The following is a 56,185-nucleotide window of genomic DNA, read 5'->3' as shown; positions in this document are numbered from 1 at the left end:
AACCGTAGGCCTTGCCGTAGTCGACGCCGAAGTCGTCGCGCTTGAACTTCATTTCGGCATCGGCGCCGCAGACTTCACGCTTGAGCATCGGATGCTGCATGCACTTGAACGCGTCGATTTCCAGCTTAGCCGGCTTGGTCACGCCGTGCAGCGTCAACTGGCCTTCGGCTTCGGTCGGCACGTCGCCCTTGAACTTCGTGAAGTTGCCCTTGAACGTGGCGGTCGGGTACTTGGCCACGTCGAAAATCTCGGCGCTCTTGGCGTGCTCGTTCATCTTGGCGAGACCGAAGTCGATGCTGTCGGTCTGCACGGTCACGTCAATGCTGCCGGTCTTGGCGGCGCGATCCAGCGTCACGGTGCCGCTGGACTTCTCGAACTTGCCGCGCCACTTCGACAGACCGCCCATGTGGTCCGCTTCGAAGCTCGGGTAGGTGTGGCTCGGATCCAGCTGGTACGTGGCCGGTGCAGCAAAGGCGGCAGTGGCAGCAAAGGCCGACAGTGCGGCAACGAGGGTACGCAATTTCATGAGAACTCCTGCGGAATAAAAGCGGCACACGGGGGCCGAAAAACGTTGGATTGAGACTTCTGGTTACTTCTTGGCGATGACAACGCGGAACTTGATCGTCACGTCGTCCGAGACGACCGACGTATCCTTCCACTCACCATCACCCACCTTGAATACGTTGCGCTTGACCGGCAGCGCACCTTCAAAGATCTGATTGGCGCCTTCCTGCTTGAACGTCACGGGTGCCGTCACGTCCTGCGTGATGCCCTTGATGGTCAGCTTGCCGACCACATCCACCTTGCCACCCGCGCCGGGCTTGAACGCGGACGACACGAACGTTGCCTTCGGATACTTGGCCGTGTCGAACCAATCCTTCTTCTTCAGTTCGTCGTTGTATTCCTTGCTGCCCACGTCGACGCTGGTGACATCGATGTCGACCTTGGCCGTCGATGCAGCCAGGTTGGCCGGGTTGTAATTGACGGCGGCGTCGAACTTGCCGAACTTGATGTCCATCGGCACACCGAGCTGCTTGCCGGTGGCGGTGACGCTGCTCTTGGCGGCATCCACCTGGGCGATGGCCGATACCGATACGGCAGCGATCGACAGCGCGCCGGCAGCAACCAGGGCAATGGCGCGGGGGCGCACAAAACGTTTCATCATCAGACTCCTTCGGTCAGGCCGGGTCATGCCGGCAGTCTTGGTCAGGATGGAAAGGCAGAGCGCCGGCACACCGTGCAGCGGCGCGTTTGGAGATCAGCGGAGGAAAGGCGCCATGCGGCGCAGCGTGCCGTCACGATCGACGACGTGGTGCTTGAGCGCAGCCAGAATGTGCAGCACGACGATGGCCGCCATGCTCCAGTTCAGCCATTCGTGCGCCATGCTGAAGATGTCCTTCAGCGCATCGCTCTTGTCGAATGGCATCGGCAGTTCCCACAGGCCGAGATAGACGACCTTGACGCCGGCTGCGACGCTCAGCAGATAACCGGTCAACGGCACAGCAAGAATCAGCAGATACAGCCCGACGTGTGCGGCTTCCGCGGCAGCGTGCTGCCACTTCGGCATGCCCGGCACGGGCCCTGGGGCGGGGTGCGTCAGGCGCCACAGCACACGGAGCACCGCAAAGATCAGCACAGTGATGCCGATCCACTTGTGGTACGAGAACAGCTTCAGCTTGGTGGGCGTAAAGCCGGGGATATCGGTCATGTACAGACCGAGCCCAAAGGCCGCGAAGATCAGCAGAGCGACGATCCAGTGCATCGCAATCGCGGGTTTGGCATAGGCGCCGTGGTCAGCGGCGCCGCGCATGGCGAGATTCGAGTGGGCGGCTTGTGACATCGGTTCCCTCGGTATTTTGGAGCGCTCAGTAGGCGGCGCCTGTGGGTATGACCACGACGCCAAACGATTGTGCATTATTTGCGCGATCCGACCGGCCAAGGCAGCCCTAAGTTCATCAAGAAATTCAAATTTTTTGATTGACCAGGCACATCAATGCGAGCGGCTGGGTAAAAGGTTCTTCGGAAGCCACCAAGCAAAACGGCCCGCCCCCGGATTCGAGAGCGGGCCGTTCTTCACACGGCACCACCAAATTTTTGAAACAATCAGGCGATACGGCGTGCCAGTTCTTCCGCCTTGCCGATGTAGCTACCGGGGGTCATGTCGAGCAGCAGCTTGCGGGCGTCTTCGGGAATCGCCAGCGTGCCGATGAACTCACGCAGCGCCTCGCGCGAAATGCCCTTGCCGCGCGTCAGTTCCTTGAGCTGCTCGTACGGATTGGCGATGCCGTAGCGGCGCATCACGGTCTGCACCGGCTCGGCCAGCACTTCCCAGCAGGCGTCCAGGTCTTCGGCCAAGCGGGCCGGGTTGGTTTCCAACTTGCCCAAACCGCGCAGGCACGCGTCGTAGGCCAGCAGGCTATAGCCGAAGGCCACGCCGATGTTGCGCAGCACGGTCGAATCGGTCAGGTCACGCTGCCAACGCGACACGGGCAGCTTTTCCGACAGATGACGCAGCACCGCGTTGGCCAGGCCGACGTTGCCTTCAGAATTTTCGAAGTCGATCGGGTTGACCTTGTGCGGCATGGTCGACGAGCCGATCTCGCCGGCCTTGGTCTTCTGCTTGAAGTAGCCCTGCGAGATGTAGCCCCAGACGTCGCGGTCCAGATCCAGGATGATCGTGTTGGCGCGCGCCACGGCGTCGAACAGCTCGGCCATGTAGTCGTGCGGTTCGATCTGGATCGTGTACGGGTTGAACGTCAGGCCCAGACGGGTCTCGATCACGTTCTTCGAGAAGGCTTCCCAGTCGAGCGACGGATACGCCGACAGATGCGCGTTGTAGTTGCCCACGGCGCCGTTCATCTTGCCCAGCAGCTCCACGGCTTCGATGCGGCGGATGGCGCGGTCCAGGCGGGCGGCCACGTTGGCCATTTCCTTGCCCAGCGTGGTCGGGCTGGCCGGCTGGCCATGCGTGCGCGAGAGCATCGGCACATCGGCGTTGGCGTGGGCAAGTTCCACCAGGCGCGCCTGCACACGGCGCAGCGTCGGCACGATCACGGTGTCGCGCGCGCCCTTGAGCATCATCCCGTGCGAGGTGTTGTTGATGTCTTCCGACGTGCAGGCGAAGTGGATGAACTCGCTGGCGGCTTCCAGCTCGGCGTTGCCGCGCGCGCGCTCCTTCATCCAGTATTCGACGGCCTTCACGTCATGGTTGGTGACGGCTTCGATCTCTTTGATGCGGGCGGCGTCTGCCTCGGCAAAGTTTTCGACCAGGGCCAACAGGGCGCCCTCGGCGGCCGCCGAGAAACGCGGGATCTCGGCCAGGCCGGCCTGCGACAGGGCGATCAACCAGTGCACCTCCACCTTCACGCGATTGCGCATGAAAGCGGCTTCCGACAGCCACTCGCGCAGCGGATCGGCCTTGGCAGCGTAGCGGCCATCGATGGGAGACAGAGCGGTCAGGGCAGAAAGCGACGACATGGCAGGCGGGAAAAAATGTGAAGGGAATCTCAATCCGGACAACCCGGACGCGGCGTTGCGCGTTGAACCAAGGTGCATATGCGCACCCAAGCGAGCCCGCGATTTTACCACCCGGCACCTGTCTTTCACGGCCAATCCGGCCTAAGGCAAGCCTCCGTTTGGTTGAGTTGGGTTCAGGCGCCGCGCAGCGCACTCGGGAAAGTGCGCAGCTATACTTCGGCCTCCAACATGACATGCCTATGAAACTGATCGGATCGCACGCCAGCCCGTACACCCGCAAGGTGCGCGTCGTCCTGGCTGAAAAGAAAATCGACTACCAGTTCGTGCTGGAAGACGTGTGGAGCGCAAGTACGCAGATCCACCAGTTCAACCCGCTGGGCAAGGTGCCCTGCCTGGTGATGGACGACGGCGGCGCTCTCTTCGACTCGCGCGTGATTGCGGAATACGCCGATACGCTGTCGCCGGTGGCGCGCCTCATTCCGCCCTCCAGCCGCGAACGCGTGGAAGTGCGCTGCTGGGAGGCGCTGGCCGACGGCCTGCTCGACGCGGCGCTCATGCTGCGCATCGAACATACGCAGCGCACGCCGGAACAGCGCAGCGAAACGTGGCTCGCGCGCCAGACCCACAAGATCGATCAGGCACTGCAAGCCATGTCGCAAGGCCTGGCTGACAAGACCTGGTGCAACGGCAATCACCTGACGCTGGCCGACATCGCCGTCGGCTGCGCGCTTGCCTACCTGGATTTCCGCCAACCGCAGATCGACTGGCGCGAACGTCACGCCAACCTGGCGACGTTCTACGCGCGCATTGAAAAGCGGCCGAGTTTCATGGAAACCCAGCCGCAGTAACAACAGAAACTCCCGGGCCTTACACGGCCACCGGATCAAACCGCTCGGCCTGGGCCATCGGCCAGTAGCGTTCGTACAGCTGAAAGCGATACCGCCCGGCGAGCAGGTCGCCGGGTTCCAAGTACTTGAGCAGCGCGGAAAGCAACTGCACCTCGTTGCCCGACACGCGCCGCACGATGTGGTGCGCACGGAAATCCGCCGGATGCTGCAAGCCTGCGGCCTGCGTCAGCTCCAGCAGCGCGTGCATCGTGTGTGCGTGATATTGATGCACGCGCTCGGCCTTGTCGGGCACCACAAGCGCCTTCTGCCGAGACGGATCTTGCGTTGCTACGCCAGTCGGGCAGCGGTCGGTGTGGCACTTCTGCGCCTGGATGCAACCGAGCGCAAACATGAAGCCGCGCGCAGCGTTGCACCAGTCGGCACCCATCGCCAGCGTGCGGGCCACGTCGAACGCCGTGACGATCTTGCCCGACGCGCCAATCTTGATCTTGTCGCGCAGGTTGGTGCCGACCAGCGTGTTGTGCACCAGCAGCAGTCCCTCCTGCAGCGGCGTGCCGACGTGGTCTGTGAATTCGAGCGGTGCCGCGCCCGTGCCGCCCTCCGCGCCGTCAACGACGATGAAGTCCGGCAAGATGCCCGACTCGAGCATCGCTTTGACGATGCCGAAGAACTCCCACGGATGCCCGATGCAGAGCTTGAAGCCAGTGGGCTTGCCGCCGGATAGCGTGCGCAGCCGGTCCACAAACTGCAGCAAACCCAGCGGCGTGCTGAACTCCGAATGCGCGGCGGGCGAAATGCAGTCCTTGCCGATCTGAATGCCGCGCGTGGCCGCAATCTCGGGCGTCACCTTGGCGGCAGGCAAGACGCCACCGTGGCCCGGCTTGGCGCCCTGCGACAGCTTCACCTCGATCATCTTCACCTGCGGGCTGCGCGCCTGTTCGGCAAAGCGGTCCGGATCAAACCGGCCATTGGCGTCGCGGCAGCCGAAGTAGCCGGAGGCGACTTCCCAAATCAGGTCGCCGCCTTCTTCACGGTGGTATGGCGAGATCGATCCCTCGCCGGTGTCATGGATGAAGTTGCCGAGCCTCGCGCCACGGTTGAGCGCGCGAATGGCATTGCCCGATAGCGCCCCGAAGCTCATCGCCGAGATGTTGAACACCGACATCGAATACGGCTTGGCGCGGCCCTCGCCCACCATCACGCGAAAGTCCGACGAGGCAATGCGCGTGGGCGCCAGCGAGTGGCCGATCCATTCGTGCCCCGCCACCTTCACATCGACTTCGGTACCAAACGGACGGCTATCGACTTCGCCCTTGGCGCGCTGATACACGATGCTGCGCTGGGCGCGCGAGAACGGTTTTTCGTCGGTGTCGTCTTCAACGAAATACTGGCGGATTTCCGGACGAATGAACTCGAACAGGAAGCGGAAATGGCCCCAGAGTGGGTAGTTGCGCAGCACCGAGTGGCGCGTCTGCGTGATGTCGTGCACGCCCAGGATGACGAACATGCCCGGAATGACCGCGCACACCCAATGCAGACGCCCTGCTACCGCATACCCCGCGGTGACGGCAAACAACAGCACAACGCCCGCGAAGGCCCAGTAGCGACGTGGCAGCATGACCAACCCTGTGTGAGACAAATCAGGGCGCAAGCTTAAACGAGTGCTGCAACAGCCGCAGCCAGCACAACGCAGTGTTGCAAAAACCGATCAGGCGACCGCTTTTTCCACGACAGCCGGTTCAGCCGCCGAAATAATGCCGCCGCCCAGGCAGATCTCACCCTCATACAGCACAGCGGATTGACCCGGCGTAACCGCCCACTGCGCCTCGGGGAAGGTCAGCGTGAGCGCGCCATCGGCGGCGCGTTCGACCGTGCAAGGTGCATCCGCCTGGCGGTAACGCGTCTTGGCGCCAAGATGGGTGCCTTCGGCGGGCGCGTGGCCGGCCACCCAGCTCAGATCATCGGCGTGCACGGTGTGCGCGAGCAGCCACGGGTGGTCATGACCCTGCACCACGTACAACGTGTTGGCCGCCATGTCCTTGCGCGCCACGTACCAGGCGTCGCCGTTACCGTCGCGGCTGCCGCCGATGCCGATGCCCTTGCGCTGTCCCAATGTGTAGAACGCCAGGCCGATGTGCTCGCCGATGGTCTTGCCGTCCGGCGTCTTGATCGGACCGGGCTTGGTCGGCAGGTAGCGGTTGAGAAAATCGCGGAACGGCCGCTCACCAATAAAGCAGATGCCGGTGGAATCCTTCTTCTTGGCGTTGGGCAGGCCAATCTCGGCGGCAATCTCACGCACCTTCGTCTTCGGCATCTCGCCCAGCGGGAAGAGCGTGCGCGAGAGCTGTGCCTGGTTCAGCCGGTGCAGGAAATAGCTCTGGTCTTTCGTGTGGTCGAACGCCTTGAGGAGTTCGAAGCGGCCGTCAACCTCGCGCACGCGGGCGTAGTGCCCGGTCGCGATCGTGTCGGCGCCAAGGGCCATCGCGTGATCTAGGAAGGCCTTGAACTTGATCTCTGCGTTGCACAGCACGTCGGGATTGGGCGTGCGGCCGGCCGAATATTCGCGCAGGAAGTCCGCAAATACGCGGTCCTTGTACTCGGCGGCAAAGTTGACAGCTTCCACGTCGACGCCGATCAGGTCGGCCACCGATACCACGTCGATCCAGTCCTGTCGGGTCGAGCAGTACTCGCTGTCGTCATCGTCTTCCCAGTTCTTCATGAACAGGCCGACAACGTCGTAGCCCTGCTGTTTGAGCAGCCACGCCGTGACGGACGAATCCACCCCGCCGGACATCCCGACGACGATGCGCTTCTTGCTCATGGCTGCCCTCCCAGCCCGTACACACTGGCGTGCGTGTGGATGACGTCGAGCGGATAGCGCTTGCCGGCCAGGTAGTCTTCCACGCAGGCGAGCAGCAGCGGGCTGCGATGGCGCTCGCGGCTGGCGCGGATTTCATCCGGCGTCATCCACACGGTGCGGACGATGCCGTCGTCCAGCGTGCGGCGCGGGTCTTGGGGGCCAAGCTCGCCAGTAAATGCCATCCGCACATAGGTGATCGGATCCCCCTGCGGCGGTTGGAACTGCGCCATGTAGCAGCCCAGGAGGGCGGTCGGCACAAAGCTGTACGCGGTTTCTTCCATCGCCTCGCGCGCGACGGCGTCGACCAGGCTTTCGTCCGGGTCGAGATGGCCGGCAGGCTGGTTCAGACGCAAGCCGACATCGGTGTGCTCCTCAACCAGCAGAAAACGCCCCTCTTGTTCGATGACGGCGGCAACGGTAACACTGGGTTTCCAGCGGACAGCTTGGTTCATGGCAAAAAGGCAACAAAAACAAGGCGTTATTGTAGCTGGAGGCTGCTCTCCCCGCTCGCCAGTGGCGTTGGGACAGGCACATACCGCCTGCCCGGCAGTTGTGAACAATTGAGCACACGTTTGCGCAGGATCGACCCGCATTCCATGTCGGTTTGGATATTCGACATGGCATTCGATGAGCGTCCGTGCGCCAAAAAGTTCGGGTAAGCTGCACGTCGATCCTGATCCAGCGCGCCTTCGTTCACTTCGCGCGCATCCTAAACATAATCAGCGAGGAGAGAACACGATGCACATCGGCATCCCGCAGGAGACGCGGGCGGACGAGACGCGCGTTGCCGCGACCCCGGAAACGGTGAAAAAGTACGTGGCGCTTGGCCATCAGGTGACGGTGCAATCGGGTGCCGGCGTGGCCGCCGCCCAGCCCGACGACGCATATGTCGCGGCCGGCGCCAAGATCGGCACCGCGGCCGAGGCGCTCGGCGCGCAGATCGTGTTGAAGGTGCGCTCGCCGGAAGCCGCCGAACTGGCGCAGATGCAGCCGGGCGCGGTGCTTGTCGGCATGCTCAACCCGTTCGATGACGAGAACACGGCCCGCCTCGCTGCTGCCAACGTCACCGCGTTCGCGCTGGAAGCCGCGCCGCGCACCACGCGCGCGCAGAGCATGGACGTGCTCTCCTCCCAGGCCAACATCGCCGGCTACAAGGCCGTGATGGTGGCGGCCAACCATTACCAGCGCTTCATGCCGATGCTGATGACGGCCGCCGGCACGGTAAAAGCCGCGCGCGTGTTGATCCTCGGCGCCGGGGTGGCCGGTCTGCAGGCCATCGCCACGGCCAAGCGCCTGGGTGCCGTCATTGAGGCGTCCGATGTGCGCCCGGCTGTGAAAGAGCAGATCGAATCGCTGGGCGCCAAGTTTCTCGACGTGCCGTTCCTGACGGACGAAGAGCGAGAGATCGCCCAGGGCGTCGGCGGCTATGCCCGCCCGATGCCGCCCGACTGGATGCGCCGCCAGGCTGAACTCGTGCACACGCGCGCAACCCAGGCCGACATCGTCATCACCACGGCGCTGATCCCGGGCCGCCGCGCGCCAACGCTCCTGTCCGAAGCCACCGTGCAGGCGATGAAGCCGGGCTCGGTCGTCGTCGATCTGGCGGCGGCGCAAGGCGGCAACTGCCCGCTGACCGAAGCCGACCGCGTGGTCGTCAAGCACGGCGTCACGCTGGTGGGCTATACCAACCTCCCGTCGATGGTGGCGGCCGATGCCTCTGCCCTCTACGCCCGCAACGTGCTCGATTTCCTCAAGCTGATCATCGACAAGGATGGCGGCCTGAACATCAACCGCGAAGACGACATCGTGGCCGCCTGCCTGCTCAGTCAGGCCGGCCAGGTGGTGCGCGCTCCCGCAGCCACGAGCGCCGCCAAATAAGAACGGAGACGGCGGCCTGCCGGGCGTCACAACCCGGCGCGGTCGCCAGTGGCGATTTCATTTCTGTTTCAAGGAAAGCTTCATGCAACGCAACATGCTTCGCGCCAAGCTGCACCGCGCGACGGTCACCCAGGCCGATCTCGACTACGAAGGCTCCTGCGGCATCGACGAGGACCTCCTCGACGCCGCCGACATGCGCGAATACGAAAAGATCGAGCTGTACAACGTCAACAACGGCGAGCGTTTCTCCACTTACATCATCAAGGGCAAACGCGGCTCGGGCGAAATCTCGCTCAACGGTGCCGCTGCACGCCGCGCCCACGTGGGTGATCTGCTGATTATCTGCACGTACGCGCCGATGAACGAAGAAGAAGTCGCCAGCTACAAGCCCAAAGTCGTGCTACTGGGCGAGGGCAACAAGATCAAGGCCATCAAGGAAACCTGACGCGCCAGGCGGCCCGTGTCTGCATGACAGGGCCGCTTCACACATCGACCAAGAAGCGAGGAGGAGCACTCATGGAGCTGGTCAATCACACGGTGATCAATCTGATCATCTTCGTGCTGGCGATCTACGTCGGCTACCACGTGGTCTGGACGGTCACGCCGGCGCTGCATACGCCGCTGATGGCCGTGACGAATGCCATTTCGGCCATCATCATCGTCGGCGCCATGCTGGCAGCCGGCCTGACGCAGACGGGCCTGGGTCGCACGATGGGCGTGGTGGCGGTGGCATTGGCAGCGGTCAACGTGTTTGGCGGCTTCCTCGTCACCCAGCGCATGCTTGAGATGTTCAAGAAGAAAGAGCCGAAGGCCAAGGGCGGCCAGAGCGAGGGAGCCAAGCAATGAGCATGAACCTCGTCACCCTGCTCTATCTGCTGGCGTCGGTGTGCTTCATCCAGGCGCTCAAGGGGCTTTCGCACCCAACCACGGCGCGGCGCGGCAACGCGTTCGGCATGACCGGCATGGCGATCGCCGCCGTCACGACCATCGCGCTCATCTATAAGCTCAAGGCCGAGATGTTTGCGGGCACCGAGAGCGGCACCTCCACGGGTTTCATCCTGATCTTCGCGGGCCTGGTGGTGGGCGGCGGCATCGGCGCCTATGTGGCGCGCACGGTCGAAATGACCAAGATGCCCGAGCTGGTAGCCGCCATGCACTCGCTGATCGGTCTGGCCGCCGTGTGCATTGCCGTGGCCGCCGTGGCCGAGCCGTCGGCCTTCGGCATCACAATGGCCGGCGACAACGTGCTGCCGCTGGGCAACCGCGTGGAGCTGTTCATCGGCACGTTCGTCGGCGCCATCACGTTCTCGGGCTCGGTCATCGCCTTCGGCAAGCTGTCGGGCAAGTACAAGTTCCGACTGTTCCAGGGCGCGCCGGTGCAGTTTGCCGGCCAGCACATGCTGAACCTGTTGCTGGCGGTGGCCATGCTCGGCTTCGGCATCCTGTTCTTCCTGAGCCAAAGCTGGCTGCCGTTCATCATCATGACGGCCATCGCCTTTGTGCTGGGTGTGCTGATCATCATCCCGATCGGCGGCGCCGACATGCCTGTGGTGGTGTCGATGCTGAACTCGTATTCGGGCTGGGCGGCGGCGGGCATCGGCTTCTCGCTCAACAACCCGATGCTGATCATCGCTGGCTCGCTGGTGGGTTCGTCCGGTGCAATTCTGTCTTACATCATGTGCAAGGCGATGAACCGGTCGTTCTTCAACGTGATCCTGGGCGGCTTCGGTTCCGAGGCTTCCGCCGGAGCCGCAGCGGGTGGCGGCGGGCAGCAGCGGCCGGTCAAATCGGGTTCGCCCGATGATGCAGCCTTCCTCATGGGCAACGCCGAAACGGTCATCATCGTTCCGGGCTACGGCCTGGCGGTGGCGCGCGCGCAGCACGCCCTGAAGGAGCTGACCGAAAAGCTGTCGGACAAGGGCGTGACGGTCAAATACGCGATCCACCCGGTCGCGGGCCGCATGCCGGGCCATATGAATGTGCTGCTGGCCGAAGCCGAAGTGCCGTACGACCAGGTCTTCGAGATGGAAGACATCAACGGTGAGTTCGGCCAGGCCGACGTGGTGCTCGTGCTGGGCGCCAACGACGTGGTCAACCCGGCCGCCAAGAACGATCCGAAGTCGCCCATTGCCGGCATGCCGATCCTGGAAGCCTACAAGGCCAAGACGATCATCGTGAACAAGCGCTCGATGAACGCCGGCTACGCCGGGCTCGACAACGAGCTGTTCTACATGGACAAGACGATGATGGTGTTTGGCGATGCCAAAAAGGTCGTCGAAGACATGGTGAAATCTGTCGAGTAAAGCGGTGCACTGACGGCCGTCAACGGGTCGTCAGGTCAGACGGGTTCCGCTTGCTCCCGGCGGCGGCAGACAGTAACGTAGTGAAAACGGGCAGCGCCGGCCACACCGGCCTTGCGCTGCACCCTGCCCTCTTCCGATTCCTCCCGACGTATGCAACAGGACAGCGCCCTGCCGGTCTATTTCCACCCTACCCTGACGGTGGTGGTCGACGACAGCCAATCGTTCGTGGAAAGCCTCGGGTTCCAGATGGACCCATCGCGTGCGCTGCTGGCCTTCAATGATCCGGAAGAGGCGCTGGCGTGGCTGCGCCAGTGGCACTCGCTTCGCATGCCGGGCTTCCTGCCGGTGCGCGTCACCCACGATGATCTGACCTTCTCAACCGAGCGCCGCACCATCCAACTCGACGTCGACCGCGTCTACCGTCAGATTCACGAGGTCAACCGCTTCCTTCAGCCCTCGGTCATCGTGGTGGATTACTCCATGCCGCGCATGAATGGGCTGGAGTTCTGCGCCAAGCTCAAAGATCTGCCGTGCATGACGATCCTGCTCACCGGCATGGCCGACGAGAACATCGCCGTGCAGGGTTTCAACGACGGCCTGATCGACCGCTACATCAAGAAAGACAATCCGGCGATGGCGGAGCGGCTCAGTGCGGAAATCGAAGCACTGCAGGTGCGCTATTTCAGCAACCTGTCGAGCACATTGCGCGATCTGCTGTCGCGCCACTCGTTCAGCTTTCTCTCGGACCCGGCGATCACACGGCTCGTGCGCGAGCTGTCCTCGCGCTACCGCTTCATCGAGTACTACCTGTATCCGCACCCCGCCGGCGTCCTGCTGCTCACTGCCGATGGGCGCGCTACGCTCATGGTCATCGAGACCAACGCGAGCATGCTCACGCACCTGGAAAACGCCGAGGCGTACAACGCGCCCGATGCGCTGCTCAAGGGCCTGCACGACAAGCAGATCGTCCCGTTCTTCTGGCCCGGCGACGGCATGTACACCCCGGCCTGTGTGGAGTGGGAACAATATTGCTTGCCCGCGGAGGTATGCCAGGGGCGCGAGCCGTACTACTACGCCCTGTTCGACATGCCCAGCCACCTGCTGCCGGCACAGGTCTACAGTTACACCCAGTTCCTCACCAACTACAAACAAGATCCGGACGCGCTCACCGGCCGCAAATCACGCTGAGGTGGTGTTTCCGCTTTGCTCTGCACTGCGGGTTTCCGCATTGTGTGGGTCACATTGGGCAAGTACAATCGATTGCGTTATCCGGTAGCCATGACGTCAGAGCATGGCCCGGCTGAATCGCCCTGATGCATGCGTGGCATAGCTGCGGCATCATGGCGAACGAGGGTACCGGCATGCAACATACGATACGGCGCCCCGAGTTCATTACTGTGCGGGATTCTCCTTGAGAGACGATTTGGGATGCAGCAGCGGGCCGCGCGTTCAAGCAGCGCGCGTTGCGGATGTCAGGGGAGTGCATCGTTCCAATCTGGTCATGGTTCACGGTTGCACGATTCCCGTTGCCACGCTGTTGATCGGCGTGCAGTAGAGGTGCCGCGGTAGCAGTGCTGAAGGCGCCGGCTGCAGTCGATCATCTTCCCCGATTTTCTCGGAGCGGGTTTGGGCGAGAGACGCCCGGGCTGGCGCGTATTGCGCACGGTCTGCGGACGGCTTCAAGCACGCTTTCACGACTGATGCGGCGGCATGCCCGGCAGTGTCGGCGGGGCGCGCCGTGTTCGCGGTGCCCGGATTCGCAGTTCGACTCCGAGTGCGCGGTTGTTGGAGTGAGCGTCCCGCTTGGCAGACGTTTTCCCTGAAGTCTCCGGCAAATTCGCACCGTGTACTCACCCAACCAAATCGATCCCGCGGTCAGCTTCCGTAACTCACAGGGTCAGCAGGTCCGCGGCACCATCATCACGCTGCAGCGGCGCGCCCTGGTGATGGAGATCTACAACCCCTACTCGATCGTGCAGGTGAGCGAGGTGCTGTCCGAACTCGCGATCAAGATGGGGACGCGGCAAGCCTATCTCGGCAAGGCGGTGGTGATCAGCCTGGTGAACACGGGTCTGACCGCCGTCGTCTCGCTCACGCTGATCGACGAATGGCGCGAGCTGTCGGAAGTGGCCGACACGCCTGCCTCGGTGGGCGAAGAAGCGCGAACGTTCGTGCAGGAATGGCAGGAACGGTTCCGCATCCACCGCGACTACCAGATCGTCGTCAACGAGATGCGAGCCTTCCTGGCCGAAGTGTCGCGCTGGGTGGAACAGGTGGATCTGTCGAAGACATTGCCGCGCGAGGACAACAAGCTGCGCATGGATGTCTTCCAGGAGCTGGCCGAGCCGATCATGCTCAAGCTCAAGGGCTACATGGACGGGCTGGAGTCGGAGGCAGGCAAGGTCGAGGCGGAGCTTGCGCCGGCGCACCGCACGTTCGCGCAAGCCGCGCTGCATCCGCTGCTGTTGCGCGCGCCGTTCATCTATCGCACGTACACCAAGCCGCTGGGTTATGCGGGCGATTACGAGATGGTCAACCAGATCCTCTCAGACCCGCGCGAAGGGCCCAACACGTACTTCCAGATCGTCAACGCCGCCTTCCTGCGCACGGATGTGGCGGAGGCGCACCGCAACCGCATCGACATTCTCGTGCAGTATCTGAGCGATCTGGCCGCCCAAGCCAAGGCGGCGGGCCGAACGTTCAAGGTGCTCAACGTGGGCTGCGGGCCGGCGGTGGAAATTCAGCGCTTCATTCAGCAGCATCCGGAACCAACGTTGCTGTCATTCGAACTGGTGGACTTCAGCGAAGAAACGCTCGACTACACCCGCGAGCAGATGCGCCGTGCGATGGACCGCGCGCGCAAGACCGTCACCGTCGATTTCGTGCATGAATCGGTGCATCAACTGCTCAAGCGCCGCATCACGGCGGACAGTCCGCAAGCCGGCGATTGCGATGCGGTGTATTGCGCCGGCCTGTTCGACTACCTCTCGAACAAGGTCTGCCAGCGGCTGCTTGCCTACTTTGCTTCGCGCACGCGCCGCGGCGGTGCCATCCTCGCGACCAACGTTCACGGCAACAACCCGATGCGGTTCGTGATGGAACACGTGCTGGAGTGGTACCTCGTCTATCGCGATGAACCCCTGATGGCCGAGCTGCTGCCCGAAGGCTCGCACGACGTACGTGTCTATACCGACGTGACCGGCGTTAACGTATTCGCCCAGGCCAGCGTGGCCGGGCTTGCCACATCCGCCGCTTAATCCGCTGCCCAGGAACACGCATGGAGCCCATTACACATCGCGGATACCAAGCCGAGCTGAAGCAGTTCCGGCTCGTCTTCAGCCGCATGGCGGCCGTGACCGGCATCGTGCTGGTACTGGCAGGCGTCGGGCTGGACTACGGCATGTATGTGGACAAGCTCTGGCTGTTTGCCTCGCTGCGCGTCATCACGTCGCTCATCATGTTCGGCGCGCTGCTTGTGCTGTATACGCGCTGGGGCGAAGAGCATGTGCAGAGCCTGACGTTCTTCTGGCTGATCTGTCCGCAGATCATGATCTCGTGGATGATCTACGACACCGAGGGCGCCAGTTCTCCGTATTACTCGGGGCTGAACCTGGCGATCTACGCGGTGGGCATGGTGATGCCGATCGGCTTTCTGCAAGCCGTGCTATTCGGCACCTGCACGTATATCTTCTGGGTGATTGCGTGCACGTTGCATCCGGGCGGCATCCAGTCGCGCGAAATCTTCATCGTGCATTCGCTGTTCATCCTGTTCTCGATTGCGACGAGCACGCTGTACACGTACTTCAATGAGCGCGGGCGCTTCCAGCTTTTCCGGCTCAAGGAAGAAGTTGCACAGAAGAACGAGCAGCTCGCGCGGACCAATCAGGATCTCACCGACATCAAGGGCCAGCTTCTGCAGCAGGAAAAGATGGCCGCCATCGGCACGCTGTCGGCGGGCCTGCTGCATGAGATCAACAACCCGGTCAACTTCTGCCTCATGGCGATCGCCGTGGCGCAGGAAGACCCGACCGCCAAGGGCAGCCCGATGCTGCTCGAATGCCTGACCGATGCCAAGGAAGGCATGCAGCGTGTGCAGCACATCGTGTCGGACCTGAAGACCTTCGCCTACCGGAGCCCCGAGAAAGGCGAGGCAAATGCGCCGTTCCTGGCGGAAAAGGCCATTGACTCTGCCATCCGCCTGACCAGCCACGAGTTGCGTGGTGTGACCCTCGAACGCAAACTGCCGCCGGACACGCTCGTGCGCGGAGATGAGGCGGCCATCATCGGCGTGCTGATCAACCTCTTGTCGAACGCGGCGCTTGCCATGCAAAAGGTGCAGCGCGAGAACCCACGCATCGAGATTGCCGCCGAATGGATCGACAACCGCCTGCATGTGGTGGTGACTGATAACGGCCCTGGCATCTCGGAGAAAAACCTGTCGCGCGTGTTCGAGCCGTTCTTCACCACGCGCGATGTCGGCAAGGGCCTGGGCCTCGGCCTGTCGATCAGCTACAGCGTCATCCAGCGTCATGGCGGCACCCTGGCCGTGACGAGCCAGGAAGGCGAATGGGCGCGCTTCACGTTCGATCTGCCGCGCTCGGAGTAGACGCATCATGGACACCACGCCGGACACCGTCACCATTCTCTACGTCGACGACGAAGCGCAAGCCTGCAAATGGTTCGCGCGCACGATCGGCGCCGGCTACGAGGTACTGACGGCCAACAGCGTCGAAGAGGCCAAGACGGTGCTGCGCGATTCGCACGAGCGCATCAGCGTGGTCCTGACGGACTTCCGCATGCCGGGCGGCGACGGCACCGAACTGCTGCGCTTCATCGATGCGGAATACGGCGACATCGCCACCATCCTCGTCACCGCATATGCCGACAAGGACCTGCTGATCCAGGCCGTGAACACCGGACGCGTGTTCAAGATCCTGGAGAAGCCCTATCAGCCCGAAGACGTGCGGCGCTCGCTGCAGGAGGCGCTGGCACTGCGCCAGGACCGCCTCTTGCGTACCCAGCGCCTCATGGCAATCGACGAAACGCTGGCCTTTCTTGCGCACGAGCTGAACACGCCGCTGGCCGCCATCTCCAACTTTGCGCGCGGCATCCGCATGCGCGTGGACCAGACCGAGCCCACGCCCGGGGCCCTTCCCGAAATCGGCCGCGCGGCCGATCGCGTGCAGGACAACGCGCGCTATTGCCTCTCCGTCATCGCCACGTTCCTGAACTCCGTGCGCAACACGTACGGCAAGCCCGGCACAGCGGCCACGCCCAACAGCGCGGGCGGGCTGATCCGCTCGTTGTTCGACACGTACCCGTTCACGAACGCGCAGCGCGAATGGGTGTCGTACCGCGTGGAAGACGATTTTCCGATCCAGACGCTGCCCAACTGCGTGATGCTGGTGCTCTCGTCGCTCACGAGCAACGCGTTGCAGGCGCTGCGGCACACCAATGCGCCGAAGCTTCAAATCGTTGCCAGCCGCGTGCCGGACGCCGGCAACGCCCAGCACATGATCCGGATTGAGGACAACGGCCCCGGTATCGCGCCCGACGTCCTTGCTCGGCTGACCATCGACCCCGTGACAACGCGCGCCGAAGAAGGCGGCAACGGCATGGGCATGATTTTTTGTACGCGGATCATGCAATCGTTCGGGGGAGCGATTGCGATTGATTCTGCACCCAGCGCAGGCACGCGCGTGACTCTGACGTTCCCATGACAAGACCATCAACACTACGAACCACGCCGCACGTGATCCGCGCGTTCGCCGTATTGGCTGCATTTGCTATGAGGAGTGACGGATGACCAATCCCGGGGGCAACGAGCCCAAGATCCTGTACGTGGACGACGAGACATTGGCGCTGACTTACTTCGGCCGTGCCATCGGTTCACTCGCGCCGGTCGTCACCGCCACCTCGGTCGAAGAAGGCAAGCGCATGCTTGACCAGCACGCCGCCACGCTGGGCGTGCTCGTGTCGGACCAGCGCATGCCGGGTGAACTCGGCAACGAACTGCTGCGCTACGCACGCGAGCGCTATCCGCACCTCGTGCGCATCCTGACCACCGCCTACTCCGAAATCGAAGACACGGTTGAGGCAGTCAACCAAGGGCAGATTCACCGTTACATCAAGAAGCCGTGGGACATCACCGCACTGCGCGTGGAACTGAAGCAGGCATTGGAATTCTCCGATCTGCGCCGCGAGCGTGACGCACTGCTGCGCGAAAAGATGACCGTACGCCAAAGCCAGACGCTCACGCATCGCATCGGCGCGCTGCAGACGCTGTACCTCGCGGTGTCGGGGCTGTCGTCGTTCAGCGCCGTCAACGATTACCTGCGCGCCGCAGCAGCCGTTGGCCTGCAATCGCTGGCACAGCCCGACTGGGCGATGAAGGATTACACCGAGCTGGTCGGCGAAGAAAGCCTGCGCACCGGCGAGTTCAGCCACGCAGTGCGGCAGGCATATCTGGACTTGTCATCGCGCTTTGACAGCAAGCCCGCGGCGCAAGCGTTGGAAGTGCTGGCTGAGGTACTTCACGGCAAGGTCTCGCCGTCGGGCAGCGATGCGGCGGCGGTAGTGGATCTCACCGCGCTGACGGAATTCCTGGAGGCGGCGTCCACGCACAAGGTGTCGGAATCGCATGCCAAGTGGCTGGCGTTCCTGCTGTGGCTCGACGGCAAAGGTTGGTCGCTCACGGCCGAGCGCGATGGCGCGACGGTGAAGCTGCGCCTGCTCGACAACCAGACGCAACTCACGCCGGATCAACTCGCGGCGTGGATGGAGCATTTCCAGGATCTGCAGGCCGCCTGAAACGGGCCCGCAGTTGTCACGCAACGCCGATGCTTATGCGTCGGCGTTGTCGTTTGAAGTACCGTCCTGTGCAGGCCGTTCGGGGCGATCGCGCATGCCGCCCTTCACCATATCGAAGCGAAACAGACGGCATTCGATGTTGCCGTTGTAGAGCGGTGTGCGCTGGGATTCCTTCAGCCGCATCCGACGCGGCATCGAGAGATCGCCGGTGAAGACGAAGGCCTTCCAGCCGGCGAATTCACGCTTAAGCGTGCCGGCAAAGGCCTGCGCAAATTCGTTGGCGGCGGCCTCTTCCTCGGGGTCGACGGGCGGTGGCGGTTCGGGCTGACGCAGCTCACGCATCGGACGGCGCCCGTCGTCGCGCGGGGCGCCCATGGCGCGGCTGGCGCGCTCGAACACGGTGCCATCTTCCTCGCCCTCCCCTTCCGGCCGGCGACGGCGCGAGCCGTGTGCACCACGCACCACAATACGCTCGCCGTATGGGGGATTCATCAGCAACACACCGGCAGTCTCGAATGGCGGCTTGCCGAAGCGCGCATCGACCTGCTTGAGCACCGGCTCGCCCGGCAGGCCGGCACGTTGCCAGTTGGCAGCGGCATAGGCGAGCATGTCGGTGGAAATATCGGCACCAGCAACCAACGGCGGTGCACGGCGCATGGATGCTGCGGCCGCATCGGCGGCGGCTTCGCGCAGGCGCTTGAAACATTTGGCGTCATGGTCCTGCAACCACTCGCAGGCAAAGGCGCGTTGCCCGCCTGGCGCAATGCCAAGCGCACGCTGCGCGGCTTCAACGAGGAACGTGCCGCTGCCGCACATCGGATCGTAGAACGGCATGCCGTGGGCACCCGTCCAGCCCGTCAGGCGCAGGATGCCGGCGGCGAGGTTCTCCTTCAGCGGGGCCTCGCCCTTTTCCTGGCGCCAACCGCGCTTGAAGAGCGGCTCGCCGGTGGTGTCGAGATAGATCGTGCAGTCGGTCTCGGTCAGGTACGCGTAGATACGTACGTCGGGCGAGACCGTATCGACGCTCGGGCGCGCGCCCATGCGCTGGCGGAAGCGGTCACACACCCCGTCCTTCACGCGCAGGCCGACAAACTTCAGGCTCTGCAACGGCGATTTGTGCGCAGTCACGTCCACGCGGATCATCTCGTCGGGCGTGAAGTAATCTTCCCAGCGCTGCGCGGCGGCCAGCGCGTAGATGTCGTCCTCCGAACGATACCCGCGCGAGCCGAGCCGCATCAGCACGCGGCTGGCAATACGGCTATGCAGGTTGACGGCATACGCCGCGCCCTGCGTGCCGAAGAAGTGCACGCCGCCCGGCACGGTGCGGCCCACCTCGAACCCGGCCAGCTCATCGACCTCGGGGCGGATGGCGATTTCGGCCAGTTCATCGGCCAGCGCCTGTTCCAGCCCGCGGGGGCATGGCGCGAAGTAAGCAGTTGCCATCGGAAAACCAGAAAAAATCAGAATGGCTTCACGACCACCAGGATCGTGATCGCCAGCAACAACAGTACCGGCAGTTCATTGAACCAGCGGTAGAACGTGTGGGAACGCTTGTTGGCGCCCGCCTCGAACTTGCGCAGCAGCACGCCGCAGCCATGGTGGTATCCGATCGTCACAAGCACCAGCGCGAGCTTCGCATGCATCCAGCCATTGGGCGGATACAGCCCGATGCGATATCCCAGGAACAGCCACAGCCCCAACAGGATCGCGACAATCGCCAGCATGGTCGTGAAACGAAACAGCTTGCGCGCCATGATCAGCAGGCGCGTGATGGCCGCACGCTCGGTTTCCATCGCAAGATTGACGAAGATACGCGGCAGATAGAACAGCCCGGCAAACCACGACGCAATGAAGACGATGTGAAAGGCTTTGACCCAGAGCATGCGAACCGTCCCGTGAATGGTGTGAAGCGCGATCGGAAAAAACAGCGCGCCGCTCGTGGCGGCGCTTAACGTGCAGCAAGCGATATCAGGTGCGAATCTCGCCGTGCCCGAACACGACGTACTTCAACGAGGTCAGCCCCTCCAGCCCGACCGGCCCGCGCGCGTGCAGCTTGTCGTTGGAGATGCCGATCTCGGCGCCCAGGCCGTACTCGAAACCATCGGCAAAGCGCGTGGATGCGTTGATCATCACGCTGGCCGAATCGACCTCTCGCAGGAAGCGCATGCCGGTCGAATAGTTCTCGGTGATGATGGAATCGGTGTGTGCAGAGCCGTAGGTATTGATGTGCTCGATGGCGGCGTCCAGGCCGTCGACGGTACGGATCGACAGGATCGGCGCGAGGTATTCGGTGTGCCAGTCGGCCTCAACGGCGTCCTTCAGATTGCCGAAACCGGCAGCTTCCAGCGTGGCACGCGTGGCCGGGCACACGCGCAGTTCCACACCCTTGTCCTGGTAGATCTTTGCCAGCGGCGGCAGCGCGCGTGCAGCCACGTCGCGCGACACGAGCAGCGTTTCCATCGTGTTGCACGGCGCATAGCGCTGCGTCTTGGCGTTGTCGCACACGCGCACGGCCTTCTCGATGTCGGCATCGACGTCGATGTAGACGTGGCAGATGCCGTCCAGGTGCTTGATCATCGGCACCCGAGCTTCTTCGATCAGGCGCGCGATCAGGCTCTTGCCGCCGCGGGGGACGATCACATCGACGTACTCCGTCATGGTGATGAGCTTGCCGACCGCCGCGCGGTCCGTGGTGGCCACCACCTGCACAGCATTGGCAGGCAGGCCAGCATCGGCCAGCCCTTCCTCGATGAGCGCCGCCAGCGCGCCGTTCGATTCGATCGCTTCGGAGCCGCCGCGCAGAATGGTCGCGTTGCCCGACTTGATGCACAGCGCCGCGGCATCCACCGTCACGTTCGGCCGCGACTCATAGATGATGCCGATCACGCCAAGCGGCACACGCATCTGGCCGACCTGGATGCCGGTCGGGCGGAACTTCATGTTGCTGATCTCGCCGATGGGGTCGGGCAGCGCGGCGATCTGCTCCAGGCCAGCGGCCATGGAATCGATGGCGCGGTCGGTCAGCGTGAGGCGGTCGATGAAGGCTGCATCCTGGCCGTTGGCGCGGGCACGCTCGACGTCGCGGGCGTTGATCTCTTTGAGCTTGGCGGCATCGCGACGGACGGCGGCTGCAATATGCAACAGCGCGCGGTTCTTTTGCGCGGTGCCGGCACGTGCCATGCCGCGCGAGGCGGAGCGCGCCTGACGGCCGACCAGGGCCATGTATTCGTTCACGTCGAGCTGCTTCATGATGATCGCGACCGGCGGACTGCCGGCAAATTCAGTGTGAGGACAATTCGGAGGCTTGCGCCGATGGCGCGGATCAGGCCGGCACCGGGAGGCTGCCCGGCCGCGCGATGCGCATCGCCAGTTGCAGCAGGCCATCCCATGGTTCAGCCGGAAGTGATGGTTCGCGCAACCCCTTGACCTGCCGATCCAGCTTGGCAGCCATCGAGAGCGCGCCTTCCAGCTCGCGCTGCGACAGCCGCTGGGCCGCCTGCGGCACCAGCCGCTCCCGCGGGCCCCAGACCCGAAGCTCCCGCAGCATGGACGCCACCGGTTTGCCCTGGGCCGCGCCCGAGGCGATTTTTGATAATACGCGAATTTCTTCGGTCAACGTCCAGAGGACCAGGACGGTCGCTTCGCCCTCGCCGCGCAGGCCTTCGAGCATGCGGACCAGCCGCGGCACATCGCCCGCCAGCATGGCTTCCGACAGCTTGAACACGTCGTAGCGCGCCACGTTGAGCACCGCGTCGTGCACATCGTCAAACGTCAGCACGCCCGGCGGATGCAGCAGACCAAGCTTCTGGATTTCCTGATGCGCGGCCAGCAGGTTCCCTTCCACACGGTCGGCAATGAACTGCAGCGCGCGGCGGCCGGGCTCGCCAGGCTCCACGCGCTGCTGCTGGCGCGCCAGGCGCTCGCCAATCCAGCCGGGCAGCTTGGTGCGGTCCACCGAATCGACCTTGATCGACACGCCAGCGCCTTCCAGCGCCGCAAACCACGCCGACTTGGCAGTCGCAAAATCCAGACGCGGCAGCGTGATCAACGTGAGGGTATCGGTGGCGGGGCCGGACAGTGTGCCCGCAGCCAATGCGCGCAAGGCTTCGCCGCCATCCTTGCCGGGCTTGCCGGACGGAATGCGCAGCTCGACGATCTTGCGATCCCCGAACAGCGACATCGATTGCTGCGCCTCGGTCACCCGCGACCATGAGAAGCCGCGCTCGACGCTCATCACCTCACGTTCGGTAAAGCCCTGCGCGCGTGCGGCCTGGCGCAGCGCGTCGACGGCTTCCAGCGCGAGCAGGTGCTCGTCGCCATGCACCACATAAAGCGGCGCGAGCCCCTTGGCGGTGGCCTGCTTCAGATGACCTTCGAGCGCATCGAGCCGCAATTGCATGGCAAACCTTGCCCTGATCCGCCGCTTACGACGGCAGCTTCACGGCGGCCAGACGCCGCACGAGCTGGTTGATCGTATCGCCCTGCATGTCGCGGTAGAGCGCCGCTTCTTCGTAGTCCTTGGCAAGCACCTGCGTCTCGTTGTACGAGAGATCGCGGAACTGCGTGATTTCCGATGGCGGGATCAGCAAGTTGTCGTGCGCATCGCGCAACTGGAAGCGGAAGCGATACGTGATGCGGTATTCGCGCACCACACCTTGCGGCGTGAGCGACGAGATGGTCTTCACGCGGTCTTCGGCCAGCACGTCAAGCAGCGCATCGGCGTCTTTCTTGTCCGACACGATGATGGTGTCGGAACCGTTGTCGATCAAGCGACGCAACTGCGCCCGCATCTGCGAGTTCTGCGGCAGATTGATGTACAGCCGCTTGAACGCGAAATCGGTATTGCCCCGCATGTGGAAGCCGCAGGCGGACAACGCCGGCAGCGCGATCGCCACGGCAAGGACAGCGCGACCAAAGCGGCGGCGGGACAAACCTCGGGACAACGACATAACCATGCGTTCCTTGAGTGGGATGGCCGCTCAGGCCACCACGTTCACCAGACGGCCCGGCACCACGATGATCTTCTTGGGCGGCTTGCCTTCAGCAAATTTCTGGACCGCTTCATCCTTGGCGGCAATCGCTTCAATGGCAGCACGATCGGCGTCGGCGGGCACGACGATGCTGCCGCGCACCTTGCCGTTGACCTGCAGCACGAGTTCGATCTCGCTCTGCACCAGCGCGCCTTCGTCGACCTGCGGCCACGGGGCGTCGAGCAAGTCGCCATACACGCCGGCGTAGCCCAGTTCCGTCCACAGCACGTGCGTGATGTGCGGCACCACCGGATACAGCACGCGCAGCAGCAGCCCCAGGCCTTCGCGGCGCGCATCGGCGCCGGCGTCCTTGGCGCCTTCCAGCGCGTTAAGCATCTTCATCGTCGCCGAGACGACGGTGTTGTACTGGAGGCGCTCGTAGTCGTAGTTGGCCTGCTTGAGCACGGTGTACAGCTCGCGACGCAGCGTGCGATCGGCATCCGTTGCACCCGCCACGACGCCATTGCCATGACCGGCGCGAATGGCGTCGCCATGGGCCACGCCAAAGTTCCACAGACGGCGCAGGAAGCGCGAGGCACCTTCCACACCGGCGTCGTTCCACTCGAGCTGTTGCTCGGGGGGCGCGGCGAACATCGTGAACAGGCGCGCCGTGTCGGCACCGTACTGGTCGATCAGCGCTTGCGGGTCGATGCCGTTGTTCTTCGACTTCGACATTTTCTCCACGCCGCCGATCACCACCGGCTGGCCGTCAGCCTTGAGCGTGGCGCCCACGGGGCGGCCGCGCTCGTCGGTCTGTACGTCGACATCTGCCGGGTTGATCCACTGCTTCTTGCCCGAAGCGTCTTCGCGGTAGTACGTCTCGTTGAGCACCATGCCCTGTGTGAGCAGGTTGGTGAACGGTTCGTCGAACTTGACCAGGCCCAGGTCACGCATGACCTTGGTCCAGAAGCGCGCGTACAGCAGGTGCAGGATGGCGTGTTCGATACCGCCGATGTACTGGTCCATCGGCATCCAGTAATCGTTGCGGGCGTCGACCATGGTGTCGCCGTCCGGGCACGTATAGCGCATGTAGTACCAGCACGAATCGATGAAGGTATCCATCGTGTCGGTCTCGCGGCGCGCGGGCTTGCCGCACGACGGGCACGTGCACTCCAGGAAGCGCGGGTCCTTGGCGAGCGGGTTGCCCGTGCCATCGGGAACGAGGTCCTCGGGCAGGCGCACCGGCAGATCCTTCTCGGGCACCGGCACGACGCCGCAGCTTTCGCAATGGATCAGCGGAATCGGCGTACCCCAGTAGCGCTGGCGCGAGATGCCCCAGTCGCGCAAACGCCAGGTGGTCTTCTTCTCGCCGAGACCCTTGGCGGCCAGATCTGCGGCCACGGCATCCACGGCCTGTTGGTAGTTCAGGCCGTCGTACTTGCCGCTGTGGAAGAGCACGCCGTGCTCCTTGTCACCGTACCACTCGGCCCAGGTGGTCGTGTCGTACGGCTGGCCCTTTACGTCAATGACTTGCTTGATCGGCAGGTTGTACTTGTTGGCGAAGGCAAAGTCGCGCTCGTCGTGCGCGGGCACGCCCATCACGGCGCCATCGCCGTAGGTCATCAGCACGTAGTTGCCGACCCACACCGGCACGGATTCGCCCGTGAGCGGGTGCGTGACGGTCAGGCCGGTCGGCATGCCCTTCTTTTCCATGGTGGCCATGTCGGCTTCCATGACGCTGCCGTGCTTGCACTCGTCGATGAACGCGGCGAGTGCCGGGTTGGTCTGCGCAGCATGCGCGGCGATCGGGTGCTCGGCGGCCACGGCGCAGAAGGTCACGCCCATGATGGTGTCCGCACGCGTGGTGAAGACGTACAGCTTGCCGTCGTTGATGAGCTTGCCGTCATCCCCGGAAATGTTGTGCGGGAAGGCAAAGCGCACACCCTCGCTCTTGCCGATCCAGTTCTGCTGCATCAGCTTGACGCGCTCGGGCCACCCAAGCGGGTCGAGGTCGGAGAGCAGCTCCTGCGCATACTTGGTGATGCCCAGGTAGTACATCGGGATCTCGCGCTTTTCCACGACCGCGCCTGAGCGCCAGCCGCGCCCGTCGATCACCTGCTCGTTGGCGAGCACGGTCTGGTCAACCGGGTCCCAGTTCACGGTGCCGGTCTTGCGATAGGCGATGCCCTTTTCGAGCATCTTCAGGAACAGCCACTGGTTCCAGCGGTAGTAGTCGGGGCTGCAGGTCGCCACTTCGCGCGACCAATCGATCGCCAGACCCATCGACTGCATCTGCTTCTTCATGTAAGCGATGTTGTCGTACGTCCATGCAGCCGGTGCCACGCCGTTGTTGAGCGCCGCGTTCTCCGCCGGCATGCCGAAGGCGTCCCAGCCCATCGGCATCAGAACGTTGAATCCCTTCATGCGCAGCTGACGCGTCATCACGTCGTTGATCGTGTAGTTGCGCACGTGGCCCATGTGCAGCTTGCCCGACGGATACGGCAGCATCGAGCAGGCATAGAACTTGGGCTTGTCCGAGCCGTCAGCAGCGCGCGCGTGTTCGGTCACCCGGTAGGCATCCACGGCCTGCCAGTGTTGCTGCGCTTGCTGTTCGACTTCAGACGGGGAGTATTTGTCTTGCATGGTGATGGGTCGTCCGGGTGCCCCGGGCGATTGCAGCCGCGCCACCAACGCGCGCAGCCGGATTGAATAACGGAAAAGGCCCGATTATACCGTCGCCACCCGCCCCATCCGGGCGATCGCGAGTGGAGAAAAAGGGCGCCGGACAGGCCTGCCGGCGCCCCTTTCCAGCCCGCCTGATTTACAGGCCGAGCACGTCGTTCATGTCGTACAAGCCCTTCTTGCCAGCTACGTAGATTGCAGCGCGCACGGCACCTTCGGCATACGACTGGCGCGTGTTGGAGCGATGCGTGATCTCGATGCGCTCGCCGTCACCGGCAAACAGCACGGTGTGGTCGCCCACGATGTCGCCGCCGCGCACGGTGGCAAAACCGATGGTGCCCAGCTCCCGCGGGCCGGTCTCGCCTTCGCGCGCATAGACGGCCCGGTCGGCCAGCTTGGTGCCCTGTGCCTCGGCCACGATCTCGCCCATCTTGAGCGCGGTGCCAGACGGCGCGTCAATCTTGTGCTTGTGGTGCGCCTCGATGATCTCGACGTCGTAACCCTGCGCCAGGATCTTGGCGGCGACTTCGATCAGCTTGAAGGTCGCATTCACGCCCACGCTCATGTTCGGTGCCCAGACCACGCCGATCGATTCACCGTAGGTCTTGAAGCTGGCCTTCTGCTCGGCCGTGAAACCGGTCGTGCCGATCACCACGGCAGTTCCCAGCTCACGCGCCACATTCAGGTGATTGAGCGTTGCGTCAGGACGCGTGAAATCGATCAGCACGTCGGCCTGCGAAAGCCCGGCGCGCACGTCGTCGGTCACGATCACGCCGGTGGTCTTGCCAAGCTTGGCGCCTGCGTCCTGGCCCACGGCATCGCTGCCCGGGCGGTCCAGGGCGGCGCCCAGCGCCACGCCCGGCGTGCGCAGTACGGTGTCGATCAGCATCTGGCCCATGCGGCCCGAGGCGCCTGCAATCGCAATTTTCATGTCGGTGGAAGCGAAAAGCTGCAAAAGAGAAAGCGGTCTGTAAAACGCACAAGCGGCGGAACCCGTCCGCCGCTCGCTCGAAGATGGTGCGCCGGTGTTCTGGCTACGTGCGCCCCTGGGCGTTCAGGGCGACGTAGTGGCCGGCGGCGGAACGCTGGTGTCGGTACCGCCACCGCCGGTGCGGTGCTCCGGCAACGTCACGTCAACTTTGTTTTTGGAGCCGGTGGTCGACTGCACACGGTCGGCTGCTTCAGCCGATGGAATCGACGGCGCACGCGCTGCCGGTGCGGCACCCGCAGCAGCGGCGGCTTGCGCGGCGTCCTTCTTCGGGCGCTTGATGCCGTCGATTTCGGAGATCAGCTCCGATTCGGACGGCAGTTCATCCGCGCCCACCCATTTGGCCAGGCGATCGCCGTCAAACCACACGGTCAGCTTGCGCTCCTGCACAACGGCCGTGTTGCCCCGCTTGAATGAGAAGATGTAGTCCCAGCGGTTGGCATGGAACATATCCGTCAACAGCGGCGTGCCCAGTACAAAGCGCACTTGGTCGCGCGTCATGCCTTCCTTGAGCTGCGCCGCCTGTTCGCGCGAAACGAAATTGCCTTGCACGATATCGATGCGATACGGCGTGATGGCATTGGCGATCTTGCGCGTGGTGCTGTCATAGGTGCCGCATCCGGCCAGCAACGCCGACGCAGCGAGCATGGCACCCACCATCAGACCGCCGCGACGGGCGAAGTGGGCAAAACGGACAGGACTGCGCGCAAAGGAAAAGGTCATGAGCGATCGGCCTTCAAACGGTTCCGGACATGCCGGTACGGGAGGAATCGGCGAGGGCCAGGCACATCGTGCAGGCCCGTCAATAGGACTTTTGCCGCCAAAACCCTTATGATTGGAATCCGAACATTGTACTCTAGGGAGCCTGGCGCATGCCGAGTCCTGCAGACCTCAAGAACATCGGTCTGAAAGCCACGGTGCCGCGGTTGAAGATCCTCGAGATCTTTCAGACCAGCGAAGAGCGCCACATGAGCGCCGAAGACGTGTACCGCATCCTGCTCGCCGAGCACATGGACATTGGCTTGGCCACGGTCTATCGCGTGCTGACGCAGTTCGAGCAGGCGGGGCTGCTGTCACGTAACAACTTCGAATCCGGCAAGGCGATCTACGAACTCAACGAAGGCAAGCACCACGATCACCTGGTGTGCCTCGATTGCGGCCGCGTGGAAGAATTTTTCGATGCCGAGATCGAGCAGCGCCAGCAGAGCATTGCCCGAGCGCGCGGTTTTGCGCTGCAGGAGCACGCGCTGTCGCTCTATGGCAATTGCGTGAAGGAAGCCTGCCCGCACCGGCCAAAGCGCTGAAGCGTTATCGCAAAAGAAAACGGCCGCATCGTCTGCGGCCGTTTTTCATTGGAGCGGCGAGATGGCGGATGTCAGACGGACAACCGCGTCTCGCCCTCCTTTTCTGCGTCGCCCTGGCCGCCTTTCTCGGCCTTGCCGTGCGCATTGGCTTGCACGGGCGGATGCGCCGGAACACCCGACGCCTGCCCAGTGTATTCGGCCACGACCTGCTTGAAGAGCTGACGCGCCCACACCAGCATTGGATGCGTGTTGCGGCTGCGGTGCCACAGCATGTTCAGGCCCAGCACGGTTTCAAGCTCCGCCGGCAGCGGGAACGCGTTGAGGTCGTACATCTTGCAGACCATATCCTTCATCAGCGAGTTGACCGTGAAGATCATGTCGGTCTGGGCGGCCACTTCGCCCTGTGTGCGCCAGCTATGCACGGTCATGGTCGAGTTGCGCTTGAGGCCACGCTGCTGCAAGGCGTAGTCCAGCGGAATGAGCGACGGCGCGACGCGGCTGCCTGGGCTGCCTTGCGCGATGAAGATATGCTCGCAATCGAGGTATTGCTCGAGCGTGCAGCGTTCGCCCAGGATCGGGTGGTCCTTGCGTGCGCAGACCCACATGTTGAAGGAGGTCACCACCTCTTCCATGATCTCAGGGTGGCGCGTGGGGAACGGCGAGAACGCCAGATCCAGCTCGTTGGCGCGCATGGCGGCTACATCGGCTTCCCACGAGGACGACTCGGTCAGGCGCACCTGCAGTGCCGGCGCCAGCCGCTTGATGCGCAACAGGAAGCGATCGAACAGCGCATCGCCCAGCGTGCCGGCAAAGCTGACATTGAACGTGCCGGTGGCTTCGGCCGGGTCAAACGTGGCGATGTCGCCTTCGTTGATGGCGGCCCACAAGTCGAGCATCTCGCGCACCTTGGGGCCCAGTTCCAGCGCCTTGGGCGTGGGAGTCAGGCCATGCGGCACACGGATGAAGAGGGGATCGTCGAAAATTTCGCGTAGACGGCCCAGCGAATGCGAGACAGCCGGTGCGGTCATGTGCATCTTTTCAGCCACGTAGGTGGCGTTGCGCTTGCTGAGCAGCTCAACAAAAATCACCAGCAGCTTGGTATCGACGTTGACCATGGGACGCCTTGGCTCGAACACGTTGGAAAACTGGAAAGGCAACCATTGCCGAGGCAATGGGTCGGATGCGGCGTAAAAGCCCGCCACATCACAATGTAGTAATTGTTCAGTGTACGGACTGCAACCCGATTTTCAAAGCGAATTCCTGTAGCGCGAATTCGAAACTTGCCCGCCCGCAAACGTTTCTTTTCAGTTCTTAACAAACCGGGATCGAACATGCGCGGAGTGGCGCGTGGCTGTGACGGCTGCTCCGCTTCGCTCACCTATGAAAAACGCGCCCAAAGGCGCGTTCGTCTGTACCATTGATCGGGATTACTTGCCGACCACGCGCGCCATTTCCAGGCACTTGTTCGAGTAGCCCCACTCGTTGTCGTACCAGCTCACGACCTTGATGAAGGTGCCGTCGAGTGCGATGCCGGCTTCGGCGTCGAAGATCGAGGTGCGTGCATCGCCGCGGAAATCCGTAGCGACGACCTTGTCTTCGGTGTAGCCCAGCACGCCCTTCAGCGCGCCTTCGCTCTGTGCCTTCATTTCGGCGCAGATTTCAGCGTACGTGGCGGCGCTTTCCAGTTCGACGGTCAGGTCAACGACCGACACGTCCGAGGTCGGCACACGGAACGACATGCCGGTCAGCTTCTTGTTCAGTTGCGGGATCACCACGCCCACCGCCTTGGCGGCGCCGGTGGACGACGGGATGATGTTTTCCAGGATGCCGCGGCCGCCGCGCCAGTCCTTGTTGGACGGGCCGTCAACGGTCTTCTGCGTGGCGGTGGCAGCGTGCACGGTGGTCATCAGGCCGCGCTTGATGCCCCACTTGTCGTTCAGCACCTTGGCAACCGGTGCCAGGCAGTTGGTCGTGCACGAAGCGTTGGAGATGATCGCCTCGCCCTTGTACGTTTCGTGATTCACGCCGTACACGAACATCGGGGTGTCGTCCTTGGACGGGGCCGACATGATCACCTTCTTGGCGCCCGCGTCGATGTGCTTCTGCGCGCCTTCCTTGGTCAGGAAGATGCCGGTCGATTCGATCACCACGTCGGCGCCGACTTCGCCCCACTTCAGCTCGGACGGATCCTTCACGGCGGTCAGGCGGATCTTCTTGCCGTTGACGACGAGCGTGTTGCCGTCGACCGACACTTCACCGTCGAAGCGGCCGTGCACCGAGTCGTACTTCAGCATGTACGCCAGGTAGTCGGGCTCGAGCAGGTCGTTGATGGCAACGACTTCGATGTCCTTGAAGTTGGCGGCGGCGGCGCGGAACACCATGCGTCCGATGCGGCCGAAGCCGTTGATGCCGATCTTGATGGTCATGGTCAGTCTCCTGATAGCAGAAAAGAAATCGACGGTGCGATAAAAACCAGCGCGGCACCTCGTGGGTGCCGCATACGCAAATTCAATTAAGCAACGACGCTCTTGGCGGTGTTCACCACGTTCTCGACGGTGAAGCCGAAGTGCTTGAACAGCACGCCCGCCGGGGCCGACTCACCGAACGTGTCAATACCGACCACGGCTTGTACCTGGTACTTCCACCAGAAATCGGTCACGCCTGCCTCCACGGCGATGCGCGGCACGCCGGCCGGCAGCACGCTCGCCTTGTAGGCCGAATCCTGTTTGTCGAACACGGTGGTGGCGGGCACCGAAACCACGCGCGCGTGGATGCCCTCGGCAGCGAGCTGGTCTGCTGCACCGACTGCCAGGCCAACTTCCGAACCGGTGGCGATGATGACCACGTCCGGCTTGCCGTTGGGGGCATCGCGCAGCACGTAGCCGCCGCGAGCAATGGCTTCGCGCGTGGCCGGGTTGCGCGCCTGGAACGGCAGGTTCTGGCGGCTGAAGATCAGGCAGCTCGGGCCGTTTTGGCGCTCGATGGCGGCGGCCCAGGCGACGGCGGTTTCGGTCGTGTCGGCGGTGCGCCAGACATCCATGTTCGGGATCAGGCGCAGGCTGGCAACGTGCTCGATGGACTGGTGCGTCGGGCCGTCTTCGCCCAGGCCGATGGAGTCGTGCGTGAAGACGAAGATCGAGCGGATCTTCATCAGTGCGGCCATGCGCAGCGCGTTGCGGCTGTAGTCGGAGAACGTCAGGAACGTGCCGCCGTACGGAATGTAGCCACCGTGCAGCGCGATGCCGTTCATGATGGCGCTCATGCCGAACTCGCGCACACCGTAGTTGATGTGGTTGCCCCAGGCATCCACACGCACGGCCTTGCTGCCGCTCCAGTTGGTCAGGTTCGAGCCGGTCAGGTCGGCCGAGCCGCCCAGCAGCTCGCCCAGCACCGGGCAGTAGGCTTCGAGCGTGTTCTGGCTGGCCTTGCGCGTGGCAATGGTCTCGGCCTTCTGCTCGCACTTCTCGATGAACTCGGCGACGGCCTTGTCGAAGGCTTCCGGCAGTTCGCCACGCATGCGGCGCTCGAACTGCGCAGCCTCGGCCGGGTAGCGCTCGGAATACGCATCGAACAGGGCATTCCAAGCCTTTTCCAGTGCCTGGCCCTGGCCCTTGGCATCCCAGGCGTCGTACACGGCCTGCGGAACTTCGAACGGAGCGTGCGGCCAGGCCAGCGCTTCGCGCGCGGCAGCGATTTCAACGCCGCCCAGCGGGGCGCCGTGCACATCGTGACCGCCTTCCTTGTTGGGCGCGCCCTTGCCGATGAGCGTGCGGCAGCAGATCAGGGTCGGCTTGTCGGACTTCTTGGCTTCGGCAATGGCGGCGTCCACGGCGGCAACGTTATGGCCGTCGACGGCGCGGATCACGTTCCAGCCGTACGCTTCGAAGCGCTTCGGGGTGTCGTCGTTGAACCAGTGGACAACGTCGCCATCGATCGAGATGCCGTTGTCGTCCCACAGCGCGATCAGCTTGTTCAGCTTGAGCGTGCCGGCCAGCGAGCAAGCCTCGTGGCTGATGCCTTCCATCAGGCAGCCGTCGCCCAGGAAGACATAGGTGTGGTGGTTGACGATGTCAAAGCCCGGGCGATTGAATTCCTGACCCAGCAGGCGTTCGGCCAGTGCCATGCCGACGGCGTTGGTGATGCCCTGGCCCAGCGGGCCGGTGGTGGTTTCCACGCCCGGGGTGATGCCGTATTCCGGGTGGCCGGCGGTCTTGCTGTGCAGCTGGCGGAAGTTCTTCAGCTCCGACATCGGCAGGTCGTAGCCGGTCAGGTGCAGCAGCGCGTAGATCAGCATCGAGCCGTGGCCGTTGGACAGCACGAAGCGGTCGCGATCAGGCCAGCGCGGGTTCAGCGGGTTGTGGCGCAGGTGGCGGCTCCACAGTGCCACGGCGATATCCGCCATGCCCATCGGCGCGCCGGGGTGGCCCGAATTGGCTTGCTGGACGGCGTCCATGGCAAGCACGCGAATGGCGCTGGCCATCAACTGGGTAGGCTGGGTGGTATTCGAGTGGAGGGCGGGGGCGGTCATGCGAACCTGCGGCAGGAGATAGGCGGGAAAACCGCGATTTTACCAGACGGGGATGACCCGGCTGGGGTGATCGCGGTCAGTAAAACGTGCTACGGCGTCCCCTCCCCCGCCCGGCTTACCACTCCGCGACGGAACCGTCGGCGTGGCGCCACACCGGGTTGCGCCAGTCGGGTGCTTCCTTGCTGCGTTCGATGACCAGCGCCTCGTCGATGTCCACCCCCAGGCCGGGCAGGCGCGGCGGGCGGATATACCCGCCTTCCAGGGCGAAATCGGCCTTGTTTCGCACGTAATCGAGCAGTTCGGCGCCCTTGTTGTAGTGGATGCCCATGCTCTGTTCCTGCAACGTGGCGTTCCAGCTGACGAAATCGACGTGCAGGCAGGCCGCCAGCGCGATCGGGCCCAGCGGGCAATGCGGCGCCAACGCTACATCGTATGCCTCGGCCATCGCGGCGATCTTCACGCATTCCGTAATGCCGCCGGCGTGAGACAGGTCCGGCTGCAGGATCGACACACCGCCCGCCTCCAGCACGCGCTTGAAGTCGAAGCGCGAGAACATGCGCTCGCCGGCGGCGATGGGCAGATGGGTGTGGGCGGCCAGGCGGGCATAGGTTTCGGCCTGCTCGGCCAGCACGGGCTCTTCGATAAAGAGCGGGCGATACGGCTCCAGCTCCTTGATGAGCACCTTGGCCATCGGCGCAGACACGCGGCCGTGGAAATCCAGCCCGAATTCGACGGTGTTGCCGAACGCCGAGCGTATCTCCGCAACCTTGGCGACCGCCGCATCCACCGCGCGGGACGTGTCGATGATGCCCATCTCCTCGCAGCCGTTGAGCTTGAAGTGATCGAAGCCGCCGGCCTGCAGCGTCTTCATGCCGGCAATCACGTCGGCCGGGCGGTCGCCGCCGACCCAGCTGTAGGTGCGCATCTTGTCGCGCACGAGGCCGCCGAGCAGTTCGTACACCGGCACGCCCAGCACCTTGCCCTTGATGTCCCACAGCGCCTGGTCAATGCCGGCGATGGCGCTCATCAGGATCGGGCCGCCGCGGTAGAAACCCGCGCGGTACATGGTCTGCCAGAGGTCGTTGATGCGACTCGGGTCTTGGCCGACGAGGTAGTCGGACAGCTCGTGCACTGCCGCTTCCACTGTGCGCGCGCGGCCTTCGATGACGGGTTCGCCCCAGCCGGTGACGCCCTCGTCGGTCTCGACTTTCAGGAACATCCAACGCGGAGGCAGGCGGTACGTGGTCAGGCGGGTGATTTTCATGGATCGAATCGATGGTGCGTTCAGGTGCGGACAGATTGAGCGGCGCGGTAGGCGGCGACAAAAGCACGCGCGCGTTCGGCGGTGCGCTCGACGGGCTGGCCGGGGCGGTACAAGTCGGAGCCCAGGCCCGCGCCGATGCAGCCGGCGGCGAGGTAATCGGCGAGGTTCTCGGGCGTGATGCCACCGACGGCAAACACCGGCACATCAGCGGGCAGCACGGCCTTGAGCGCGCGGACATAACCGGTGCCGAGATTGCCGGCCGGGAAGATCTTCAGCGCCTGCGCGCCTGCGTCCAGCGCGGCAAAAGCTTCGGTGGCGGTCATGCAGCCGATGCATGTGACGAGGCCGGCGTGGACGGCAGCACGAATCACCGGCGTATGCGTGTTGGGCGTGACGACGAGCTTGCCGCCGGCCGCAACCATCAGGTCAACGTCTTCGGGGCGCAGCACGGTGCCCGCGCCGATCAGTGCGCGGTCGCCAAAGGCACGCGCGGCAAGCTGCACGCTCTGCGCCCAGTCGGGCGAGTTCAGCGGAATCTCGATGGCATCGAAGCCGGCATCGACAAGCGCCTGCGTGTGCGCGAGCACCTCGTCAGGCCGGATGCCGCGCAGGATGGCGATCAGCGGAAGGTGGGTTGTCCAGGTCATTCGTGATAGAGCTGCGAGCGCCCGCCATCGATGAGGATGTCGGTCGCGTTGATGAAGCGTGCCTCGTCGGACGCGAGGAACAGCGCGGTGTAGGCCACCTCTTCGGGCTCGCCGATGCGCTTGCACGGCAGCAGTTCGGCCTGGCGGCGGCGTTCGGCTTCGGGGTCGGGTGCGGCGGCAAAACCGGCCTCGGCTATGGGCGTGAGAATCAGCCCCGGCGAAATCGAATTCACGCGGATACCGCGCGCCGCATATTCGATACCCAGCGCACGCGTGAGCCCTATCAGCCCATGCTTGGCCACCGGATACGGAAACGCGCCCGGAATGATCTTGTGCCCATGCACCGACGCGATGTTGACGATGCTGCCCGCCCCGCGCGCCAGCATGTGCGGCAGCACGGCGCGCGCGCAGTGCCACGCGCCTTCCAGATCGACGGACAGGCAGCGCGCCCAGTCGGCCTCGCTCAACTTGAGCGGATCGGAAAATACGTTGATGCCGGCGTTGTTGACCAGCACGTCGATCCCGCCAAAGCGTTCGACGCCAGCAGCGACCATCGCGTCGATCTGGGCGCGATCGCGCACGTCGGCTTGCACGAGGAGGATGTTGTCGTCGTTGCCAACGCTGTTGCCAATTTCGGCGGCGAAGGCTTCAGCACGTTCGTCACGCACCAGCGTGTTGACGATCACGCATGCGCCGTGCAGCGCGAAGAGCTTGGCAATCGCGCCGCCAATGCCTTGCGTGGCGCCGGTCACCAGAGCGACCTTGCCGGCAAGTCGCGGCGGAAAAGACATCGGAGAAGCCGTCATGCGTCTGTTCGGTTCACGGTGAATTGATAGCTGCGCTGCAGGCTCTGGCCCGTGTCGAGAACGGTCAGCCCGTGGTCTTGCGGGAGGCCCGGCAGGTTGTGCGCATTGATGGCGTGGTCGACCGGCTCGAAGCAGAAGAAGTCGTACTCGGCCGGGGTGTACAGCACATAGCGCGACGTGTCGGCGGCAATCTGCACAGACATGCGGCGGCTGGGCCAGACGATCTCGGCGTGGCCATCCCAGCCTTCAAAGCTGTGATTGATGGCGGCACGGGCTTCCAGCATCCGAAGCTTGCAAAAATCTGCGTCCGCAGATGGCGCCTGCAGATCGGTCGGCAGATGGTCCGGTCCGGATTGCCACATCGCGGTTGCGCACGCGAGCAACCGAACATCGGGCGTGCGCGGAAAGAACGGATGCACGCCCAGCCCGAATGGCAGCGGTGCACCTTCGTTGCATACCGTCAGCGCGATGTCCAGCATGTTGCCCGCGAGCGTGTAGCGCTGCACCGCCTGATAGCGGAAGGGGCGGCCGCCGTGGTCGACCATCGCGGCGAGTTCGACCGACGTGTCTGTTTGTGAGACCACCTCCCACGGCATCAGCCAGCCGTGTCCATGCAGCGGATACGGTTCGTCGTCACGCGTGCGGGGCACTTCGACGGTCTGCCCTTGGAACGAGAAGCGCCCGCCGCCGATGCGGTTGGACCACGGCACCAGCGGATAGCAGGCGAGCGTTCTCGGATCGCGCAGTGCGGCGTCCGCCTCGCCCGGCCGGAAGATGGGCACAACATTGCCATCGCGCAGCAAATCAAAACGCAGCAACCCGCCGCCCGCCTCGGGCAGAACCTCGGCGCGTAGCACGCCGTTTTCAAGCCGCAACGTAGGCATGGCCGAACCGGCCCTCCGGCAATCCGCGTACGTTGGGTACGGCAAGCTGCAGCGTCGCGCCAGCGTTGACGTCTTCTGCCAGGCGGTGCGCCGACAGACCGTCGCGCGCTGTCGTCAGATACAGCGTGCCGAGCGCCTCGCCGCCAAAGGCCGGGCATGTGGGCTGCGATGCCGGCACGGACACGCGCGCCAGCACGCGCCCGTCCGCTGCGTAGCGCGTCAGGCGGTTGCCGCCCCACTCGGCGTTCCAGAGGCAGCCGTCTGCGTCGACGGTGGAGCCGTCGGGCGAGCCCTTGTGGGCACCATCGGCATCCTGGTCGCGCAGATCGGCGAAGACACGAATATTGGCGACTGCGCCGGTCTGCCCGTCGTAATCGCACGCGTGGATACGGCGGCTGTGCGTATCGCACCAATACATGGTCCCACCGTCGGGGCTGAAGGCGATGCTGTTTGCAACGGCGATGTGCGGCAGCGCCAGGCGTTGCAACGTGCCCATCGGCGTGAAGCGATAGAAGCTGCCGGTGGGTTCCGGACCGCCTTCGTGCATGGTGCCGAAGACGTAGTTGCCGGAACGATCCGCGCGGCCGTCGTTGACACGCGTGGTCGGGTTGTCGGGCTCGACGTCGGCCAGCAGCGTCAGCGTGCCGGTGCGCGTGTCAAAGCGGGCGATGTTCTTGGCAAGGCCGAGGATCAGTACACCGGGTTCGTCCGTCAGCACGAAAGAGCCCACGCGTTGCGGCAGCGGCCATTGGCGCTCCTGCCCCGTCGCCGGATCGTGCTGCCACAGCAGCGATTCCTGGATGTCGGTCCACCACAGCACACGCAGGGCGTCGTCCCAGACGATGCCTTCGCCCAGCGTGCAGCGCAGATCGGACAGCGTGGTTGCGGTTGTCATCTGCACCGCCTCACTCACGGCCGCCGCGGTTCTTCAACTGGTCGACCAACACCGCCGCCAGCAGAATCGCGCCGCGCACGAGGTACTGGTAGAACGCGTCGATGTTCAGCAGGTTCATCGCGTTCTGCACGGTGCCCATGATGAGCACGCCGACCAGCACCCCGCTGATGGTGGCGCGGCCGCCCAGCAGCGACACGCCGCCCAGCACACAGGCCGAGATCACGTTCAGCTCAAAGCCTTGCGCCGCATTCGGCTGGCCGCTGGTGATGCGCGCCGCCAGAATCACGCCCGCCAGCGCCGCAATCACGCCCTGGATCAGGAAGATGACGATGCGCGTCATGTTGACATTCACGCCGGCCAGCCGCGCGGCTTCCGGGTTGCCGCCAATCGCCAGCGTATTGCGGCCGTAGATCGTCTTGTTGAGCAGCACGCCAAACACCACGAAGCACAGCCCCGCCACCCACACCGGGGTCGGCACGCCAAAGACGATGGTGTTGCCCAGGTCGAAGAAATCCATGTCGGACACGCCCACCGCCTGGCCATGCGAGGCAATGAAGGCGAGGCCGCGCACGATTTCCATCGTGGCCAGCGTGGTGATCAGCGCGTTGATTCTCAGCTTGGCGATCACGAAACCGTTGACGCCACCAATGATCGCGCCCGCCACCAGGCTCCCACCGATGCCCAGGGCGATGCTGCCGGTGGCGTTGATGATCATGGCGCACAGCACGCCGGCAAACGCCACCGTGGAGCCGATCGACAGATCGAAATCACGCGACGCCAGACAGAACATCATTGTGCAGGCGACCATGCCGATCTGCGAGACGGACAACGCAAGGCCGACCATGTTCTGCCACGAGAAGAAGTACTCGACCGAGAACGACAGCGCGGCAAACAGAATGGCGAAGATCAGCGGGAGGCTGAAATCGTCCAGCAGGCGAAGCAGGCGCGTCTTGTTCATGGCAGAGCGTGCCGATGCGGCGAGCGCATCGGAATGTTGCAGGGGTTGAGACTGGGACATCTTGGACTCCGGGGTTCTCAGGCAGCCAGCGGCGGCATGGGTGCAGATGGCAGCGGCGCAGATTCAGGTCGCAGCGCGAGCTTGAGCACGGCCTGCTCGTTGGCCTGCTCGCGCGGCAGTTCTCCGGCGATGCGGCCTTCGCTCATCACGAGCACGCGGTCGGCCACACCGAGGATTTCCGGCAGCTCGCTGGAAATCATCAGCACGGCCACGCCGCGTTCGGCCAGCTCGTACAGCACCTGGTAGATCTCGTTCTTGGCACCGACGTCGATACCGCGCGTGGGCTCATCGATGATCAGCACGCGCATGTCGTCTTCGGCGAGCCAGCGCGCCAGGATGGCCTTCTGCTGGTTGCCGCCCGACAGCAGGCGAATCGGCTGTTCGCGGTTGGGCGTCTTGATGCGCAGCCGGTTGATGTAGTGATCAGCCGTCTTCGCTTCCTGGCGGTCATTGACGAACAGGCCGAAGCGGCGCTGGTTGCGCCGGCAGCTGATGTTGATGTTTTCCGACACCGAGCGGCAGCCGATGATGCCCTCTTCCTTGCGGTCTTCCGGGCACAGCACGATGCCCTGGCGGATGGCATCGGCCACATCGCGGATGCGGATCGGTGCGCCGTCGAGCGTAATGCTCCCGGCCGTCTTGCGATCGGCTCCGTAGATCAACCGCGCCAGTTCCGACCGCCCCGCGCCCACCAGCCCGAACAGGCCGACGATCTCGCCGCGGCGCACGGACAGGCTTGCCGGCTCGGCCAGCTTCGGGCCCACCAGACCATCCACCTGCAAGCGCACGTCGCCCAGCGGCCGCGCGCGGTAATCGAAGATGTCGTCGATCTGGCGGCCGACCATCTGCGCGACCAGCTCGTCGCGCGTAACGTTGGCCATCGATGGGAAATCCGCCACCTTGCGGCCGTCACGAAAGATCGTGCAGCCGTCGCACAACTCGAAAATCTCATCCAGCCGGTGCGAGATGTAGATCAGCGCACGGCCCTGCGCGCGCAGGTCTTTCACGAGGCGGAACAGGATGTCGGTCTCGCGTATCGACAGCGAACTCGTCGGCTCGTCCAGCGCAATCACACGCGCATCGCGCAGGATCGCCTTGCAGATCTCGACCATCTGGCGCTGGCCGATCGACAGGTGCTTCAGCTTGGCGCGCGGGTCCAGATCGACACCGATGCGGCCGAGCTGCTCGCGCGTCCAGGCCATCGCCTCGCGCTGACGGATAAACCCACCGCTGGCCGGCAGGTGGCCGAGCAGCAGGTTATCCATCACCGTCAGCTCGGGCACCGTCTGCAGTTCCTGGTGGATGACGGCAATGCCGGCATCCAGCGCCGCCCGCGTGGTCGGGAACGTCGTCGGCTTTCCCTCGACGAGGATCTGGCCGCCATCGGGCTGATAGTCGCCGCCCAGGATCTTCAACAGCGTCGACTTGCCCGCGCCGTTCTCGCCCAGCAAGCCGTGCACGCGACCGCATTCGATGCCGAACGACACATCGGACAGCGCCCGCACACCCGGGAACACCTTGCTGATGCCACGAAACTCAAGAAACGCCGACATGGCAAGTCTCCTTCAACAACGTCATCCGCAAAATCACAAACCCATCTCTTGGCGGACGGCCTTTTCGTTGTCGCGCGTCATCAGGCGGCCGCTGGTCAGGATGAGCGGGTCCGGCGCCTTGTTGTTCTTGATCCACTCGTACATGTTGACCGAGGTTTCGTAGCCGTGACGCTTCGGGCTGATCAGCACGGTACCGAAGAAGCCGGTCTTCTCGGGCTTGGCGAACTCGTTGAGCGCCGACTGGCTGCCGCCAATGCCAACCCCGATGATGTCCGCCGGCTTCACGCCGTGGCCTTCCGCTGCACGCACGGCGCCGAGCACGGCTTCGTCATTCAGGCCGAACGCAATCCAGTGCTTGAACTTCGGGTTCTTGGTCAGGGTGATGTTGGCGGCGTTGAACGCGGCTTCGGTATCCGTCTTGGCCTGCGGGCTGGTGAGCACGTTGGCAGCCGGGAAGCCCGCCTTGGTGAGCGCGGCGACGGCGCCGTCGGTGCGCTCCTTGGCGGTCGGCAACTGGTCATAGGCGATGCGGATGGCACCGACTTCCGACAGATTCCAGCCGCGCTTCTTCATTTCCTGCGCGATGGCATCGCCCACCTGTTCGCCGATCTTCGTGGCCGAGATGCCCATGTGCGGCACCGACTCGATCGGCTTGCCCGCGCCGTCAACCAGGCGGTCATCCACCGTCATCAGCTTGAGGTTGTTCTGCTTAGCCTTGGCCACGACCGCCGGCCCCAGCTTCACGTCGGGCACGCAGATCACGAAACCCTGCGCATGCTGCGCGCCAAGGTTGTCGATGGCGGTCAGCACTTCGCCGCCGCTAGGCACGCCGATCTTCACCAGCTTGAAGCCCTTCTCCTTGGCAGCCTGGTCTGCGAACTTCCATTCGTCCTGGAACCACGGCTCTTCGGGCTGCTTGACCAGGAAGCCGATCTTCACTTCGTCGGCTGCATGGGCAAACACCGAAAGGCCGCCGGCCATGGCAAACAGCGTGGCGGCCGCAATGGCCTTGAATGTCCCGCGTCGTTGTTGTTGCATGTTGTCTCCTTGCGATGCCGTCTTTGCGGCATCTGTTCTGGGTTGGATGAAAGATGGAATGGCGTGCGCGCCCGGCTTACGCCACCTTCAAGGTTTTGACCAGGCCGCGCTCGCGTGCGATGGCGATCGCGCCGCTGCCGGCCAGGTGCTCCTGCTGTTCACTGCTGGTGACGGTGACCTTGCCCGAGAAGAAATCGTCGTCCGACACCAGCACGGCCAGCGCTTCGCGCAGCAGCGGCTTGCCCGTGATGACGAACTGCGTGCCCGGGTTCATGCGGATCGCGCTGCTGTTCTTGAGCGTGAGCAGATCCGCGCCCAGCACCGCGCCCAGCAGGAAGTTGGCCCGCGCATTGCGCTCGTAGATCGTGAACTGGCCCAGCGTGCGCACCATGAAGCAGGCGCGCCCCAGTCCGATGCTGCTGGCACTGCGCGCGCCGGACAGCAGCATTTCCGGATCGACCTCGGTAGCAAAGTCGGAGTCCAGCGCGTCGGCCAGGATGGTGTTGTGCGTGATCACGTGCAGCAGCTCGCCCGCCAGCGTCGTGACACAGCCGGTGATGCGCTGGTCAGCATCCAGATGCACAAACTTCGAGTGCGAGCCCGGCAGCACGATCACCGCAGGTTCCGTGATGCCGAGGCGCGAGACCAAACCCATCGTCTCGACTTCTTCGCCGCGCATCATGTCCATCGACTCGATGTTGTGCAGGCCGAGGTTGTCTACCGGATTGCGCACGCCCGGCACAAACCAGATCGGCTGGGGGCATACCTCCGGGATGGTCGCCTGCACCATCCCCGCCGCCAGGTCGCGCAGGCCGGCCGGTGCCACCAGGTGCGGTACTTCGTGCAGGCCGACGTTGGAGGTGATCATGCCGGACGCCAGCACCAAGTCGACCTGGCTCATACCGAAACCGGCCTTCTGCAGCGCAGCTTCGATGGTGTCCTGCACGCCGCGCTGCAGCGTCGTCCGGTTGCCGGTGATGGCGGTGTCGCGCACGCCAACCTGGCGCGCAGCCTGGCAGAGCGCAACGTCATCGCGCCAGACCGTGACGCGTGTGTTGGTGGTACCGGTATCGATGGTGAGGATGTTCATGCGTGGCATTGCTTGGTGTGACGTGGGACGGAGCCCGGGGTTAAAACCCTTTCATGATCCGCGGCGAGCGGCCCGAGGTTGACTTGGAAAACGCCGCCACCCATGAAGACCTCGTTGGGAAGCGGCAGCGTCGCACAGTCGAGTTCGGGGCGCGCAACAGGATCATGAGAGGTTTTTTAGAACGAGTGGACGATACCGGTGTAAGCACCCAGCTGGTTCTTGCCCGGTGCCGGGTTGTTGTTGGTCGCCTCCACCGAGAAGTTGGCGGTGGCGCTGTTCTGCACGGTACCGACGCTCGCGTACAGCATCGTGCGCTTGGACAGGTTGTAGTTCGCGCCGGCCATGAAGAGGTTGGCGTTGCCGCCGCCATGGTTCACGTTGACACGGTAGGCCGCGCCGATCAGGGTGAGCGCCGGCGTGACTTCGTAGTTGATGCCCAGCCAGTAGTGGTTGGCCTTGGTCGGGGCGCCTGCAGCAGCATCCGGCGCCGACAGGTTTTCATACGCCGCAAACAGCTTGGCCTTGCCGATGGTGTACGTGCCGCCGATCGTCGCTTCCTTCGAGAAGTTGAAGATGTCGCTGAACTTGCCGTTGCCGTCGCGGATCACGTCGTAGATCGCGCGCACTTCCAGCGGGCCCGTCTTGTAGACGGCCGATACGCCATCGCGGCGGCTGTTGGTGAAGGAGCCGGGCTGCTCGCCCAGACCGGTCTGCAGGCCGATCTGGAAGCCGCCCCAGGTCGGGCTCTGGTATTCGACGACGTTGTTGGCGCCCGGCCAGTTGCGCCCGCGCACCAGCGTGGCCGAGCCAATGAACTGCTGGCCGGTCGGGTCCAGGAACCAGACGTCGTTGCTGATGAAGAGGTTCTTGCCGGCCGTCAACGTGCCCCAGGTCGGGCTGGACAGGCCGACGTACGAACGGCGGTTGAAGAGCGCGTCGCCGTTGGTCCGGCCCTGGGCCGCACCAAAACCGGACTCGAGCCGGAAGAGCGCCTGCAGGCCACCGCCGAGATCCTCCTTGCCCATGAACCCGAACATGCTCGTGCCCCACTGGTTGTCGGCGGCGCGCCAGAGGCTGCCGCCCGGCGAGGTCGCGGTGGGGGCGACGTTGTTCTGGTAGTCGATGCCGCTGGCGACGCGGCCGTACAGCGTGACGTTGGTTTGTGCAAGGGCGGGAGCGGTCCAGCCAGCGAGCGCAAGGCCGCACGCCAGCATCCCGCGAACAGCGGTGGTTCGATTCATGACGTCTCCTGAAATGTTTTTGTAGGCGGGGTCCGGTGCGGCGCGCGGTTTGAGATCGCTGGAGGCACACACCAAGCATCGACACCGTCCCCAGGCGCATTTGTAGTCGGGGCGGCCTTAACGTGGCAAACTACAAATTCTTCGCTGGACGTTAAATTTTTCTTAACGAGAACGCATGCCCCGGCGCCTCCCTCCCCTTAATGCATTGCGCGTCTTTGAAGTCGCGGGCCGCCACTTGAGTTTCAGCCGGGCTGCGGACGAGCTTTGCGTGACCAACGCTGCTGTCAGCCACCAGATCAAGCAACTCGAAGATCATCTGGGCAAAAAGCTCTTTGCGCGCCGCAACAACCAGCTCACGCTGACAGACGCGGGCGACAACTACCTGCCTCGCGTGCGCGACGCGCTGCGTGCGCTCGAACAAGCCACCGACCTGCTGATGGACACCGCCGACGCGCCGCTGCGCGTGGCCGTGCCGCCAACCTTCGGCGCCAAATGGCTCGTGCCCCGGCTATACCGATTCTTCAACCAGCATCCGCACGTGCGCGTCGAGGTCTCCACCGCCGACGTGCAAGACCACGGCCAGTTCGATCTGTGCATCGACGACCGGCAAGTCAACGCGCCCAACCTGCGCGTCGAGTGGTTCACCTCCACCGATTTCTTTCCCGTGTGCAACGCCACGCTGCAGGCGGCCATCCGCATGCCGCAGGACCTCGCCACGCAAACGCTGTTGCACGAGCGCGGCGGGCGCCATCTCGCGCACCATCCGACGTGGCGGCAATGGCTCGACGAGGTCGGTGTGCCCCACATCGATGCCACGCGCGGGCCGGCGTTTTCCGAAGCCCTGATGGCGCTGCAAGCGGCTATCGACGGCCAGGGCGTGGCGCTCGGCCAGGGCATCCTTGTCGAGTACGACATCGCTGCCGGACGCCTCATGCGGCCGCTGGCGACCGAAGCCTCGCTGCGCCTGTCGTACTACCTGATCCATCCGCACCAGGCAGCAGAGCACCCGGGCTTTGCATTGTTCCGTCAATGGCTCGTCGATGAAGTTGCGCGTAGCGGCGGCCGCGCACGCAACCAGACCCCGGCAAGCGAGGTGTTTTGATTTCTTTTTGATTGTGGCGTGGCGGGCGCTCTACACTACTCGTCCCTGGCTGCATCGCGCCGAAGAAGGAGCCCGCCATGAGCTTCCCCCGCCCCGCCAACACCCCGTGGCTCGTCCCGTACCTGACCGTGCGCGACGCATCGGCCGCCATCGCGTTCTATCGCAATGCGTTCGGTTTCGGTGTGCAGGATGAGGTGCACGACCATGGCCGCCCGATCCACGTCGAGATGACCTACCAGGGCCAGCTCATGCTGATGTTTGCGCCTGAGGGCGTCTTCGGCTCCACCGCCAAAGCCCCGGCTGGTGCCGGCTTTGAATGCCCGCAGAGCTTCCACCTGTATTGCGACGACGTCGACACCGCGTACCAGAACGCGCTCGACCAGGGTGCCACGTCCATCATGGCGCCGCACGACGCCTTCTGGGGCGAGCGCTACGCCGCCGTGCGCGACCCCGACGGCTATCGCTGGGGCCTCGCCTGCCGCCCCGCGGCGGCCTGATCGCTTCATCTCGATCGCTCGATCGCTTGATCGCCTGACCCGATTCACCACAAGGATTGCTGTAATGGGGCTTCCCCGTTTTTTCGTCGATACGCCGCTCGCCCCCAACACAACCGTCGCGCTGCCCGAGGCCGTCACGCGGCACATCCATGTGCTGCGGCTAGCCGTCGGCGATGACGTCTGCCTGTTCGATGGATCAGGCCACGAATTCCGTGCGCGGCTCGACGCCATCAACAAGCGCGATGCCACCGCCAGCCTTGCGGATGCCACACAGCCCGACACCGAGGCGCGCTACGCCATCACGCTCGCGCAAGGCATTGCCGGTGGGGACAAGATGGATTGGCTGATCGAGAAGGCCATCGAACTGGGCGTGAATGCGGTGGCTCCGCTGCAGACCGAGCGCGCCGTAGTGCGCCTCTCGGGCGAGCGTGCGGCCAAGCGCGTGCAGCACTGGCAGGCACTCGTGCAGGCGGCCTGCGAGCAATGCGGCCGAGCCCGCGTGCCAGCGGTCGCGCCGGTCGCCACGCTGCGTGAATGGCTTGCCGCCGCCAAGTCGACCGATGCGCCGCGCGTGCTGCTGTCGCCGCGCGGCACGCAATCGCTCACGCAATGGGCCGGGCAGTCGCGCACGCGCATCGAAGGCAGCGGCATCGTCCTGCTGATCGGCCCCGAAGGCGGTCTTTCGCCGGACGAAGAAGCGCTTGCCGAGGCTGCCGGTTTCTTACCGCTGACACTCGGGCGACGTATTCTGAGAACGGAATCGGCGGCGCTTGTGGCCGTCTCCGCGCTGCACGCCGTGCTTGGCGAGTTTTAAGTTCTGACGACGAAACACTGACCGTTTGATCCCCCCGGCGGGCCCCTCCCCCTGCCCGCCATTGACCAAAGGAGCTTCATCATGGGTCTACTCGATTCGATTCTCGGCGGCGGCAATGACGCCGGCGGCGCGCAATCGTCATTGCTGGGCAACAAGAAGGTGCTGCTTGCCGTGGCCGTGCTGGCCTACCTGGCGATGAAGCACAAGTCGCAGGGCGCGGGCGATGCGGCCGCGCCGCAAGGGCAGGAAGAACAAGGCGGCCTGTTCGGTTCGCTGGGTGGCTTGCTGGGTGCGGCGGGCGGTGCCGGCGCGCTGGGCAGCCTGCTTGGCGGCGCTGGCGGTGGCCTTGGCGGTCTGCTCGGCGGTTTGCTGGGCGGCGGCAGCGGCAATGGAGATCAGGCGGCAATCGGAGGCCTGGGGCCGCTGCAGCAGATCCTGGAGCAAGCCGGCCTGGGCGAACAGGTCAAATCGTGGATCGGCAATGGCCAGAATCTGCCGGTATCGGGCGAGCAGATTACCCAGGCGCTGAGCGGCACGGGTGCGCTGGAGGAGGTATCCAAACTGGCCGCCCACTTCGGCATCAACGAAGGCGACCTTGCCAACCAACTCGCTGAAGGCCTGCCCGAAGCGGTCAACCATCTCACGCCGCAGGGCGCAGTGCCGGCGGCCTGAACGTCATCGCCGCGCAGAAAAAGCCCGCAATTGCGGGCTTTTTTGCGCCGGCAGTCAGCCCGCCCCGTAGGCCGTTCGGCCCGCATCGCGCAGCGCCTGCACCACATGCAGCGCTGCCGGAGACAACAGCCGGTCCGTCCGCGTGATGATGCCGAAGTCATCCATCTGGCACGGCATCGGCAACGGAAGAATCGCCAGCATCTGATACGTCGCGTAATACTGCGCGACGTCGGCGCCAATTACGGCCAGCATGTCGCTCTGCTCCAGGATGCGCGTCAGGAACAGCAGCGCGGAGGTTTCCACCACGCTTGTCGGCGCTGTCAGGCTCTCCCGCTGGAACATCAGATCGAACCGGTGACGCAGCACGCTGCCGATGGGCGGCACCACCCAGGTGGCCGGCTGCACGTCCGCGAGCGTCAGCGACGGTTCCACCAACAGCGGATGCCCCGGCCGCGCCACCGCCACCACCGGCTCGTCGGCCAGCGGCTCGTAGCGCAGGTGCAGCTTGTCGTGCTCGGCAAACAGGCGGCCGACCACCAGGTCGAGTTTGTCTTGCGCCAGGCGTTCGAGCAGCACGTTGCTGCTTTCGATTTCCAGCGACACCCGCAGCCCGGGATGCTCGCGTGTGATCTGCGCCACCACCGGCGGCAGCAGCCGCACGCCCGGCGACGTGATCGTCCCCACCGCCACATGCCCGAGGTGCCCGGCCTTGAGACCAAGCACTTCCTCCTGGGCCTGGTCCAGGCTGCCGACCACGGCGCGCGCGTGGCGGATCAGCGCATCGCCATAGCGCGTGGGCCGCATGCCGCGCGGCATGCGCTCGAACAGCTGCACATCGAGCATGGCCTCCAGCTCGCGTAACAGCTTGGAGGCGGCGGGCTGCGTCATGTTGAGCGCGGCGGCGGCCCGGTGGATGTTGCCCTCCTCGGCCAGGGCAATCAGCAGCAGCAGTTGTCGCGTCTTCAGGCGCGCACGGACATACCAGGGGCTGTTCGACATCGGGTCTTCCTCGGGATATCAAATCGGATATCGGTCACGACCAATATTTCATTGGAAGGATATCAGGGCGCTCCGTACACTCGGTCCGATCAAAAAACCACAACCACACCGGAGACAACGGACGTGCCGCGCGGGCTGCAAGTAGTGCCGCGCTGCCGGTCGACGCACGCGCCTCGACAACCACGTCCGTGACACACGCACCCATGTCGGAATCGAAACCCAAGCTGCGCTCGGCCCAATGGTTCGGCACCGCCGATAAAAACGGCTTCATGTATCGAAGCTGGATGAAGAACCAGGGCATTCCCGATCACGAATTCGACGGCCGCCCGATCATCGGCATCTGCAATACCTGGTCGGAACTGACGCCGTGCAACGCGCATTTCCGCAAGCTGGCCGAACACGTCAAGCGCGGCATTTACGAGGCGGGCGGGTTCCCGGTGGAGTTTCCGGTGTTCTCCAACGGCGAATCGAACCTGCGCCCGACCGCCATGCTCACCCGCAACCTCGCGGCCATGGATGTTGAAGAGGCGATTCGCGGCAACCCGATCGACGCGGTGGTGCTGCTCACCGGCTGCGACAAGACCACGCCCGCCCTGCTGATGGGCGCGGCAAGCTGCGACGTGCCGGCGATCGTCGTGACGGGCGGCCCGATGCTCAACGGCAAGCTCGACGGCAAGAACATCGGCTCGGGCACGGCGGTGTGGCAGCTGCACGAATCGCTCAAGGCGGGTGAGATCGACCTGCATCACTTCCTGTCGGCGGAAGCGGGGATGTCGCGCTCGGCCGGCACGTGCAACACGATGGGCACGGCGTCCACCATGGCATGCATGGCCGAAGCGCTCGGCACATCGCTGCCGCACAACGCGGCCATCCCGGCGGTGGACGCGCGGCGCTACGTGCTGGCGCATATGTCCGGCATCCGCGTCGTCGAGATGGCGCTGCAGGGGCTGACGCTGTCAAAGATCCTCACGCGCGCCGCATTCGAAAACGCCATCCGCGTCAACGCAGCCATTGGCGGTTCGACCAACGCCGTGATCCACCTGAAGGCGATTGCCGGACGCATCGGCGTGCCGCTTGAGCTGGAAGACTGGTCGCGCATCGGCCGCGACACGCCGACCATCGTCGACCTGATGCCCTCGGGGCGCTTCCTGATGGAGGAGTTCTATTACGCAGGCGGTCTGCCCGCCGTGCTGCGCCGCCTTGGCGAGGCCAAGCTCCTACCCCATCCCGATGCGCTGACCGTCAACGGCAAGACGCTGTGGGAAAACGTCAAGAACGCGCCCATCACCGACGACGAAGTCATCCGACCGCTCGCCAATCCGCTGATCGACGATGGCGGTATTCGCGTGCTGCGCGGCAATCTCGCGCCCCGTGGCGCGGTGCTCAAGCCGTCGGCGGCCAGTCCGGAGCTGCTGCGGCATCGCGGCCGTGCAATCGTGTTCGAGAACCTGGAGCACTACAAGGAACGCATCGTCGATGAGGCCTTGGACGTGGATGCCAGCTCCGTGCTGGTGATGAAGAACTGCGGGCCGAAGGGCTATCCGGGCATGGCCGAGGTCGGCAACATGGGCCTGCCGCCCAAGCTGCTGCGCCAGGGCGTGAAGGACATGGTGCGCATTTCCGATGCGCGCATGAGCGGCACCGCCTATGGGACCGTGGTGCTGCACGTGGCGCCTGAGGCCGCGGCGGGCGGCCCGCTGGCCGCGGTGCAGGACGGCGACTGGATCGAACTCGACTGCGAAGCCGGCACGCTGCACCTGGACATCGACGACGCCGAAATGGCGCGCCGCATGGCGGCCTATCAGGCGCCGCGCTCCCATGGCGAAAACGGTGGCTACCAGCGCCTGTACGTCAACCACGTGCTGCAAGCCGACGAGGGCTGCGACCTCGATTTCCTGGTCGGCTGCAGGGGCGCCGCCGTGCCGCGGCACTCGCACTGAGCCAAGGAAAGACCGATGGACATCTCTCAAACCGCAGGCGCCGCTCCGGCTTCGGCCGATGCATCGGAAGAGCAGCGCATCGTCGGCATGCTCACGCGCAAGCTGATGCCGTTCCTGGCACTGATCTACGTGGTGGCGTATATCGATCGCTCTGTAGTCGGCTTCGCCAAACTGCACATGAATGCGGCGGTAGGCATCGGTGACGCTGCCTACGGGTTGGGAGCTGGCCTGTTCTTCATTGGCTATTTCCTGTGCGAGGTGCCGAGCAACCTGGCACTCGAACGCTTTGGCGCACGCCGCTGGTTCGCGCGCATTCTGTTCACGTGGGGCGTCATCACCATGGCCATGGCGCTGGTCAGCGGCCCAGTCAGCTTCTATGTGCTGCGCTTCCTGCTCGGTGCGGCCGAAGCCGGCCTGTACCCCGGCATTCTGTATTTCCTGACCAAGTGGTTTCCAATGCGCCATCGGGCGCGCATCGTCGGCTTGCTGGTGCTGGCCCAGCCCGTCGCACTCATCATCACGGGGCCGCTGGCGGGGTGGTTGCTGTCGGTGCCGGGGCCCTTCGGCATGTCGAGCTGGCAAACGCTGTTTGTGGTCAGCGGCTTGCCGGCCACGCTGCTGTGCGTGCCGACGCTGCGTATCCTGCCGGAATCCCCTGCGCACGCACGCTGGCTGCCCGCTGCGGACCGCGCGTGGATCGAGCGCGAGCTGGCCGCAGATCAGGCCGCTTATGCGCTGAAGTCGCACGGCAGCCCGCTCAAGGCACTCAAGGATGTGCGGGTGCTGTTGCTGTCGCTGCTGTTTCTGCCGTTTCCGCTGAGCATCTACGGCCTGTCGCTGTGGCTGCCGACGATCATCAAGCAGTTTGGCGTGAGCGATGTCGCCACCGGCCTGCTGTCCGCCGTGCCCTATCTGTTTGCCGTGGTGGGCTTGTACCTGGTGCCGCGCCATTCGGACCGCACGGGCGAGCGCTACTGGCACATCGCCATTCTCTCGGCGCTGGCCGCGCTCGGCATGGCGGCCAGCGCGTGGGTTCAAGCGCCTGCGCTGCAACTGGGCAGCCTCTGCCTGTTCGCGTTTTCGGCCTATGCAATTCAGGCCGTGTTGTGGACGCTGCCGGGACAGTTCCTGACCGGCACGAGCGCTGCAGTCGGTATCGCAACCATCAACTCGCTGTCCAACCTGGGCGGTTACCTCGGCCCCTATGGCATGGGCATCCTCAAGAACGCCACAGGCAGCCTTTCTGCAGGTCTGTACTTCCTGGCCACCGCGCTGGCATTTGCGGTGGTGATGACGTTCATCGTCCGCGCTGTGCTGGGCGCACGCCAGCACCTTTCCTGATACCCATTCTCGACTTCACGATTTCATGACCCGCAACAGCAAGCCGCGCTACCAAGGCATCTTTCCGGTGGTGCCCACGACGTTCACTGAAACGGGCGAACTCGATTTGCCGAGTCAGAAGCGCGCCATCGATTTCATGATCGACGCCGGCTCCGATGGCCTGTGCATCCTGGCGAATTTCTCCGAACAGTTTTCGCTGTCGGACGACGAGCGCGAAGTGCTCACCCGCACCGCGCTGGAACACGTAGCCGGCCGCGTGCCCGTGATTGTCACCACCTCGCACTACAGCACGCAGGTCTGCGCGCAACGCAGCCGCCGCGCGCAGGACATGGGCGCCGCCATGCTTATGGTGATGCCGCCCTATCACGGCGCCACCTTCCGCGTGCCCGAAGTGCAAATCTACGAGTTCTTTGCGCGCGTGTCGGATGCCGTTGGCATTCCGATCATGATTCAGGATGCGCCGGCCAGCGGCACGGTGCTGTCTGCGGCGTTCCTCGCACGCGTGGCCCGCGAGATCGAGCAGGTGGCCTACTTCAAGATCGAAACGCCCGGTGCAGCGGCCAAGTTGCGCGAGCTAATCCGCCTCGGCGGCGACGCCATCGAGGGCCCCTGGGACGGTGAAGAAGCCATCACGCTGCTGGCCGATCTGGATGCCGGTGCCACGGGCAGCATGACCGGCGGCGCGTATCCCGACGGCATCCGGCCGATCATTGAGGCGCACGCCAAAGGACAACACGATCGCGCCTTCGAGCTGTATCAACGTTGGTTGCCGCTCATCAATCACGAGAATCGGCAGGCCGGCATCCTGGCCGCCAAGGCACTGATGAAGGAAGGCGGAGTGATTGCCTGCGAGGCATCGCGCCATCCGTTGCCGCCGATGCACCCAGACACGCGCCGGGGCCTGATCGACATTGCCCGGCGGCTCGATCCGCTGGTCCTGCGTTGGGGGCGATAGCCATGCACGGTGAACGTACCCCCGTTGCGATCGGCATTGTTGGCGTCGGCAAGATTGCACGCGATCAGCATCTGCCGGCACTCGCCGCGCAGCCCGGCTTCTCGCTCGCGGCCTGCGCGAGCCCGCATTCGCGCATTGACGGCCTGCCGCATTACACGACGCTCGACGCCATGTTGGCTGACGAACCCACGCTGCGTGCGGTGTCGCTGTGTACGCCACCACAAGTGCGGTTTGTCCAGGCCCGCGCGGCACTCGCTGCAGGCAAGCACGTGATGCTGGAGAAGCCTCCGGGCGCCAGCGTGTCGGAAGTGGCAATCCTCGCTGAACTGGCGCGGGAGCGCGGCTGCACCTTGTTTGCCTCGTGGCACTCGCGCCACGCACCCGGTGTCGAGGCCGCTCGGGAGTGGCTGGCAAGCCGCGCCATCGTCTCCGTCAACGTGCAATGGAAAGAAGACGTGCGCCGCTGGCACCCGAACCAGGCATGGATCTGGGAACCCGGCGGGCTGGGCGTGTTTGACCCGGGTATCAACGCGCTGTCGATCCTGACCCGCGTGCTGCCGCATGCGTTCTTCCTGAAGGCGGCCGACCTGTGGGTGCCCGCCAATCAGCAGACGCCGATTGCCGCCCACCTCGCATTCACCGATGAACACGGCACGGCAATCCAGGCGGAATTCGACTGGCGCCATGACGCAGGCGAGCTATGGCAGATCGACGTGACCACGCGCGACGGCACCTTGCGGCTGGCACAAGGCGGCAAGCAATTGACCATCGACGGCGTTGAGATCGACGTCGGCCCGGAACGCGAATACCCGAGCCTGTACACACGCTTTCTCGAACTGATCGGCAGCGGCGAAAGCGATGTCGATGTCCGCCCGCTTCAGCACGTAGCCGACGCCATGCTGCTCGGTCGGCGCCATTTGATCGATCCGTTCGTGCCGTGAGGCACGCCCCATTCACGTAGTGCCATAAGAGCCATTCCAACGAGGAGACAACCATGCAACGCAAACTTCGCCGGCTGACCCTATCCGCCCTGGCGGCCACCCTGTGCCTGGGGCCGCTGGCCGCCAGCCTGCCCGCCCACGCCGACGAGCCGCTCAAGATCGGCTTCCTGGTCAAGATGCCGGAACAGGCCTGGTTCATCAACGAGCAGAAGGCCGCCACCGAGCTGGGCAAGAAGGAGGGCTTCTCGGTGGTGAACATCGGCACGCCCGATGGCGAAAAGGTGCTGTCCGCCATCGACAACCTCGGCGCGCAAGGTGCCAAGGGCTTCGTCATCTGCGCACCGGACGTGCGCCTGGGCCCGGCTATCTCGGCACGCGCCAAGCACTACAACATGAAGTTCGTCACGGTTGACGATCAACTCGTCGACTCGTCCGGCAAGCCGCTGGCCAACGTGCCGCATCTGGGCATGTCGGCATTCAAGATCGGCAACCAGGTCGGCCAGGCCATCTCCGACGAGATGAAGCGCCGCGGCTGGAAGCCCGAGGAAGTGGGCGCGCTGCGCATCACCAACTATGAACTGCCGACTGCCAAGCTGCGCACCGACGGTGCCACGCAGACGCTGCTGGCCGGCGGCTTCAAGAAAGAGAACATCTTCGACGCGCCGCAAAAGACCACCGACGACGCGGGCGGCTTCAATGCTGCGTCGCCGGTGCTGGCACAGCATGCGGGCATCAAGAAGTGGGTGATCTTCGCGCTCAATGAAGAGAGCGTGCTGGGCGGCGTGCGCGCAACCGAGCAACTGCACATTCCGGCAGCCGATGTGATCGGCGTCGGCATCAACGGTGCCGGCGAGGCGTTCGCCGAATTCCAAAAGAAGGAGCAGACGGGCTTCTTTGGCACGATTGCCGTCAGCTCGACCAACCACGGCAAGGACAGCGCTGCAAACCTCGTCGATTGGATCAAGACCGGCAAGCAACCGCCGGCTGATACGCAGACCACCGGCAAGCTGATGGTGCGCAGCAACTGGCAGGAAGTCCGCAAGGAACTGGGCATTTGATGCAACGCGCGGCGCGGGCCTGCCCCGCGCCTCTCGCGCATCTGCAAAGAGCAACCGATGACAGTCCAATCACTTGATGAGAGCGGCCCGCCTGACGCTTCCGCTGGCGCGTACCTGAAGCTTGACGGCATCACCGTGCGCTTTCCTGGCGTGCTCGCGCTCGACCACGTCTCGCTCGACATCCGCCGCGGCGAGGTGCACGGCCTGATGGGCGAGAACGGCGCGGGCAAATCGACGCTGCTCAAGGTGCTGTCGGGCGTCAACCAGCCGGAGGACGGCACGCTGTCGCTCGACGGCGTGCCGCAGCAGTTCACGAACACGCGCGCGGCCATTGCGGCGGGCATCGCCATCATCTATCAGGAACTGCACCTCGTGCCCGAACTGACGGTGGCGGAAAACCTGATGCTCGGCGCATTGCCCAACCGCTTTGGCGTGCTCGACGAGAAGACGCTGATCGCCCGTGCGCTGCGCGAACTCGAGCGGCTGGGCGAGAAGCTCGATCCGGCCCAACCCGTCAAGCATCTGTCGATCGGCCAGCGCCAGATGATCGAGATCGGAAAGGCGCTGATGCGCGACGCGCGCGTGATCGCGTTCGACGAACCCACGAGTTCGCTCTCCTCGCGCGAAACCACGCAGTTGTTCCGCATCATTCGCGCTCTCAAGGCCGAGGGCCGCGCGGTCATCTACGTCACGCACCGCATGGAAGAGGTCTACGAACTGTGCGATCGCGTGACCGTGTTCCGCGACGGCCGGCACATCGACACGTTCAACGCCGGCGCGAACCTCGACCGCGAACGGCTGATCCGTTGCATGGTCGGCCGCTCGATCCAGGACGTGTACGGCTACAAGCCGCGCCCGCTCGGCGAGGTGAAGGTCGACGTGCGCGGCCTGATGGGGCCCGGCTTGAGCGAACCCGCATCGTTCCGAGCGCATGCAGGCGAAATCGTCGGCTTCTTCGGGCTGGTGGGCGCTGGGCGCTCCGAGCTGATGAAGCTGCTCTACGGCGCGGTCAAACCCACGGCGGGCGAAGTCCACCTCAAGGGCAAGCGCGTTCAGTTCAACACGCCGCGCGATGCGGTGCGCGCAGGTGTCGCGCTCTGTCCGGAAGACCGCAAGCAGGAAGGTATCGTCTCAATTGCCTCGGTGTCCGATAACCTGAACATCAGTTGCCGGCGCCACTTCAGCCGCTTCAGCGTACTGAACAACCGGCAGGAAGCGCGCACCACCAAGTCGTTCATCGACAAGCTCGCCATCAAGACGCGCAACGGTGAAACGCCCATCGGCAAGCTGTCGGGCGGCAATCAGCAGAAGGTGATCCTCTCGCGCTGGCTGGCGGAAGACATCGACGTCTTCCTGATGGACGAGCCCACACGCGGCATCGACGTCGGCGCCCGCAGCGAAATCTACAGCCTGCTCTACGGCCTTGCCGAGTCGGGCCGCACTGTCATCGTCGTGTCGAGCGACCTTGCCGAAGTCATCGGCGTGGCCGACCGCGTGCTCGTGATGAAGCAAGGCCGCATCGTCGGCGATCTGCCCAGAGAGCACGCCTCGCCCGACACCCTCATCAAACTCGCGCTGCCACGTTAGCGCGCGAATCACGCCCTCATGGAAACCGATCCTATGCAAACGCCATCCACCGACTCCGTGCCGGGCGGCCCGCCATTGGCCGCCCCTGGCATCCCCAGCCGCGCAGCCCTCACGTGGGAGCTGGTCAACCGATCGGGCATCGTCGTGGTGTTCGTCTTGCTGTTCACCGCGCTGGCGTTCACGGTGCCCGGCTTCATCAGCAGTCGCAACATCCAGGGCCTGCTGCTCTCCGTCACCCTGATCGGCTCCATCTCGGTCACGATGATGTTCGTGCTCGCCCTCGGCGAGGTGGACTTGTCCGTTGCCTCCATCGTCGCGTTTGCGGGAGTGGTGGCGTCAACGCTCATCACCGCGACACACAGTGTGGTGCTGGGCGTCGGGGCTGGCGTGCTTGCGGGCGGCCTGGTCGGCCTCGTCAACGGCGTGCTGGTGGCGCGCTACCAGATCAACTCGCTGATCGTCACGCTGGCGATGATGGAAGTCGTGCGCGGCCTCGCCTTCATCACCTCCAACGGCGACGCGGTGATGATCTCCGAAGAGAGCTTCTTCGACCTGGGCGGCGGGTCATTCCTCGGCATCTCGTACCCGATCTGGAGCAATATCGTCGGCTTCGCGCTGTTCGGTTTCCTGCTCAAGAAGACGGTGTTCGGCAAGAACGTGCTCGCCGTCGGCGGCAATGAGGAAGCCGCACTGCTTGCCGGCCTGCCGGTGACGCGCATCAAGATCGCCGTGTTCGTCCTGCAAGGCCTTGTGACCGGCTTTGCCGGCGTGATGCTGGCCTCCCGCATGAGCCTGGGCGATCCGAAAACGTCGGTCGGGCTTGAGCTGGGCGTAATCTCGGCCTGCGTGCTGGGCGGAGTTTCGCTCACGGGCGGCGTGGCAACCGTGTCCGGTGTGCTGGTCGGCGTTCTGATCATGGGGTCGGTGCAGAACGCGATGAGCCTGATGAACGTGCCGACGTTCTATCAGTACCTGATCCGCGGCGGCATTCTGCTGCTGGCGGTGTGGTTTGACCGCATCCGCCGCAACAAGCGGGCAGGCTGACCAGCCGGCCAGCACATTCACAAGTGTCAAGTCCTGATAAAGGTTGACACTCAGTTCAGCTACTAGACGCCCGATGCACTGCATCGGGCGTTTTGTATTTCAGGGCCTGGTGAGGCCGCTCATAGTTGTAGATGTGCACCGACTGGGCCAC

The 56,185-nt window shown here is 64.3% G+C and carries 51 protein-coding genes and 1 pseudogene (1 of these 52 cut by a window edge); 22 read left to right on the top strand and 30 right to left on the bottom strand.

The window, feature by feature from the left end:
• The 4 genes from ACU8YE_RS16935 to purB all read right to left on the bottom strand — a co-directional run.
• Window positions 1–526, bottom strand: the 5' portion of a protein-coding gene (locus tag ACU8YE_RS16935) for a YceI family protein (RefSeq protein WP_232040976.1). It extends 71 nt beyond the left edge of the window; the window shows 526 of its 597 coding nt (coding positions 1–526); its start codon is at window positions 524–526; its stop codon lies beyond the left edge, outside the window.
• Window positions 527–589: 63 nt separating this feature from the next.
• Window positions 590–1,162 (bottom strand): YceI family protein, encoded by a 573-nt coding sequence (locus ACU8YE_RS16930; RefSeq protein WP_232043047.1) that lies wholly within the window; start codon window positions 1,160–1,162, stop codon window positions 590–592.
• A 96-nt stretch (window positions 1,163–1,258) separates the two neighbouring features.
• On the bottom strand, window positions 1,259–1,840 hold the full coding sequence (locus ACU8YE_RS16925; RefSeq protein WP_232040977.1) for a cytochrome b: 582 nt from the start codon (window positions 1,838–1,840) through the stop codon (window positions 1,259–1,261).
• Window positions 1,841–2,103: 263 nt separating this feature from the next.
• A complete protein-coding gene (gene purB, locus ACU8YE_RS16920) occupies window positions 2,104–3,477 on the bottom strand; it encodes an adenylosuccinate lyase (RefSeq protein WP_322017592.1) in 1,374 nt (457 codons plus the stop codon).
• 239 nt (window positions 3,478–3,716) lie between these two features.
• Here purB and ACU8YE_RS16915 point away from each other — a divergent pair, with 239 nt between their 5' ends.
• A complete protein-coding gene (locus ACU8YE_RS16915) occupies window positions 3,717–4,325 on the top strand; it encodes a glutathione S-transferase (RefSeq protein WP_232040979.1) in 609 nt (202 codons plus the stop codon).
• Window positions 4,326–4,344: 19 nt separating this feature from the next.
• Here the strand turns inward: ACU8YE_RS16915 and ACU8YE_RS16910 are convergent, their stop codons facing one another.
• From ACU8YE_RS16910 to ACU8YE_RS16900, 3 genes are all read right to left on the bottom strand, one after another.
• Window positions 4,345–5,943, bottom strand: coding sequence for an FMN-binding glutamate synthase family protein (locus ACU8YE_RS16910; RefSeq protein WP_446929219.1), 1,599 nt, complete (start codon window positions 5,941–5,943; stop codon window positions 4,345–4,347).
• A gap of 90 nt (window positions 5,944–6,033) precedes the next feature.
• Window positions 6,034–7,146: a tRNA 2-thiouridine(34) synthase MnmA gene (gene mnmA, locus ACU8YE_RS16905; protein WP_260802147.1), complete on the bottom strand. Its 1,113-nt coding sequence runs from the start codon at window positions 7,144–7,146 to the stop codon at window positions 6,034–6,036.
• Window positions 7,143–7,637, bottom strand: coding sequence for an NUDIX hydrolase (locus ACU8YE_RS16900; RefSeq protein ID WP_260802148.1), 495 nt, complete (start codon window positions 7,635–7,637; stop codon window positions 7,143–7,145). The genes mnmA and ACU8YE_RS16900 overlap by 4 nt, the downstream gene beginning before the upstream one ends.
• Before the next feature lie 286 nt (window positions 7,638–7,923).
• Here ACU8YE_RS16900 and ACU8YE_RS16895 point away from each other — a divergent pair, with 286 nt between their 5' ends.
• The 9 genes from ACU8YE_RS16895 to ACU8YE_RS16855 all read left to right on the top strand — a co-directional run bounded on the left by ACU8YE_RS16895 (window position 7,924) and on the right by ACU8YE_RS16855 (window position 18,176).
• A complete protein-coding gene (locus tag ACU8YE_RS16895) occupies window positions 7,924–9,063 on the top strand; it encodes a Re/Si-specific NAD(P)(+) transhydrogenase subunit alpha (protein WP_322017587.1) in 1,140 nt (379 codons plus the stop codon).
• 82 nt (window positions 9,064–9,145) lie between these two features.
• Window positions 9,146–9,508, top strand: a complete 363-nt coding sequence (panD, locus tag ACU8YE_RS16890) for an aspartate 1-decarboxylase (RefSeq protein ID WP_009241493.1) — start codon at window positions 9,146–9,148, stop codon at window positions 9,506–9,508.
• 71 nt (window positions 9,509–9,579) lie between these two features.
• Window positions 9,580–9,909: an NAD(P) transhydrogenase subunit alpha gene (locus tag ACU8YE_RS16885; protein ID WP_024979075.1), complete on the top strand. Its 330-nt coding sequence runs from the start codon at window positions 9,580–9,582 to the stop codon at window positions 9,907–9,909.
• On the top strand, window positions 9,906–11,366 hold the full coding sequence (locus tag ACU8YE_RS16880) for an NAD(P)(+) transhydrogenase (Re/Si-specific) subunit beta (RefSeq protein WP_260802150.1): 1,461 nt from the start codon (window positions 9,906–9,908) through the stop codon (window positions 11,364–11,366). Before ACU8YE_RS16885 ends, ACU8YE_RS16880 begins: the two co-directional genes overlap by 4 nt.
• A gap of 150 nt (window positions 11,367–11,516) precedes the next feature.
• Window positions 11,517–12,554: a response regulator gene (locus ACU8YE_RS16875; RefSeq protein ID WP_260802151.1), complete on the top strand. Its 1,038-nt coding sequence runs from the start codon at window positions 11,517–11,519 to the stop codon at window positions 12,552–12,554.
• A gap of 656 nt (window positions 12,555–13,210) precedes the next feature.
• Window positions 13,211–14,623: a class I SAM-dependent methyltransferase PhcB gene (gene phcB / locus ACU8YE_RS16870; protein WP_260802152.1), complete on the top strand. Its 1,413-nt coding sequence runs from the start codon at window positions 13,211–13,213 to the stop codon at window positions 14,621–14,623.
• A 20-nt stretch (window positions 14,624–14,643) separates the two neighbouring features.
• Window positions 14,644–15,972, top strand: coding sequence for a two-component system sensor histidine kinase PhcS (phcS, locus tag ACU8YE_RS16865; RefSeq protein ID WP_045202594.1), 1,329 nt, complete (start codon window positions 14,644–14,646; stop codon window positions 15,970–15,972).
• 7 nt (window positions 15,973–15,979) lie between these two features.
• Window positions 15,980–17,086: a two-component system hybrid sensor histidine kinase/response regulator PhcR gene (phcR, locus tag ACU8YE_RS16860; RefSeq protein WP_260802153.1), complete on the top strand. Its 1,107-nt coding sequence runs from the start codon at window positions 15,980–15,982 to the stop codon at window positions 17,084–17,086.
• 82 nt (window positions 17,087–17,168) lie between these two features.
• Entirely contained in the window at window positions 17,169–18,176 is a 1,008-nt protein-coding gene (locus ACU8YE_RS16855) for a response regulator (protein WP_316870191.1), read from the top strand.
• Window positions 18,177–18,209: 33 nt separating this feature from the next.
• Here the strand turns inward: ACU8YE_RS16855 and ACU8YE_RS16850 are convergent, their stop codons facing one another.
• From ACU8YE_RS16850 to ACU8YE_RS16815, 8 genes are all read right to left on the bottom strand, one after another.
• The gene (locus ACU8YE_RS16850; RefSeq protein WP_260802155.1) at window positions 18,210–19,619 is read right to left on the bottom strand and encodes a THUMP domain-containing class I SAM-dependent RNA methyltransferase; all 1,410 of its coding nucleotides are present in this window, start codon (window positions 19,617–19,619) and stop codon (window positions 18,210–18,212) included.
• A 17-nt stretch (window positions 19,620–19,636) separates the two neighbouring features.
• Window positions 19,637–20,059, bottom strand: coding sequence for a CopD family protein (locus tag ACU8YE_RS16845; protein WP_316870193.1), 423 nt, complete (start codon window positions 20,057–20,059; stop codon window positions 19,637–19,639).
• Window positions 20,060–20,144: 85 nt separating this feature from the next.
• The gene (locus ACU8YE_RS16840; RefSeq protein ID WP_260802156.1) at window positions 20,145–21,425 is read right to left on the bottom strand and encodes a glutamate-5-semialdehyde dehydrogenase; all 1,281 of its coding nucleotides are present in this window, start codon (window positions 21,423–21,425) and stop codon (window positions 20,145–20,147) included.
• A gap of 73 nt (window positions 21,426–21,498) precedes the next feature.
• On the bottom strand, window positions 21,499–22,575 hold the full coding sequence (gene holA, locus ACU8YE_RS16835) for a DNA polymerase III subunit delta (protein WP_446929218.1): 1,077 nt from the start codon (window positions 22,573–22,575) through the stop codon (window positions 21,499–21,501).
• A 25-nt stretch (window positions 22,576–22,600) separates the two neighbouring features.
• Complete coding sequence (locus tag ACU8YE_RS16830) at window positions 22,601–23,125, bottom strand: LPS-assembly lipoprotein LptE (protein ID WP_260802158.1); 525 nt, start codon at window positions 23,123–23,125, stop codon at window positions 22,601–22,603.
• A gap of 30 nt (window positions 23,126–23,155) precedes the next feature.
• Window positions 23,156–25,789, bottom strand: a complete 2,634-nt coding sequence (gene leuS / locus ACU8YE_RS16825; protein WP_446929217.1) for a leucine--tRNA ligase — start codon at window positions 25,787–25,789, stop codon at window positions 23,156–23,158.
• A gap of 178 nt (window positions 25,790–25,967) precedes the next feature.
• Entirely contained in the window at window positions 25,968–26,759 is a 792-nt protein-coding gene (dapB, locus tag ACU8YE_RS16820; RefSeq protein ID WP_322017578.1) for a 4-hydroxy-tetrahydrodipicolinate reductase, read from the bottom strand.
• Between the two features lie 123 nt (window positions 26,760–26,882).
• A complete protein-coding gene (locus ACU8YE_RS16815; protein ID WP_316870198.1) occupies window positions 26,883–27,539 on the bottom strand; it encodes an outer membrane protein assembly factor BamE in 657 nt (218 codons plus the stop codon).
• Between the two features lie 149 nt (window positions 27,540–27,688).
• On the opposite strand from ACU8YE_RS16815, the gene fur reads away from it, so the two are divergent.
• Window positions 27,689–28,120, top strand: a complete 432-nt coding sequence (fur, locus tag ACU8YE_RS16810) for a ferric iron uptake transcriptional regulator (protein WP_232040996.1) — start codon at window positions 27,689–27,691, stop codon at window positions 28,118–28,120.
• A gap of 71 nt (window positions 28,121–28,191) precedes the next feature.
• On the opposite strand, the gene ACU8YE_RS16805 is transcribed toward fur, so the two are convergent.
• The 13 genes from ACU8YE_RS16805 to ACU8YE_RS16745 form a co-directional block, all read right to left on the bottom strand.
• The gene (locus ACU8YE_RS16805) at window positions 28,192–29,235 is read right to left on the bottom strand and encodes a LysR substrate-binding domain-containing protein (protein ID WP_446929216.1); all 1,044 of its coding nucleotides are present in this window, start codon (window positions 29,233–29,235) and stop codon (window positions 28,192–28,194) included.
• 312 nt (window positions 29,236–29,547) lie between these two features.
• Window positions 29,548–30,546, bottom strand: coding sequence for a type I glyceraldehyde-3-phosphate dehydrogenase (gap, locus tag ACU8YE_RS16800; RefSeq protein WP_009241512.1), 999 nt, complete (start codon window positions 30,544–30,546; stop codon window positions 29,548–29,550).
• A gap of 86 nt (window positions 30,547–30,632) precedes the next feature.
• A complete protein-coding gene (gene tkt / locus ACU8YE_RS16795) occupies window positions 30,633–32,648 on the bottom strand; it encodes a transketolase (protein ID WP_446929215.1) in 2,016 nt (671 codons plus the stop codon).
• Window positions 32,649–32,763: 115 nt separating this feature from the next.
• Window positions 32,764–33,912 (bottom strand): galactonate dehydratase, encoded by a 1,149-nt coding sequence (gene dgoD / locus ACU8YE_RS16790; RefSeq protein WP_316878587.1) that lies wholly within the window; start codon window positions 33,910–33,912, stop codon window positions 32,764–32,766.
• A gap of 20 nt (window positions 33,913–33,932) precedes the next feature.
• Complete coding sequence (locus tag ACU8YE_RS16785; protein ID WP_232041000.1) at window positions 33,933–34,559, bottom strand: 2-dehydro-3-deoxy-6-phosphogalactonate aldolase; 627 nt, start codon at window positions 34,557–34,559, stop codon at window positions 33,933–33,935.
• Complete coding sequence (locus ACU8YE_RS16780) at window positions 34,556–35,365, bottom strand: SDR family oxidoreductase (RefSeq protein WP_446929214.1); 810 nt, start codon at window positions 35,363–35,365, stop codon at window positions 34,556–34,558. Before ACU8YE_RS16780 ends, ACU8YE_RS16785 begins: the two co-directional genes overlap by 4 nt.
• Window positions 35,362–36,249 (bottom strand): aldose 1-epimerase, encoded by an 888-nt coding sequence (locus ACU8YE_RS16775; protein ID WP_414561079.1) that lies wholly within the window; start codon window positions 36,247–36,249, stop codon window positions 35,362–35,364. Before ACU8YE_RS16775 ends, ACU8YE_RS16780 begins: the two co-directional genes overlap by 4 nt.
• Window positions 36,230–37,144, bottom strand: coding sequence for an SMP-30/gluconolactonase/LRE family protein (locus ACU8YE_RS16770; RefSeq protein WP_446929213.1), 915 nt, complete (start codon window positions 37,142–37,144; stop codon window positions 36,230–36,232). The genes ACU8YE_RS16775 and ACU8YE_RS16770 overlap by 20 nt, the downstream gene beginning before the upstream one ends.
• A gap of 10 nt (window positions 37,145–37,154) precedes the next feature.
• On the bottom strand, window positions 37,155–38,102 hold the full coding sequence (gene araH, locus ACU8YE_RS16765) for an L-arabinose ABC transporter permease AraH (protein WP_373407695.1): 948 nt from the start codon (window positions 38,100–38,102) through the stop codon (window positions 37,155–37,157).
• A gap of 77 nt (window positions 38,103–38,179) precedes the next feature.
• On the bottom strand, window positions 38,180–39,715 hold the full coding sequence (araG, locus tag ACU8YE_RS16760; RefSeq protein ID WP_446929212.1) for an L-arabinose ABC transporter ATP-binding protein AraG: 1,536 nt from the start codon (window positions 39,713–39,715) through the stop codon (window positions 38,180–38,182).
• Between the two features lie 33 nt (window positions 39,716–39,748).
• On the bottom strand, window positions 39,749–40,753 hold the full coding sequence (locus ACU8YE_RS16755) for an arabinose ABC transporter substrate-binding protein (protein ID WP_392397748.1): 1,005 nt from the start codon (window positions 40,751–40,753) through the stop codon (window positions 39,749–39,751).
• Between the two features lie 76 nt (window positions 40,754–40,829).
• Complete coding sequence (locus tag ACU8YE_RS16750) at window positions 40,830–41,843, bottom strand: 2-dehydro-3-deoxygalactonokinase (RefSeq protein ID WP_232041006.1); 1,014 nt, start codon at window positions 41,841–41,843, stop codon at window positions 40,830–40,832.
• 176 nt (window positions 41,844–42,019) lie between these two features.
• A complete protein-coding gene (locus tag ACU8YE_RS16745) occupies window positions 42,020–43,084 on the bottom strand; it encodes a porin (protein WP_260802169.1) in 1,065 nt (354 codons plus the stop codon).
• 175 nt (window positions 43,085–43,259) lie between these two features.
• Between ACU8YE_RS16745 and gcvA the strand changes: the two genes are divergently transcribed.
• The 4 genes from gcvA (at window position 43,260) to ACU8YE_RS16725 (ending at window position 46,169) form a co-directional block, all read left to right on the top strand.
• The gene (gene gcvA, locus ACU8YE_RS16740) at window positions 43,260–44,186 is read left to right on the top strand and encodes a transcriptional regulator GcvA (protein WP_316871796.1); all 927 of its coding nucleotides are present in this window, start codon (window positions 43,260–43,262) and stop codon (window positions 44,184–44,186) included.
• Window positions 44,187–44,263: 77 nt separating this feature from the next.
• Window positions 44,264–44,683, top strand: coding sequence for a VOC family protein (locus ACU8YE_RS16735; RefSeq protein WP_232041009.1), 420 nt, complete (start codon window positions 44,264–44,266; stop codon window positions 44,681–44,683).
• Between the two features lie 64 nt (window positions 44,684–44,747).
• On the top strand, window positions 44,748–45,497 hold the full coding sequence (locus tag ACU8YE_RS16730) for a 16S rRNA (uracil(1498)-N(3))-methyltransferase (protein WP_446929211.1): 750 nt from the start codon (window positions 44,748–44,750) through the stop codon (window positions 45,495–45,497).
• An 81-nt stretch (window positions 45,498–45,578) separates the two neighbouring features.
• Window positions 45,579–46,169: a YidB family protein gene (locus ACU8YE_RS16725; RefSeq protein ID WP_446929210.1), complete on the top strand. Its 591-nt coding sequence runs from the start codon at window positions 45,579–45,581 to the stop codon at window positions 46,167–46,169.
• A gap of 54 nt (window positions 46,170–46,223) precedes the next feature.
• Here the strand turns inward: ACU8YE_RS16725 and ACU8YE_RS16720 are convergent, their stop codons facing one another.
• Window positions 46,224–47,168 (bottom strand): LysR family transcriptional regulator, encoded by a 945-nt coding sequence (locus ACU8YE_RS16720; RefSeq protein ID WP_446929209.1) that lies wholly within the window; start codon window positions 47,166–47,168, stop codon window positions 46,224–46,226.
• Window positions 47,169–47,371: 203 nt separating this feature from the next.
• Here ACU8YE_RS16720 and ACU8YE_RS16715 point away from each other — a divergent pair, with 203 nt between their 5' ends.
• Genes ACU8YE_RS16715 through araH (ACU8YE_RS16685) form a run of 7 tightly spaced genes read left to right on the top strand, consistent with a single transcriptional unit; the run spans window position 47,372 to window position 56,034 of the window.
• Window positions 47,372–49,108, top strand: a complete 1,737-nt coding sequence (locus ACU8YE_RS16715) for an IlvD/Edd family dehydratase (protein ID WP_446929268.1) — start codon at window positions 47,372–47,374, stop codon at window positions 49,106–49,108.
• 15 nt (window positions 49,109–49,123) lie between these two features.
• Entirely contained in the window at window positions 49,124–50,449 is a 1,326-nt protein-coding gene (locus tag ACU8YE_RS16710) for an MFS transporter (protein WP_446929208.1), read from the top strand.
• Window positions 50,450–50,474: 25 nt separating this feature from the next.
• On the top strand, window positions 50,475–51,404 hold the full coding sequence (locus ACU8YE_RS16705) for a dihydrodipicolinate synthase family protein (RefSeq protein ID WP_433865302.1): 930 nt from the start codon (window positions 50,475–50,477) through the stop codon (window positions 51,402–51,404).
• Window positions 51,405–51,406: 2 nt separating this feature from the next.
• Window positions 51,407–52,345 carry a Gfo/Idh/MocA family protein gene (locus tag ACU8YE_RS16700; protein WP_446929207.1) on the top strand — a complete coding sequence of 313 codons (939 nt, stop codon included), beginning with the start codon at window positions 51,407–51,409 and terminating at the stop codon, window positions 52,343–52,345.
• Window positions 52,346–52,398: 53 nt separating this feature from the next.
• Window positions 52,399–53,403 (top strand): arabinose ABC transporter substrate-binding protein, encoded by a 1,005-nt coding sequence (locus tag ACU8YE_RS16695; protein ID WP_446929206.1) that lies wholly within the window; start codon window positions 52,399–52,401, stop codon window positions 53,401–53,403.
• Window positions 53,404–53,460: 57 nt separating this feature from the next.
• Window positions 53,461–54,990, top strand: coding sequence for an L-arabinose ABC transporter ATP-binding protein AraG (araG, locus tag ACU8YE_RS16690; protein WP_316871802.1), 1,530 nt, complete (start codon window positions 53,461–53,463; stop codon window positions 54,988–54,990).
• Window positions 54,991–55,023: 33 nt separating this feature from the next.
• On the top strand, window positions 55,024–56,034 hold the full coding sequence (gene araH / locus ACU8YE_RS16685; protein WP_316871803.1) for an L-arabinose ABC transporter permease AraH: 1,011 nt from the start codon (window positions 55,024–55,026) through the stop codon (window positions 56,032–56,034).
• 67 nt (window positions 56,035–56,101) lie between these two features.
• Here the strand turns inward: araH (ACU8YE_RS16685) and ACU8YE_RS16680 are convergent.
• Window positions 56,102–56,185: pseudogene (locus ACU8YE_RS16680) on the bottom strand (integrase core domain-containing protein); the annotation flags it as partial.

The organism is Ralstonia sp. VS2407 (genome assembly GCF_052950655.1).
The sequence above is the reverse complement of the archived record's forward strand: the minus strand, read 5'-3'. Positions and strand labels throughout refer to the sequence as shown.

What these genes read in the sequence shown, in the direction of transcription:
- mnmA (WP_260802147.1), bottom strand. Translation starts at nt 7,146, where the DNA reads ATGAGCAAGAAGCGCATCGTCGTCGGGATGTCCGGCGGGGTGGATTCG.
- ACU8YE_RS16925 (WP_232040977.1), bottom strand. Translation starts at nt 1,840, where the DNA reads ATGTCACAAGCCGCCCACTCGAATCTCGCCATGCGCGGCGCCGCTGAC.
- ACU8YE_RS16780 (WP_446929214.1), bottom strand. Translation starts at nt 35,365, where the DNA reads ATGACGGCTTCTCCGATGTCTTTTCCGCCGCGACTTGCCGGCAAGGTC.
- ACU8YE_RS16830 (WP_260802158.1), bottom strand. Translation starts at nt 23,125, where the DNA reads ATGTCGTTGTCCCGAGGTTTGTCCCGCCGCCGCTTTGGTCGCGCTGTC.
- fur (WP_232040996.1), top strand. Translation starts at nt 27,689, where the DNA reads ATGCCGAGTCCTGCAGACCTCAAGAACATCGGTCTGAAAGCCACGGTG.
- ACU8YE_RS16840 (WP_260802156.1), bottom strand. Translation starts at nt 21,425, where the DNA reads ATGAAGCAGCTCGACGTGAACGAATACATGGCCCTGGTCGGCCGTCAG.
- ACU8YE_RS16710 (WP_446929208.1), top strand. Translation starts at nt 49,124, where the DNA reads ATGGACATCTCTCAAACCGCAGGCGCCGCTCCGGCTTCGGCCGATGCA.
- araH (WP_373407695.1), bottom strand. Translation starts at nt 38,102, where the DNA reads ATGAACAAGACGCGCCTGCTTCGCCTGCTGGACGATTTCAGCCTCCCG.
- tkt (WP_446929215.1), bottom strand. Translation starts at nt 32,648, where the DNA reads ATGACCGCCCCCGCCCTCCACTCGAATACCACCCAGCCTACCCAGTTG.
- ACU8YE_RS16695 (WP_446929206.1), top strand. Translation starts at nt 52,399, where the DNA reads ATGCAACGCAAACTTCGCCGGCTGACCCTATCCGCCCTGGCGGCCACC.
- panD (WP_009241493.1), top strand. Translation starts at nt 9,146, where the DNA reads ATGCAACGCAACATGCTTCGCGCCAAGCTGCACCGCGCGACGGTCACC.
- ACU8YE_RS16910 (WP_446929219.1), bottom strand. Translation starts at nt 5,943, where the DNA reads ATGCTGCCACGTCGCTACTGGGCCTTCGCGGGCGTTGTGCTGTTGTTT.
- ACU8YE_RS16855 (WP_316870191.1), top strand. Translation starts at nt 17,169, where the DNA reads ATGACCAATCCCGGGGGCAACGAGCCCAAGATCCTGTACGTGGACGAC.
- purB (WP_322017592.1), bottom strand. Translation starts at nt 3,477, where the DNA reads ATGTCGTCGCTTTCTGCCCTGACCGCTCTGTCTCCCATCGATGGCCGC.
- ACU8YE_RS16705 (WP_433865302.1), top strand. Translation starts at nt 50,475, where the DNA reads ATGACCCGCAACAGCAAGCCGCGCTACCAAGGCATCTTTCCGGTGGTG.
- dgoD (WP_316878587.1), bottom strand. Translation starts at nt 33,912, where the DNA reads ATGAAAATCACCCGCCTGACCACGTACCGCCTGCCTCCGCGTTGGATG.
- ACU8YE_RS16745 (WP_260802169.1), bottom strand. Translation starts at nt 43,084, where the DNA reads ATGAATCGAACCACCGCTGTTCGCGGGATGCTGGCGTGCGGCCTTGCG.
- ACU8YE_RS16750 (WP_232041006.1), bottom strand. Translation starts at nt 41,843, where the DNA reads ATGAACATCCTCACCATCGATACCGGTACCACCAACACACGCGTCACG.
- ACU8YE_RS16785 (WP_232041000.1), bottom strand. Translation starts at nt 34,559, where the DNA reads ATGACCTGGACAACCCACCTTCCGCTGATCGCCATCCTGCGCGGCATC.
- araG (WP_316871802.1), top strand. Translation starts at nt 53,461, where the DNA reads ATGACAGTCCAATCACTTGATGAGAGCGGCCCGCCTGACGCTTCCGCT.
- ACU8YE_RS16735 (WP_232041009.1), top strand. Translation starts at nt 44,264, where the DNA reads ATGAGCTTCCCCCGCCCCGCCAACACCCCGTGGCTCGTCCCGTACCTG.
- ACU8YE_RS16845 (WP_316870193.1), bottom strand. Translation starts at nt 20,059, where the DNA reads ATGCTCTGGGTCAAAGCCTTTCACATCGTCTTCATTGCGTCGTGGTTT.
- ACU8YE_RS16725 (WP_446929210.1), top strand. Translation starts at nt 45,579, where the DNA reads ATGGGTCTACTCGATTCGATTCTCGGCGGCGGCAATGACGCCGGCGGC.
- araG (WP_446929212.1), bottom strand. Translation starts at nt 39,715, where the DNA reads ATGTCGGCGTTTCTTGAGTTTCGTGGCATCAGCAAGGTGTTCCCGGGT.
- gcvA (WP_316871796.1), top strand. Translation starts at nt 43,260, where the DNA reads ATGCCCCGGCGCCTCCCTCCCCTTAATGCATTGCGCGTCTTTGAAGTC.
- holA (WP_446929218.1), bottom strand. Translation starts at nt 22,575, where the DNA reads ATGCAATTGCGGCTCGATGCGCTCGAAGGTCATCTGAAGCAGGCCACC.
- ACU8YE_RS16755 (WP_392397748.1), bottom strand. Translation starts at nt 40,753, where the DNA reads ATGCAACAACAACGACGCGGGACATTCAAGGCCATTGCGGCCGCCACG.
- dapB (WP_322017578.1), bottom strand. Translation starts at nt 26,759, where the DNA reads ATGAAAATTGCGATTGCAGGCGCCTCGGGCCGCATGGGCCAGATGCTG.
- ACU8YE_RS16880 (WP_260802150.1), top strand. Translation starts at nt 9,906, where the DNA reads ATGAGCATGAACCTCGTCACCCTGCTCTATCTGCTGGCGTCGGTGTGC.
- ACU8YE_RS16885 (WP_024979075.1), top strand. Translation starts at nt 9,580, where the DNA reads ATGGAGCTGGTCAATCACACGGTGATCAATCTGATCATCTTCGTGCTG.
- ACU8YE_RS16805 (WP_446929216.1), bottom strand. Translation starts at nt 29,235, where the DNA reads ATGGTCAACGTCGATACCAAGCTGCTGGTGATTTTTGTTGAGCTGCTC.
- ACU8YE_RS16715 (WP_446929268.1), top strand. Translation starts at nt 47,372, where the DNA reads ATGTCGGAATCGAAACCCAAGCTGCGCTCGGCCCAATGGTTCGGCACC.
- ACU8YE_RS16915 (WP_232040979.1), top strand. Translation starts at nt 3,717, where the DNA reads ATGAAACTGATCGGATCGCACGCCAGCCCGTACACCCGCAAGGTGCGC.
- ACU8YE_RS16930 (WP_232043047.1), bottom strand. Translation starts at nt 1,162, where the DNA reads ATGAAACGTTTTGTGCGCCCCCGCGCCATTGCCCTGGTTGCTGCCGGC.
- ACU8YE_RS16900 (WP_260802148.1), bottom strand. Translation starts at nt 7,637, where the DNA reads ATGAACCAAGCTGTCCGCTGGAAACCCAGTGTTACCGTTGCCGCCGTC.
- phcR (WP_260802153.1), top strand. Translation starts at nt 15,980, where the DNA reads ATGGACACCACGCCGGACACCGTCACCATTCTCTACGTCGACGACGAA.
- ACU8YE_RS16875 (WP_260802151.1), top strand. Translation starts at nt 11,517, where the DNA reads ATGCAACAGGACAGCGCCCTGCCGGTCTATTTCCACCCTACCCTGACG.
- ACU8YE_RS16895 (WP_322017587.1), top strand. Translation starts at nt 7,924, where the DNA reads ATGCACATCGGCATCCCGCAGGAGACGCGGGCGGACGAGACGCGCGTT.
- ACU8YE_RS16770 (WP_446929213.1), bottom strand. Translation starts at nt 37,144, where the DNA reads ATGACAACCGCAACCACGCTGTCCGATCTGCGCTGCACGCTGGGCGAA.
- leuS (WP_446929217.1), bottom strand. Translation starts at nt 25,789, where the DNA reads ATGCAAGACAAATACTCCCCGTCTGAAGTCGAACAGCAAGCGCAGCAA.
- gap (WP_009241512.1), bottom strand. Translation starts at nt 30,546, where the DNA reads ATGACCATCAAGATCGGCATCAACGGCTTCGGCCGCATCGGACGCATG.
- ACU8YE_RS16850 (WP_260802155.1), bottom strand. Translation starts at nt 19,619, where the DNA reads ATGGCAACTGCTTACTTCGCGCCATGCCCCCGCGGGCTGGAACAGGCG.
- ACU8YE_RS16775 (WP_414561079.1), bottom strand. Translation starts at nt 36,249, where the DNA reads ATGCCTACGTTGCGGCTTGAAAACGGCGTGCTACGCGCCGAGGTTCTG.
- araH (WP_316871803.1), top strand. Translation starts at nt 55,024, where the DNA reads ATGCAAACGCCATCCACCGACTCCGTGCCGGGCGGCCCGCCATTGGCC.
- ACU8YE_RS16720 (WP_446929209.1), bottom strand. Translation starts at nt 47,168, where the DNA reads ATGTCGAACAGCCCCTGGTATGTCCGTGCGCGCCTGAAGACGCGACAA.
- ACU8YE_RS16730 (WP_446929211.1), top strand. Translation starts at nt 44,748, where the DNA reads ATGGGGCTTCCCCGTTTTTTCGTCGATACGCCGCTCGCCCCCAACACA.
- phcS (WP_045202594.1), top strand. Translation starts at nt 14,644, where the DNA reads ATGGAGCCCATTACACATCGCGGATACCAAGCCGAGCTGAAGCAGTTC.
- ACU8YE_RS16700 (WP_446929207.1), top strand. Translation starts at nt 51,407, where the DNA reads ATGCACGGTGAACGTACCCCCGTTGCGATCGGCATTGTTGGCGTCGGC.
- ACU8YE_RS16815 (WP_316870198.1), bottom strand. Translation starts at nt 27,539, where the DNA reads ATGACCTTTTCCTTTGCGCGCAGTCCTGTCCGTTTTGCCCACTTCGCC.